The organism is Alteromonas sp. V450 (genome assembly GCF_001885075.1).
Taxonomy (GTDB): domain Bacteria; phylum Pseudomonadota; class Gammaproteobacteria; order Enterobacterales; family Alteromonadaceae; genus Alteromonas.
Window position 1 is genome coordinate 4,210,015 of record NZ_MODU01000004.1, and the last position, 57,671, is coordinate 4,267,685.

General features: G+C 44.2%; 47 protein-coding genes and 1 tRNA gene (2 of these 48 only partly in view). 32 read left to right on the plus strand and 16 right to left on the minus strand.

The features are described 5' to 3' along the window. On the plus strand, window positions 1-371 hold the 3' end of the coding sequence (gene sbcD / locus BK026_RS18600; protein ID WP_071817272.1) for an exonuclease subunit SbcD. Its footprint begins 1,096 nt before the window's first position; the window shows 371 of its 1,467 coding nt (coding positions 1,097-1,467); its start codon lies beyond the left edge, outside the window; the stop codon is at window positions 369-371. A gap of 4 nt (window positions 372-375) precedes the next feature. Beyond that, on the plus strand, window positions 376-4,116 hold the full coding sequence (locus BK026_RS18605; RefSeq protein WP_071817273.1) for an AAA family ATPase: 3,741 nt from the start codon (window positions 376-378) through the stop codon (window positions 4,114-4,116). A gap of 230 nt (window positions 4,117-4,346) precedes the next feature. On the opposite strand, the gene BK026_RS18610 is transcribed toward BK026_RS18605, so the two are convergent. Continuing rightward, window positions 4,347-5,921 carry a P-loop ATPase, Sll1717 family gene (locus BK026_RS18610; RefSeq protein WP_143142146.1) on the minus strand — a complete coding sequence of 525 codons (1,575 nt, stop codon included), beginning with the start codon at window positions 5,919-5,921 and terminating at the stop codon, window positions 4,347-4,349. Window positions 5,922-6,558: 637 nt separating this feature from the next. Between BK026_RS18610 and BK026_RS18615 the strand changes: the two genes are divergently transcribed. The 3 genes from BK026_RS18615 (at window position 6,559) to sstT (ending at window position 10,390) form a co-directional block, all read left to right on the plus strand. After that, window positions 6,559-7,503 carry a class I SAM-dependent methyltransferase gene (locus tag BK026_RS18615; RefSeq protein ID WP_071817275.1) on the plus strand — a complete coding sequence of 315 codons (945 nt, stop codon included), beginning with the start codon at window positions 6,559-6,561 and terminating at the stop codon, window positions 7,501-7,503. A gap of 137 nt (window positions 7,504-7,640) precedes the next feature. Next, window positions 7,641-9,062 carry a S41 family peptidase gene (locus BK026_RS18620; RefSeq protein WP_071817276.1) on the plus strand — a complete coding sequence of 474 codons (1,422 nt, stop codon included), beginning with the start codon at window positions 7,641-7,643 and terminating at the stop codon, window positions 9,060-9,062. A 107-nt stretch (window positions 9,063-9,169) separates the two neighbouring features. After that, window positions 9,170-10,390, plus strand: a complete 1,221-nt coding sequence (gene sstT / locus BK026_RS18625) for a serine/threonine transporter SstT (RefSeq protein WP_071817776.1) — start codon at window positions 9,170-9,172, stop codon at window positions 10,388-10,390. Window positions 10,391-10,425: 35 nt separating this feature from the next. On the opposite strand, the gene hutG is transcribed toward sstT, so the two are convergent. Next, entirely contained in the window at window positions 10,426-11,394 is a 969-nt protein-coding gene (gene hutG, locus BK026_RS18630) for a formimidoylglutamase (protein ID WP_071817277.1), read from the minus strand. Window positions 11,395-11,396: 2 nt separating this feature from the next. Beyond that, window positions 11,397-12,665 (minus strand): imidazolonepropionase, encoded by a 1,269-nt coding sequence (gene hutI, locus BK026_RS18635; RefSeq protein WP_071817278.1) that lies wholly within the window; start codon window positions 12,663-12,665, stop codon window positions 11,397-11,399. A gap of 167 nt (window positions 12,666-12,832) precedes the next feature. On the opposite strand from hutI, the gene hutC reads away from it, so the two are divergent. The 4 genes from hutC (at window position 12,833) to BK026_RS18655 (ending at window position 17,565) form a co-directional block, all read left to right on the plus strand. Then, on the plus strand, window positions 12,833-13,555 hold the full coding sequence (hutC, locus tag BK026_RS18640) for a histidine utilization repressor (RefSeq protein ID WP_071817777.1): 723 nt from the start codon (window positions 12,833-12,835) through the stop codon (window positions 13,553-13,555). A 103-nt stretch (window positions 13,556-13,658) separates the two neighbouring features. Beyond that, window positions 13,659-15,398: a urocanate hydratase gene (hutU, locus tag BK026_RS18645; protein ID WP_071817778.1), complete on the plus strand. Its 1,740-nt coding sequence runs from the start codon at window positions 13,659-13,661 to the stop codon at window positions 15,396-15,398. Between the two features lie 2 nt (window positions 15,399-15,400). Next, on the plus strand, window positions 15,401-16,984 hold the full coding sequence (gene hutH, locus BK026_RS18650) for a histidine ammonia-lyase (protein WP_071817279.1): 1,584 nt from the start codon (window positions 15,401-15,403) through the stop codon (window positions 16,982-16,984). An 89-nt stretch (window positions 16,985-17,073) separates the two neighbouring features. Then, window positions 17,074-17,565 carry a CreA family protein gene (locus BK026_RS18655; RefSeq protein WP_177247929.1) on the plus strand — a complete coding sequence of 164 codons (492 nt, stop codon included), beginning with the start codon at window positions 17,074-17,076 and terminating at the stop codon, window positions 17,563-17,565. Window positions 17,566-17,690: 125 nt separating this feature from the next. Here BK026_RS18655 and BK026_RS18660 read toward each other — a convergent pair whose 3' ends face one another. Together BK026_RS18660 and BK026_RS18665 are read right to left on the minus strand one after the other, a co-directional pair. Further along, entirely contained in the window at window positions 17,691-18,458 is a 768-nt protein-coding gene (locus tag BK026_RS18660) for a MipA/OmpV family protein (RefSeq protein WP_071817779.1), read from the minus strand. 113 nt (window positions 18,459-18,571) lie between these two features. Further along, window positions 18,572-19,270 (minus strand): sulfotransferase family 2 domain-containing protein, encoded by a 699-nt coding sequence (locus BK026_RS18665; RefSeq protein ID WP_256253909.1) that lies wholly within the window; start codon window positions 19,268-19,270, stop codon window positions 18,572-18,574. A 209-nt stretch (window positions 19,271-19,479) separates the two neighbouring features. On the opposite strand from BK026_RS18665, the gene BK026_RS18670 reads away from it, so the two are divergent. Together BK026_RS18670 and nagA are read left to right on the plus strand one after the other, a co-directional pair. After that, on the plus strand, window positions 19,480-20,355 hold the full coding sequence (locus tag BK026_RS18670; RefSeq protein WP_071817781.1) for a BadF/BadG/BcrA/BcrD ATPase family protein: 876 nt from the start codon (window positions 19,480-19,482) through the stop codon (window positions 20,353-20,355). Beyond that, window positions 20,355-21,503, plus strand: coding sequence for an N-acetylglucosamine-6-phosphate deacetylase (nagA, locus tag BK026_RS18675; RefSeq protein ID WP_083575128.1), 1,149 nt, complete (start codon window positions 20,355-20,357; stop codon window positions 21,501-21,503). The genes BK026_RS18670 and nagA overlap by 1 nt, the downstream gene beginning before the upstream one ends. Before the next feature lie 59 nt (window positions 21,504-21,562). On the opposite strand, the gene BK026_RS18680 is transcribed toward nagA, so the two are convergent. After that, a complete protein-coding gene (locus BK026_RS18680; protein WP_071817281.1) occupies window positions 21,563-23,155 on the minus strand; it encodes an ABC-F family ATPase in 1,593 nt (530 codons plus the stop codon). Between the two features lie 99 nt (window positions 23,156-23,254). Continuing rightward, on the minus strand, window positions 23,255-24,856 hold the full coding sequence (locus BK026_RS18685; RefSeq protein ID WP_256253910.1) for a triacylglycerol lipase: 1,602 nt from the start codon (window positions 24,854-24,856) through the stop codon (window positions 23,255-23,257). Window positions 24,857-25,447: 591 nt separating this feature from the next. Between BK026_RS18685 and BK026_RS18690 the strand changes: the two genes are divergently transcribed. The 14 genes from BK026_RS18690 to BK026_RS18755 all read left to right on the plus strand — a co-directional run bounded on the left by BK026_RS18690 (window position 25,448) and on the right by BK026_RS18755 (window position 42,478). Further along, complete coding sequence (locus BK026_RS18690) at window positions 25,448-25,828, plus strand: PA2779 family protein (RefSeq protein ID WP_071817283.1); 381 nt, start codon at window positions 25,448-25,450, stop codon at window positions 25,826-25,828. Between the two features lie 4 nt (window positions 25,829-25,832). Beyond that, window positions 25,833-26,771, plus strand: a complete 939-nt coding sequence (locus tag BK026_RS18695; RefSeq protein ID WP_071817284.1) for a PA2778 family cysteine peptidase — start codon at window positions 25,833-25,835, stop codon at window positions 26,769-26,771. Between the two features lie 100 nt (window positions 26,772-26,871). Next, window positions 26,872-27,270 (plus strand): hypothetical protein, encoded by a 399-nt coding sequence (locus tag BK026_RS18700; protein WP_071817285.1) that lies wholly within the window; start codon window positions 26,872-26,874, stop codon window positions 27,268-27,270. 206 nt (window positions 27,271-27,476) lie between these two features. After that, a complete protein-coding gene (locus BK026_RS18705) occupies window positions 27,477-29,357 on the plus strand; it encodes a sigma 54-interacting transcriptional regulator (protein WP_071817286.1) in 1,881 nt (626 codons plus the stop codon). A 14-nt stretch (window positions 29,358-29,371) separates the two neighbouring features. Then, window positions 29,372-31,948: a TonB-dependent receptor gene (locus BK026_RS18710; protein WP_071817783.1), complete on the plus strand. Its 2,577-nt coding sequence runs from the start codon at window positions 29,372-29,374 to the stop codon at window positions 31,946-31,948. Between the two features lie 39 nt (window positions 31,949-31,987). Continuing rightward, on the plus strand, window positions 31,988-33,187 hold the full coding sequence (locus BK026_RS18715) for a CaiB/BaiF CoA-transferase family protein (RefSeq protein WP_071817287.1): 1,200 nt from the start codon (window positions 31,988-31,990) through the stop codon (window positions 33,185-33,187). Continuing rightward, window positions 33,187-34,101: a hydroxymethylglutaryl-CoA lyase gene (locus tag BK026_RS18720; RefSeq protein WP_071817288.1), complete on the plus strand. Its 915-nt coding sequence runs from the start codon at window positions 33,187-33,189 to the stop codon at window positions 34,099-34,101. Before BK026_RS18715 ends, BK026_RS18720 begins: the two co-directional genes overlap by 1 nt. A 2-nt stretch (window positions 34,102-34,103) precedes the next feature. Further along, entirely contained in the window at window positions 34,104-36,173 is a 2,070-nt protein-coding gene (locus BK026_RS18725) for a hydantoinase/oxoprolinase family protein (protein WP_071817289.1), read from the plus strand. An 8-nt stretch (window positions 36,174-36,181) separates the two neighbouring features. Continuing rightward, complete coding sequence (locus BK026_RS18730; protein ID WP_071817290.1) at window positions 36,182-38,047, plus strand: hydantoinase B/oxoprolinase family protein; 1,866 nt, start codon at window positions 36,182-36,184, stop codon at window positions 38,045-38,047. Between the two features lies 1 nt (window position 38,048). Then, complete coding sequence (locus BK026_RS18735; RefSeq protein WP_071817291.1) at window positions 38,049-38,690, plus strand: isochorismatase family protein; 642 nt, start codon at window positions 38,049-38,051, stop codon at window positions 38,688-38,690. Between the two features lies 1 nt (window position 38,691). Next, window positions 38,692-40,101, plus strand: a complete 1,410-nt coding sequence (gene leuC / locus BK026_RS18740) for a 3-isopropylmalate dehydratase large subunit (protein ID WP_071817292.1) — start codon at window positions 38,692-38,694, stop codon at window positions 40,099-40,101. Beyond that, on the plus strand, window positions 40,098-40,697 hold the full coding sequence (gene leuD / locus BK026_RS18745; RefSeq protein ID WP_071817293.1) for a 3-isopropylmalate dehydratase small subunit: 600 nt from the start codon (window positions 40,098-40,100) through the stop codon (window positions 40,695-40,697). The genes leuC and leuD overlap by 4 nt, the downstream gene beginning before the upstream one ends. Window positions 40,698-40,809: 112 nt before the next feature. Then, on the plus strand, window positions 40,810-41,196 hold the full coding sequence (locus BK026_RS18750) for a hypothetical protein (RefSeq protein WP_071817294.1): 387 nt from the start codon (window positions 40,810-40,812) through the stop codon (window positions 41,194-41,196). Window positions 41,197-41,371: 175 nt separating this feature from the next. Then, window positions 41,372-42,478: a mechanosensitive ion channel family protein gene (locus BK026_RS18755; RefSeq protein ID WP_071817295.1), complete on the plus strand. Its 1,107-nt coding sequence runs from the start codon at window positions 41,372-41,374 to the stop codon at window positions 42,476-42,478. Between the two features lie 42 nt (window positions 42,479-42,520). Here the strand turns inward: BK026_RS18755 and BK026_RS18760 are convergent, their stop codons facing one another. Further along, the gene (locus BK026_RS18760; protein WP_071817296.1) at window positions 42,521-42,700 is read right to left on the minus strand and encodes a hypothetical protein; all 180 of its coding nucleotides are present in this window, start codon (window positions 42,698-42,700) and stop codon (window positions 42,521-42,523) included. Window positions 42,701-42,975: 275 nt separating this feature from the next. Between BK026_RS18760 and BK026_RS18765 the strand changes: the two genes are divergently transcribed. Further along, the gene (locus BK026_RS18765) at window positions 42,976-43,512 is read left to right on the plus strand and encodes a DUF3592 domain-containing protein (RefSeq protein WP_071817297.1); all 537 of its coding nucleotides are present in this window, start codon (window positions 42,976-42,978) and stop codon (window positions 43,510-43,512) included. A 32-nt stretch (window positions 43,513-43,544) separates the two neighbouring features. Here the strand turns inward: BK026_RS18765 and BK026_RS18770 are convergent, their stop codons facing one another. Beyond that, entirely contained in the window at window positions 43,545-44,564 is a 1,020-nt protein-coding gene (locus tag BK026_RS18770; RefSeq protein ID WP_083575130.1) for a serine hydrolase, read from the minus strand. Window positions 44,565-44,691: 127 nt separating this feature from the next. Continuing rightward, complete coding sequence (locus tag BK026_RS18775; RefSeq protein ID WP_071817299.1) at window positions 44,692-45,663, minus strand: GlxA family transcriptional regulator; 972 nt, start codon at window positions 45,661-45,663, stop codon at window positions 44,692-44,694. 133 nt (window positions 45,664-45,796) lie between these two features. On the opposite strand from BK026_RS18775, the gene BK026_RS18780 reads away from it, so the two are divergent. Continuing rightward, a complete protein-coding gene (locus tag BK026_RS18780) occupies window positions 45,797-46,357 on the plus strand; it encodes a phosphohydrolase (protein WP_071817300.1) in 561 nt (186 codons plus the stop codon). A 355-nt stretch (window positions 46,358-46,712) separates the two neighbouring features. Here BK026_RS18780 and BK026_RS18785 read toward each other — a convergent pair whose 3' ends face one another. Then, window positions 46,713-47,099 carry a hypothetical protein gene (locus BK026_RS18785; protein ID WP_071817301.1) on the minus strand — a complete coding sequence of 129 codons (387 nt, stop codon included), beginning with the start codon at window positions 47,097-47,099 and terminating at the stop codon, window positions 46,713-46,715. A gap of 560 nt (window positions 47,100-47,659) precedes the next feature. Here BK026_RS18785 and BK026_RS18790 point away from each other — a divergent pair. Next, a complete protein-coding gene (locus BK026_RS18790) occupies window positions 47,660-48,286 on the plus strand; it encodes a tyrosine-type recombinase/integrase (protein WP_071817302.1) in 627 nt (208 codons plus the stop codon). Between the two features lie 2 nt (window positions 48,287-48,288). Here the strand turns inward: BK026_RS18790 and BK026_RS18795 are convergent, their stop codons facing one another. The 5 genes from BK026_RS18795 to BK026_RS18815 form a co-directional block, all read right to left on the minus strand. Then, window positions 48,289-49,863: a non-canonical purine NTP pyrophosphatase gene (locus BK026_RS18795; RefSeq protein WP_071817303.1), complete on the minus strand. Its 1,575-nt coding sequence runs from the start codon at window positions 49,861-49,863 to the stop codon at window positions 48,289-48,291. Then, the gene (locus tag BK026_RS18800; protein ID WP_177247930.1) at window positions 49,856-50,821 is read right to left on the minus strand and encodes a beta-ribofuranosylaminobenzene 5'-phosphate synthase family protein; all 966 of its coding nucleotides are present in this window, start codon (window positions 50,819-50,821) and stop codon (window positions 49,856-49,858) included. The genes BK026_RS18795 and BK026_RS18800 overlap by 8 nt, the downstream gene beginning before the upstream one ends. After that, the gene (locus tag BK026_RS18805) at window positions 50,808-51,512 is read right to left on the minus strand and encodes a hypothetical protein (RefSeq protein ID WP_071817305.1); all 705 of its coding nucleotides are present in this window, start codon (window positions 51,510-51,512) and stop codon (window positions 50,808-50,810) included. The genes BK026_RS18800 and BK026_RS18805 overlap by 14 nt, the downstream gene beginning before the upstream one ends. Before the next feature lie 153 nt (window positions 51,513-51,665). Beyond that, window positions 51,666-51,742, minus strand: a tRNA-Ile gene (locus BK026_RS18810). A gap of 142 nt (window positions 51,743-51,884) precedes the next feature. Next, the gene (locus BK026_RS18815; RefSeq protein WP_071817306.1) at window positions 51,885-54,626 is read right to left on the minus strand and encodes a choice-of-anchor B family protein; all 2,742 of its coding nucleotides are present in this window, start codon (window positions 54,624-54,626) and stop codon (window positions 51,885-51,887) included. A gap of 80 nt (window positions 54,627-54,706) precedes the next feature. Between BK026_RS18815 and BK026_RS18820 the strand changes: the two genes are divergently transcribed. From BK026_RS18820 to BK026_RS18835, 4 genes are all read left to right on the plus strand, one after another. Continuing rightward, window positions 54,707-55,516 carry an MbnP family copper-binding protein gene (locus tag BK026_RS18820; RefSeq protein ID WP_071817307.1) on the plus strand — a complete coding sequence of 270 codons (810 nt, stop codon included), beginning with the start codon at window positions 54,707-54,709 and terminating at the stop codon, window positions 55,514-55,516. 2 nt (window positions 55,517-55,518) lie between these two features. Further along, the gene (locus BK026_RS18825) at window positions 55,519-56,610 is read left to right on the plus strand and encodes an MbnH family di-heme enzyme (RefSeq protein WP_256253912.1); all 1,092 of its coding nucleotides are present in this window, start codon (window positions 55,519-55,521) and stop codon (window positions 56,608-56,610) included. 151 nt (window positions 56,611-56,761) lie between these two features. Beyond that, window positions 56,762-57,091: a hypothetical protein gene (locus BK026_RS18830; RefSeq protein WP_071817308.1), complete on the plus strand. Its 330-nt coding sequence runs from the start codon at window positions 56,762-56,764 to the stop codon at window positions 57,089-57,091. Between the two features lie 448 nt (window positions 57,092-57,539). Continuing rightward, a protein-coding gene (locus BK026_RS18835; RefSeq protein WP_071817309.1) for a DUF3718 domain-containing protein crosses the window boundary here: on the plus strand, window positions 57,540-57,671 show its 5' end (the start). 195 nt of this gene lie beyond the right edge of the window; the window shows 132 of its 327 coding nt (coding positions 1-132); its start codon is at window positions 57,540-57,542; its stop codon lies beyond the right edge, outside the window.

Genomic DNA, 57,671 nt, shown 5'->3' on the forward strand with positions numbered 1-57,671 from the left:
AAAATGCTGAAATCTTGCAGTTGAAACGCAAGCGTAAGCGCACGGTAAATAGCCTAACAGAAAAGCAAAACGTCCAGCTTAGCGAACTATCGGTAAACGATGTATTTGAAGCACGTTTGGCACTGGAGAGTATAGAAGATAGTTCAACAAGTGAGTCGGCACCAACTGAGTCGGCACAAGCAACCCTGCTAGATGACGACCAAAGCGCCGGAGGAACGGAAGAAGCAGGGTCAGAGAAAAGCGCTTTACGCATAAACCGGATAAGGCAGCTATTCAATGAAGCAGTAGAGCAAGTGCATACCAACGATGAAGATGCTGAAGTACCAGTAGAGACATCATTGGCAAACACAACAGAAAATAAAGGCGAGTAACACAATGAGAATATTGACCTTACGCCTTAAAAACCTAAACGCCTTAAAAGGGGAGTGGAAGATAGATTTCACCCAGTCGCCGTTTATTGACAATGGGCTGTTTGCTATAACAGGCCCAACCGGGGCGGGTAAAACCACGCTGCTTGATGCCATTTGTTTAGCGCTTTATCACCAAACCCCTCGCTTGGGGCCAATTTCAACGTCGAACAACGATATCATGACTCGCGGCACGGCGGAGTGTTTGGCGGAGGTTGAGTTTGATATTAAGGGTAAAGCATACCGTGCGTTTTGGAGTATGCGTCGGGCCAGAGGGAAAGTTGACGGTAACCTGCAAAGTGCTGATGTTGAGCTGGCCGAAGTTGAAAGCGGTAAGGTATTGGCTACCCAAGTGCGGCCAAAAAGTGAAGAGATTGAAAAGCTAACTGGCCTTAATTTTGCCCGCTTCACCAAGTCGATGATGTTGTCGCAAGGCGATTTTGCAGCATTTTTGAATGCTAACGAGGCCGACCGAGCCGAGCTGCTTGAAGAGTTAACTGGCACCGAAATTTACGGGCAGATATCACGGGCGGTACATCAGCAATTTAGTGACGCTAAACAAAAGAAAAAAGAGTTTGCGATAAAGCTAGAAGGCGTAACCTTGCTTAGCGACGAGCAAATTACCCAGCTTGAAGATGAGCAAGCACAAACCAAGAGCCAAGTGTCAGCGTTTAACCAAACACTTACTGAACTGCAAAAGCAACAGCAGTGGCAACAAGCGTTTAACGCTAACAAGCTTGTCATTAAAGAAGCCAGTGAAGCGCAGCAGGCCGCGAATAACGCCATCAATGAGGCGAAACAAGAACTTGATCTTCTCACCCAAAGCGAGCCGGCTGAAAAGCTTCGCCTGCCATTCTTGCAAAGAAACGCCCTTCAGCAAGACGTAACCCGTTATAAAGAAAGGCTTGACGAGAAGGCGGCTCAGCTTCCCGATTTAAAAACGCAAAAGGCACAACGTAGTTCAGAAGTAACTCATGCCGAGAAAGCGTTAGCGCAGACAAAGCAACAAGCCAGTGAGCTTGAAAAGCGTATAAACGAGCAGGTGGTGCCGCTAGATAACCAAATAGCGCAGCTTACTAGTGAACAGCAAAAAGCAAACGAAAACGCGGCACGTTTAAGGCAGTCAATAAACGCGTTAACGCTAAAGCGCAAAGAAATCGAAAACGCTTCGGCAGATAACAAGACCAAGCTTGGTGAACTGGAAGCTTACTTGAGAGAACACCACTCACTTAGCGGTGTGGCCGAGTTTATCAGTGGCTGGAGTGAAACGGCGCGCCATATTGAACATGATCAGAGGCAGTTAGAAACACTGACACAAAGCGTAAAGAATGATCGTCAGGCGCTTTCATCCCTAGATGACGCTATCGCAAAAACAAACGAGTCGTTGAGCGCGTTAGCGCAGACCTTCGATGACAAAAACGCGCAAGTAGCCACGTGCGAGAAGGCACTTCAGGCCGCGCTATCTGACAAACCAACTGATACTAATAGTGCTAATGCAACCAGCAAAGCAAGCCTTCAGCAAGAGCGCGATACCAAGCTCCATCATTGGGATAGTGTGCTACAGATAGGGCATATCCAACAGCAATATTTGGCACTAGAGCAAGACAAAGTATCGCTGAGTGCGCAGAGGGAAGACTTAGCGAAGAAACTAGGTCAGCAGCAATCTGACCGTCAAGCCTTGGTTGATGCTTACAAGCAAACTCGCAGTAATTTAAAAGACATAGAGGCGCTTATCGCCCTGGATGCTGAAGTGGCGCACCTTCGCGCACAGTTAAAAACTGGCGAGCCATGCCCTGTCTGTGGGGCTAACGAACACACCACGTCTAGCGTGGCGATTGATGTACCTGAAACTATCCAAAAGCGAGATAGCTTAAAGCAGCAGTTAGATGATATTGAGCAGCAAGGGGCGAGGGCAAAAGAAAGCGTTACACACACTGAATTCACTCTTGCTCAGGTTAATAAGCAGCTAGAACAGGCAAGCGGGCAACGAGATACGCTGCTAGAAAAATGGCAACAGATTTCAAGCGTACTTAGCGCTGATATACCGAGCTTTGAAAAGGTCGACATTAATACATCGCAAAGCGTCGCTCAATTTACGGAGCAGTTTAAAACCCGCCTTGATGATATTAGTGCCCAATTAACCCGTTTAGATGAGTGCGAGCAAGCTCTAAATGCTGCACAGCAGGCTAAAAATGAAGCGCAGCAGTTGCTACAAGCCAAGCAGTCAGAACTTGCAGTTTCTCTGCAGCAGCGCGAAACCTTGGAAAAGCAATTTACCGAACGTAATGCAGAGTTAGAGAGCAAAACACAAGGGATTAATAATAATATTTTAGCGCTCAGCGAGACTATGACGGCGCACGGTGCTGACATTCACAACCTGACCTTTGATGGAATTACCACGTGGTTAAATGAAAAAGCCGAAGCGCTTAAAACCTACAAACACAATCATCAGCTACACGCTAAACTTAAAGATGAGTTGCAAGAGGTAAACAGCACCTTGCTTGTGATCAGTCGGGATATTGAAAGTGCCGAGAACCAGCTTAAGGGCGTATGCGAAGAGCTTGTGCAGCTAGATAAAAGCCTAGAGGCGCTGCGAGACTCGCGCACAACCGTATTCCCTGAAGGCAATATTGCTGAAACAAGGAATAAGGCAAACGCCGCCCAAGAAAAGGCTGAGCGAAATGTAAATGAATGCAAATCTCGCCTGCAACAAACAGACACTATATTGTCTCGTTTAGAAGCCGAAATTGCCCAGCTTAATGAGCAAATGCGCGAAAAAGAGCAAGCACTTACAGAGGCAACAGAGCACTTTAACCGTCAGTTGGCGAGCAGCCCCTTTGCCGATGAACAAGCGTTTAGCAATGCCCTTTTAGACGAAGATACCCGCAACACCTTACTTGAACTACAAAAGCGACTAACGCAGCAAAAACAACAGGCAGACTTAAAGCTGGAAAATGCGCTAGCAACCCAACAATCGCTAAAAGCCCATGCTGATGCAGCGCAGTGGCAGCGCGAGTTAGAAGAGCACGGTGCACAGTGGCTCGATACGAAGATTACCCAGCAAGCTCAGCAGCGTGACACGCTGTTATCGTCTTTAGGGCAAATTGAACAGCAGCTAAGCGCTAACAATCAAGCCCGCGAAAGACAGCAGCAGCTTGTGGATGAGATGGCAGCGTTTGAGGCGTATTATGATGATATTACTTACCTGCACTCATTAATTGGTTCGGCCAGCGGCGACAAATTCAGACGCTTTGCGCAAGGGCTTACTTTAGATAACCTAGTGCAGCTTGCAAATCAGCAGCTTGATAAATTACACGGTCGCTATCAGCTAATGCGAAAAGAAAACGAAGGGTTGGGTTTAAGTGTATTAGACACCTGGCAAGGTGACGTGGTAAGAGACACCAAAACTCTGTCTGGTGGAGAAAGCTTTTTGGTGAGCCTTGCACTGGCATTAGCTTTATCTGACTTGGTCAGTCACAAGACCAGTATCGATTCGCTATTTTTAGATGAAGGCTTTGGCACTCTAGACGCGGAGACTTTGGATGTGGCCCTTGATGCGCTAGACAACTTAAATGCCAGCGGAAAAATGATTGGTGTGATAAGCCATATTGAAGCGATGAAAGAGCGTATTCCCACTCAGTTAAAAGTAATTAAACGCAACGGTGTGGGGTTAAGTGCACTAGAAAAACCTTATGCGGTTTCAAGTTAAATGGAGAAGTATTGGGACGTGAGTATGTTTAGTGCTCACTTTACCTGATACTTTTAGCGATGAAGTTAAACCAAATCTGATAGTTTCCTGTTAGCGTAAAGCGACATAGTATAGCACCTTTGCGCTTGTCCGCTCCAGACAGACACCTGATATTTAGGGGCTAGGCATCAAACTTCCGAGTTGTGCCAAAAGCGGTCGTTTTGAACGCCTCTGACCTTTCTCCGCGAAATTTACCCCACAATAGCCGTTGAGTGGTGGTCTTGTTCGCAATAGTCAAAGAACATAGGGTGAATAACAATAACATCTTCTCCCTGCAAGGCTCCTGAAATGCTTTCATCGGGATGATGATAGTAGAATTTACACAAGTACCTTTGCCCTCTATATCTCGTTGGAGGAAGGTACGCAGTTGCCGCAGTATCTTTAATATCGTGCCCCTTCAACTCTTTTAAAACCCCAAAAAATCCCATATTGTATAGTTGATCTATTTTGTCATCTAAAGAAACATAAGAACCTAAGTCAGAAATAATTTTCTCTACTTTCTGTCTAAACGACGTGTATTCACAAACATTAGAAAAGTTCTTAAATCTGTGAAAAAATCTTTTCAAATTGGGGTGGTCAATTGAATACTCTTTGATAAAGGCATCTACATTTTTCTTTGCTAAGCGATGAATAACCTGTCTAAATTTATTTGCATCGAAGTCATTTTTTCTAGCTTCCGTTTCTAGTGCTTCCAGAGTTCTTAATATTTGCCTTGGCCTATATTGTGTGTGGCGCAATAAGTATTCGAAAGAGCTTTCCTGAATGTTGTAGCAATCATTTGGAATCACCGCAGGAAATAGAGATTGCCAAACTTCATCAAATTTCTTTCCGCCAGTAGAAAAAGCTATTCTTTTACCAAGCAACTTCTTAATTCCTGCATAATCCCAAATTATTGCTTCGTGCTTATATTCGATTTTATCATAATCTCTTAAGTCGGCTTCAATTAACCGATCATGTGGGATAAAGCAGTAGACTCTAAACGCGTCTCTAAGCTCATGTGTCAAACTAATTACATATATAGCACTAATTAGCGAATCAAATATTGATTGAATACTTAAGCGGTCATCAGTAGATTTTGCCTTTATTTCATCGAAATCATCGATAGTGATAATAACCTTTCGGCCTCCATCATTTAGATACCTAAAAAAAGCATTTTTGGCTTGTACAAACTTAGGATCAAATAAAGGATAACTTTTCAAGCTGTCGTGAACCTGCGCGCTTAAAGCAGTTGGAAGACCAAGTCTTTCTAAATCCCTCTTGTCAGCCGGGTTGGTAACCTGTTCAATTTTCTTTATTGCATTGAAAGTTAATAAAGACATGATTGATACTATTCCCATCTCAGCGAACCCTGAATCAGTTAAATACTCTTGAATAAGGTTTTTTTCTTTAGTGAGGTGGGTTTTCTCTACGCTCATTGCTGTTTTCATTGCATATATAAATATTACAAATTGCCAGTAATGAGAAAGAACAGACAACGATTTTGCTTGAGTATATTCAATTAGATAGTTTAAGTTTTCTATAACTGATACGTATTCGATGTCATCGAAGCTTATTTCAGTCACAACATCATTATTTTTTTTATGCGTAGCAACCAAGTGGCGCTTAAAAGCGGATTTACCAGATCCTTTTTCACCACTTATAAGAGGTTTATAAGAATCAATTATTTCTTTGTACGACGAACACTGAACAAACTTTTCGAGAAATGGGCCATCGCTTTCATCTTTGGCATCAATTGGCCCCCAATAAATATTCGGTCTATTCTTCATTTTTCTCATCCATGATAATTACTCTTATTAGCGGCTCTTAAACCTGACTATAAGCTAAAATATCAACTCCCATTTTTTAGGTCACTTCTAAATTAGAATTTTTTAACTTTGTATGACTAAAACAAAGGCTGCATAACCACTATAAGTGATAGTATTAGAAATTGTAAGTGTCATCTATGGCAATGAAAGAACGAACTACTGACTTCCGCTTTTCGCTCATAGGTGACATTAAATTCTGAATGGACCAACTTCCGCTTTACGTACAAATGTGCCGTTTTGATACCTGCTCATCAACGACAGCTTCTGGTACAACTCAGAAATCTCGCATAGTGGAAGTGAGTATCGAACTCTCAGCACACAAAATATTAAGCCGCAAGTTTTCTTGTATATCGTCGCTCTCTTCAGCTAATGCTGTATCGGGCTGTATGTACAGCCTTTCTTGGTTTATGTCTGCCTGCAAGGATAGGTTTTAACTTATAGTTGAAACTGTATAGCTAAGTTCAACGCGCCTCAACTGAGGCGAGTTTCGAACTTTTCGACTACCAAAAAGATGAAAGTCATACTTCGATAATGAAGTCGTGTAATATGCTATTTTTAGAAAATTCTCAGAATTAACATTAAGAAAGCAAGGAAGGATATGTTTTATCTTTTTCCGTTTGGAAAGGTTCCAAAAAGCGAGCGCGTTATAATTTACGGTTTGGGCGAGGTAGGCCAATCATTTCTGCGGCAACTCAACGTTGTAGGGCTGTACGAATGCATTTACGTATCAGACAAGAAAATAGCGTCTACCGATGAACAAGGTAGTACCGTGTTTTTACCTGAAAAGGCTCTTTTTCTATTACCAAACTATCCCATCGTCATAGCGTCACTCAAATTTGGAAACGAGATTAAAGCTAGATTGATTTCTCAAGGGATCAGTGCAGAAAGACTAACTACAATAGACAGCAGTTATGTAATGCAAGATAGCCAGTTAGCGCCTCATTCTTACGATTGGAATCAATATTATAATAACGCTGAAGGGCATAACGAAGCGCATTTTAACTCGTATCTGAAGCCTTTGATTGATAAATATCAATTTGATTTTTCGAAGGTTGTGGACTTCGCCTGCGGCAAGGGGAGAATTGCTGAAATTCTTAAAGGGTTGTGTGAACAATTGATATGTGTAGATACTAACCCTGAAGCCATAGCCCACTGTACTGAAAGATTTTCAGACAGTAAAAATGTGATTTGCAAGGTAAGCCAGCCACAGTCAATCCCTGTTGAGAGTACCAGTGGTACTTTTATATGCAGCTGGGACGCAATGGTGCACTTTGATTACAGAACTATAGACTACTTAATGACAGAATTTAGCCGAATCTTGAGAAAGGGAGGGCAGGCTGTTCTTCATCACTCGAACGCGAGGGAGCACAGCAACTTCGAAGCAGACACAAACTGGCGTAAGAACCCTCATTGGCGAAGTGAGTTTAATGCCAAAGACATGGCTCATATCGCTCACAAAAGTGGTTTTGTGGTGGAAGAGCAGATATTCGTTGATTGGGAAATTGAGGCACTGGACTGTATTACTGTGTTAAAAAAATGCTAGAAAACGTGCCTACGTCGCAAGGTGCTATTGAAAAACTGAACATATCTGCTTACAAGTAATTGCACGGTAGATGCACGCAAGATTATGGTTTTATGATACTTTATCTTTATCAAAAATAGATATGGACATCATATAAAGTGAAGCGATTCGCCATCCTCCCTCTTCTTGCCTCTTTCAGTACTTTCAGTAGCACCTTTCAGTGTGAAAGTGAGTTTGAATGGCTAAAAAGTACGTTTGAAAACAACGATGCTGGTTTTCAATATAGCGTTGAGAAAAAAGGGCTCGACCTTTATTCGGCTCACAATAATGACACTCTAACTCGAATACACAGTGCGAAAAGCGAAGCGCTGTGTCACACGGTGCTTCGCGACTGGCTTGCGTTTTTTCGCAAGGGTCATGTTGGTCTTGCGCTAAATACGAATGGTTCAGTGGAAGCGGTACGCGGATCGGTAGTGCATGATTTCGACTTGTCGGCATTCAAACAGTATTTGAAAAGCCAAGGTGACGAGACACTGGAAGGGATTTGGCAATTCTCAAGCTACAGGGTTGCGTTAAAACAAGAAGGTAATGTTCATAAGGCTTATATCGTTGAAAGTACCAACCCTTCATGGAAGGCGGGGCAAGTAAAGTTCATCGTTAACGACCCTGCTGACAACAATACTGCAAGAGTGACATTTTTTATGGGCGATCACTCCGCCCGACAAATCGATACCATGACACTGTTGGGTAACAATGAAGTGGTGTTGGGCAATAGCTTTATCGTTATGTCGCGAGAGGAACCGCGACAAGAATCATCGCCTGAAATAAAACGCTATGTGCGCCTACTTAGCACAAAAGCTCCGCTATTCGAAAAAATTTCAGAGAACACAGTATTAGTTCGCATACCGGCTTTCGATCATGCCTTCAAAAAAGACATCGAGGCGGTTATCGCTAAAAACCTAGACACGATTTTAAACACTGAAAACCTCATTATCGACATCCGAGGAAACGGTGGTGGTAGTGACGTAAGCTATGCGTCTTTACTCCCTATTTTATACACCAACCCTATTCGCACTGTAGGTATGGAATACTTATCGACCGAGCTTAACAACGCTAGAATGCTTGGCTTTTTGCAAAACCCGCATTTTAGTGAAGAAGAAAAGCAGTGGGCCAAAGACGGGTACGACATTCTTCAGCAACACATCGGCAGCTACATCAACATTGATGACGATATAACGGTGGAGACATTCAATAAAATTGAACCTCTGCCCAAAAGTATTGGCGTACTCGTTGATTCAAGCAATGGCAGCACCGCTGAGCAGTTCTTGCTAGCGGCTAAACAAAGCAAAAAAGTAAAGTTGTTTGGGCAAACCACCGCAGGTGTACTTGATATTTCTAACATGTATCAAACTGATTCGCCAAGCGGTACTTTTACTTTGTATTACAGCCTGACTAAAAGCTTACGCATTCCGCATATGGCCATTGATGGGGTAGGTATTCAGCCAGACTATTATATCGATGAAGAACTTCCCCTTTATCAGTGGACGTCTTATACGAAAAAGATACTTGAGGGCATGTAAACCCCTATAAACGGCAAGCATACGGTGATTTGCGAGTAACTAAGACCAAACAGGTTCATTGAACTGGTATCATGGTGCGTCGTCAAAATAATAATGGACCAACATTTATGGATTCAACGTCACGCCCCAGCCTGTTTCAGCGTTACATGAATGGCAGTTTGGTACTGCAAATTATCATCGGTATTGTATGTGGTATTGCGATAGCGAGTTTTTCATCTTCAGCTGCTCAATCAGCAGGGCTATTGGGTAACTTATTTGTAAAAGCCCTAAAAGCAATTGCTCCTTTATTGGTTTTTGTTTTGGTCATGGCATCCATTGCCAACCATAAGCAAAACGAGCAAACCTTCATCAAACCCGTGCTTGTGCTTTATTTGTTGGGCACACTTCTCGCTGCGCTCACCGCCGTGTTGGCAAGCTTTGCTTTTCCTACAAGCTTAAGCTTAGTGACATCAGAAGTTAGCCAAGCTGCGCCGAAAGGTGTATCGGAAGTCCTTACTACTTTGCTTTATAACATGGTAGATAATCCCGTAAATGCATTAGTAAACGGAAATTACATTGGTATTCTCACGTGGGCTGTAGGTCTAGGTTTAGGACTCCGCCATGCTAGCGAGGCTACAAAAGCGCTACTTCAAAATATGGCAGATAGCGTAACAACCGTGGTGGGTTTTGTTATTAAACTCGCGCCATTCGGTATTTTCGGCTTGGTAGCCAATACCATTGCCACAACGGGCTTTGAAGCATTGCTTGGCTATTCCCATTTATTAACGGTACTCATTGGCGCAATGCTATTTATCGCACTTGTGACCAACCCTTTATTAGTATTTTTGGCAACCAAAAAGAACCCCTATCCTTTGGTGTTCAAGTGCCTGAAAGAAAGCGGTATTACGGCATTTTTTACCCGAAGTTCGGCAGCGAATATTCCGGTAAACATGGCGCTGTGTAAACGCTTAAAGCTTGATGAAGACACCTATTCGGTATCTATTCCGTTAGGCGCCACCATTAATATGGCTGGGGCTGCGATCACAATTACCGTGTTGACGCTAGCTGCGGTTAATACCTTGGGAATTTCTGTAGATTTCCCTACTGCTGTATTGTTAAGCGTTATCGCTGCGGTTTCAGCATGTGGAAGTTCAGGTGTTGCAGGCGGTTCGTTATTGCTTATTCCGCTTGCCTGTAGCCTGTTCAATATACCCAATGAAGTGGCTATGCAGGTGGTTGCGGTGGGCTTTATTGTTGGCGTACTGCAAGACTCTGCCGAAACAGCATTAAATAGCTCCACTGATGTCTTGTTTACCGCCGCTGCGTGTGAAAGGGCAGGCGGCCAGTAAACATAAAAGCGTCAAACGTTAAAGCGTTAAACAGTTTAAGTGTGCGAGCTTACTGCATCTACCGCTTCAAAAATTAGCCGTGCAGCCAGCTTTGCTGTGCGGCTATCAATATCATAATTGGGGTTCATTTCAGCAACGTCACACAGTCTCCATTGGTACCCATAAGTGCTTTGGTGCTGTGCTAAAAAGTGCAGCGTGTTGATAACAAGTGTGGGGGAAATTCCCAATGTACTGGGCGCGCTAACGCCAGGTGCTTGTGCTGCTGGAAATGCATCTAAACATACAGTGACGTAAAGCTCATCGATATCTTTTAGCATCGGAGATAGCAGCTCATCTATTCGCTGCATACACAGTGAGTCATCATTTAACGCCACATCGGTTAAATAGCGCGTGTTGGACGTATTGGCAAAGGTAAACAGCGCTGGTGTATTGGCTGCTTTCGATACGCCCAAACAAGCGTAGTGAAACGGTGTATCGTGTAACTGGCAGTGATCATACACTTGCCTGAACGGCGTACCTGAACTGGTGTTTGGTGAAGGCTTTCTTAAATCAAAATGGGCGTCGAAATTAATGATACCAACGCGGGACGTTTTCGACTTAGCACTGAAAACGCCTTGATAGCTACCCCATGCAATTTCATGTCCCCCTCCGAGCCCAATGACCAATCCATCATTCTGTTTGAGCGCATAAGTGATGGCATCGGCATATTGGGTTTGTGCTTGGGCTAAGTTCTCTTTAGCGGTAACATTCCCTAAATCAACTAATGCTGCGCTTGGCCAGTGCCAAGGCAAGTTTGCAAGCGCCTGGCGAATAGCGTTGGGGCCAGCAGCTGCACCTACGCGGCCTTTGTTTATTGCCACACCCAAGTCACACTCAAAACCAACAAGGGTAACGGCGTTGGCTAATGGACTATTTTTGCCACCCTCGGTTTCGCTGACTTTTTGATGCCAACGCAGGCCCTCAATGCCGTCTTCACTGTCTATTCTGCCTTGCCACTTAAACATGTTTACCTTCCTTGAACCTGTTTGCCTTCCTTAAACACCGCTGCGGGACGGTGTCCATTAATACAATAGGCGAGCTCTGCCGGCGTTTCGATATCCCACAGCGTTAAATCAGCAAGCTTGCCTGCTTCAATAACACCTCGGTCGTGCAGCCCGAGTGCGCTCGCCGCGTGTGCAGTAGCGCCGCGTAGTGCTTCTTCTGGGGTTAGCTGAAACAACACACAGCCCATGTTCATCGCGGTAAGGATTGAGGCTAACGGCGAACTACCTGGATTAAAGTCAGTGGCTAAGGCCATGGGCACATTGTGCGCCCTTAGCGCGTCTATCGGCGGCTTTTGTACTTCGCTTAGGTAATAAAATGCGCCTGGTAAAAGCACGGCAACGGTGCCACTTTGGGCAAGGTGGGGAATATCGCTGTCGGCTAGGTATTCGATATGATCAACCGATAGGGCGCCGTATTTAGCTGCTAAAACCGCACCTTTGCTGTCGCTAAGCTGCTCTACATGCGCTTTAAGTGGTAAACCGTGTTCTTGTGCGCAGCTAAAAACCCGCTCTGTTTGTGAGGTTGAAAAACCAATCGTTTCACAAAATACATCAACCGCGTCAGCCAAGTTTTGCGACGCTATATAAGGAAGTGCCTTCTCACAAACAAAGTCGATATACCCGTCTGCGTCCTCAGCAAATTCATTAGGAAGCGCATGAGCGCCTAAATAAGTAGTTTTAATACTCACAGGAAGATGCTGCTCAAGGGATTTAGCAACACGTAACATGCGCACTTCAGTGTCTAAATCCAGCCCATACCCTGATTTCACCTCGATGGTAGTTACGCCTTCCTCACACAGTCGTTTTGCGCGTTTTATCGCCGTGTTAAGGAGGGTGCGTTCGTCAGCACATCGTGTTTTTTCAACCGTCCCTTTAATGCCACCACCGCGCTGCGCAATGTCTACATAACTTGCGCCTTGTAATCGCATTTCAAATTCTTCGGCGCGATTACCGCCATACACTAGATGCGTGTGACAATCGATGAAGCCAGGCAATAGCCATGGGTGTTTGAGCGTCCCACCTTCGTTTTGCGGAATTAGGGTAGTGGCATCTATTACGCTTTTGGCTTGTTTAACTATTTCGCCTAGCGAGTCATCGGAAGGTATTAATGCAGCAATTTTTCCGTCTTTTAGGGCAATAGCATGTGATAGTAACTCGCCGTAAGGCACTTCACTATCTTGCATAGACGCAATGCGAACGTTGTAAATAACCGTGTCGTACTGATAACTCATAACGTGCTCCACTCTACGCCATCATTTATCTAATTTTTTGTCTAGTTGTGCCTAGGCCTTTACTGAGACCTTGCGCAATATTTTAAAAATAGTGTACTTGTGCATACTTGTATATACAAGTATGCTGTTAGCATATTATTAACAATTTAGTTGTGGATAGCCACGATATGCAACCTCGTTATAGGGTAATTAAAACAGCAATTTTGGACGCCATTGAGACCGGTGCAATGAAGCCCGGCAGTCAAGTGCCTTCGGAAAACCAACTAGCACAACAGCACGGTGTAAGCCGGATGACTGCGCGAAGAGCACTAAGCGAAATGGTGGACGAAGGTATTTTAATGCGTAGTCAGGGCATAGGCACGTTTGTGTCTGATAGTCGCCCAATGAGTTCAATGCTAGAGATTAAAAGTATTCGCGATGAAATTGAGTTGCGGGGGCATAGATACACCAACGAAATATTGGTGTTGGAAACGTCGCCAGCCAGTGATGCTATTTCTCAGCGATTAGCTGTTGATGCAGGAGAGCCTGTTTTTCACAGCATTATTGTGCATTGCGAAAACAACTTGCCTGTTCAATATGAAGACCGATGGGTTAACCCTGCGTGGATTGATGACTACTTAGATAAAGACTTTAAAGCACAAACTGCAAATTTTTATCTGAACCAAGTTGCGCCGCTTTCCCAAGCGGATCACAGCGTAGAAGCAGTCATTGCCGAAAAAGATATTGCCCAGGCGTTACTAATAAAGCCTAAAGAGCCTTGCCTAAAAGTTACTCGACGAACGTTTTCGCGTGGGCAGGGGGTTGCTACCGGCGCAGGCGCTGTAGTGAGTTACGCAGTGCTTTATCACCCAGGTAGCCGTTACCGCTTAGGTGGGCATTTAGAGTTTTAAGGTTATGCGTGCCCCAGGCAAAAACCTTAAAGGTACAGCAATTAACAACGTGGCTTTCTATAAAAAATATATGTTGGCGAAACAAAATGCCCAGGAGAAGTTTATGAAACGCCTCGACCCTACAAGAGAAATTCGTGCCCCAAGAGGCAAAACGCTAAATGCAAAGAGCTGGCAAACGGAAGCGCCGCTTCGCATGTTAATGAATAACCTAGATCCAGAGGTTGCTGAGCATCCGCAAAATTTGGTGGTGTACGGCGGAATAGGGCGCGCGGCGCGCGACTGGGCGTCGTACGACAAAATTGTAGAAGTGCTCAAGCGCTTAAATACCGACGAAACTTTGCTTATACAGTCTGGCAAACCAGTCGGCGTATTTCCCACCCACGAAAACGCACCTCGTGTGTTAATTGCCAACTCTAACCTTGTGCCGCATTGGGCAAACTGGGAGCACTTCAACGCGCTGGATAAAGAAGGTTTGATGATGTACGGGCAGATGACGGCTGGGTCGTGGATATACATAGGCTCACAAGGTATTGTTCAGGGCACCTATGAAACCTTTGTTAGCGTGGCTAAAGCTCACTTTGACGGCAGCGCTGAAGGGCGCTGGATTTTAACCGGCGGATTAGGCGGTATGGGCGGCGCACAGCCTCTTGCTGCAACCATGGCAGGTTTTTCAATGGTGGCCGTAGAGGTGGACGAGAGTCGTATAGATTTCAGAATTCGCACGGGCTATCTAGACAGAAAAGCGCATTCGTTAGAAGAAGCTATGCGGCTGTTAGAGCAAGCCAAACAAAGCAATAACCCCGTATCTATTGGTTTGCTCGGCAACGCTGCTGAGGTATTTCCCGATATGCTAGAAAAAGGGATAACCCCCGATGTAGTGACCGATCAAACCAGCGCACACGATCCTCTGAATGGCTATCTGCCGGTGGGTTGGACGCTAGATCAAGCCGAGGCGCAGCGTCAAAAAGATGAGGCGGGTGTTGTTAAAAAAGCAAAACAGTCGATGGCACTTCAGGTAAAAGCCATGTTGGGTTTTCAGCAAGCCGGTGCTGCAACACTTGATTATGGTAATAACATCAGACAAATGGCGTTAGAAGAAGGCATTGAGCATGCCTTTGATTTTCCGGGGTTTGTACCCGCTTATATTCGACCGCTTTTCTGTCAGGGTATTGGCCCCTTTAGATGGGCGGCTTTATCGGGTGATCCAGAAGATATCTACAAAACTGACGCAAAGGTTAAAGAACTCATTCCCGACAACCCACATCTGCATAACTGGCTAGATATGGCCAAAGAACGCATTCAATTCCAAGGCTTGCCCGCGCGTATTTGCTGGGTGGGGCTGGGTGAAAGACAAAAGTTGGGGTTGGCCTTTAATGAAATGGTGCGCAGTGGCGAGCTAAGTGCACCGGTGGTAATTGGCCGGGATCATCTCGATTCTGGCTCGGTAGCGTCACCCAATAGAGAAACCGAGGCCATGCTTGACGGCTCAGATGCTGTATCAGATTGGCCGTTACTAAACGCCCTATTAAACACAGCGGGTGGCGCTACCTGGGTAAGCCTTCATCATGGTGGCGGTGTAGGAATGGGGTTTAGTCAACACTCGGGCGTGGTGATTGTTTGTGACGGTACGGACGAAGCGGCTGAGCGTATTGCCAGGGTGCTTCATAACGATCCTGCCACAGGTGTAATGCGTCATGCCGATGCGGGATACGACATTGCAAAAGACTGTGCTGCCAAGCACAATTTGGATCTTCCGATGGTTAAGAGCGCGGCTAATAACCAAATCCCCGATGGAACAGGCACTCATTCAAGCTCGAACAAAAGCTCTGGCGGGGAGAATTAGTCATGTCGCATTCGTCTTTTTTTACTGAAATCGATGGTGTTAAGCAGCTAAATCTTGTGCCAGGCACATTGACGTTAGATCAGTTGCGCGAAGTGCATCGACGCCACGTTCATTTATCGTTAGATGAAAGTGCAGTACCCGCTATAAACGCCGCCGAGCAAGTAGTACTGAACGTCATAAAAGAAAACCGTACTGTCTATGGCATTAATACCGGCTTTGGTTTGTTGGCAAACACCCGTATTAATGTTGATGAGTTAGAGTTATTACAGCGCAGCATTGTGCTCTCTCACGCAGCCGGCACGGGCGATTTTATGCAAGAAGATACCGTGCGCTTGCTTATGTTGTTAAAAATTAATTCGTTGGCACGCGGCTATTCTGGTATTCGTCTAAGCGTAATAGAGGCGCTCATTACCTTGTTTAATGCTCAGGTGTACCCCGCCATTCCTGAAAAAGGTTCGGTAGGTGCTAGCGGAGACCTAGCGCCTTTAGCCCACATGAGTGTTGTGCTGTTAGGAGAAGGTGAAGCGTTTTATAAGGGAGAGAGAATTAGTGCGACCAAAGCCCTTGAAATAGCGGGTATGCAGCCTATTGCGCTGGCACCTAAAGAAGGTTTGGCGCTGTTAAACGGTACACAAGCATCTACAGCTTTTGCACTACAGGGGCTGTTTTATACGGAAAATGCACTGCATAGTGCTATTGGTATTGGTGCGCTAACGGTTGAAGCCGCGTTAGGTTCTCGCGTGCCGTTCGATGCGCGCATTCATGAAGCGCGCGGACACAAAAGTCAGTGCGATGTAGCGGCTGCGTTTAGAACATTGCTTGACACATCAGAGATTGGTCAATCACATCAACGGTGTGAAAAAGTACAAGATCCATATTCTCTGCGTTGCCAGCCACAGGTGATGGGAGCGTGTTTACAGCAAATGCGCTATGCCCAAGAGATTTTGGTGGTTGAAGCTAATGGGGTAAGCGACAACCCGTTGGTTTTTGTTGAAAATAATGATGACGCTGATACACCAACTGGCGATATTCTATCTGGCGGAAACTTTCATGCAGAAACGGTAGCGATGGCGTCAGATATGCTGGCTATCGCGCTATCTGAAATAGGCGCGCTGTCGGAACGCAGAATGTCGCTAATGATCGATACGCACCTAAGTGGGCTACCGCCATTTCTGGTGGAAAATGGTGGGGTAAACTCGGGCTTCATGATCGCGCAAGTGACCTGTGCGGCGCTTGCTAGTGAAAATAAAACCCTAGCTCACCCCGCATCAATCGATTCCCTTCCTACGTCGGCGAATCAAGAAGACCATGTATCTATGGCCACCTTCGCTGCAAGACGCTTGAGAGACATTTTCGATAATGTAGCGGGTATTTTGGCCATAGAGTGGTTGGCAGCCTGCCAAGGACTAGATTTTAGACGGCCCCTTATTACTAGCGAAAAATTGCAGACGCTTATGCAGCTTTTAAGAGAGCAGGTACCTTTTTACGATAAAGATCGCTACTTTGCACCAGACATCGAAAAAGCAAAGCAACTTATTAAGCAGTATGCGCTTATGGATAAAACACAGCTAAACCTGTTAGGCTAAAATGATCATAGGCTTTGTGTTTTGAGTAAATACAAAGCACATCATAAATAACATAGGGCGTTAACGGTATGAAAGGAAATGGATGTTGGATGAAGTCGCAAAGAGCTCGAATTTCTGTAAAACGTGCTGTATTGGGTTTACTCAGCGCTTCAATTTTTACTATAGCTGGGTGCAGTGACAGTGAGGTAGGCGATGTGTCGCTTGGGCTGTTTACCACGAAAGATATTAAAATAGATGCGCTTCAAGACCCAGTTGTGACAGGCGTGACTTGTCATATTTCAAGTATCGAAGCGAACCTAGATTTGTCTGATCCATCTGACAGTTCTATTGCATGCAGGCAAACCGGCCCCATCACTGCCGAGATGCTAGACGCTATCGATAAGTCAGATTCGGGTGAGGTGATCTTCAAAAAATCAAAAAGTGTATTTTTCAAAAACATGAAGCTTCGACGCATTTATGATGCTGATTCGAAAACGTTGATTTACCTGTCTTATAGTACGAAAGAAACATCTGGTAGCTACAAGCATAGTTTATCTACTGTGCCACTGTGGCAAACGCTCGCGTTTAAGAAGCCCGCATAGACACTAATACAATAGAAAATAAAAATGCCCTCGAGTATAAGGGCATTTTTACCGTGTTAAATAGCTATGCTGTTCACGCCTTCCAAGTGGGAAGTTATCTGTGCGGACAGCTATCAATTAAATAGTTAGAAAAAGCGCGTGTAAACCAGCATAGCACTTAGCGCGGTGTCTTCGTCTGTCAGCGGGCTATCGCTTATACTATCGTCAAAAAATGTGGCGCCAACCTCCAAGCGTGTCATACCGCCGAGAAACTGGCGAGTAGAAACAGCAACGCGAACTTCTGTATTCAGCGCACTATCGCCGTTATAGGCGTTTCGAAATGCGGTGGCTTCTTCTGGGCGAACACCGTAGTAATAATCAACATAGTTGCTGTCTTGGTAATTTACACCTACAGACGGCTCAATCATAAAGTTATCTATTCTAAACCTTTTACCAATGCTGGCTGACGCTTGATAACCGTCGAATTTACCAAGAATATCGGCATTAGTAGACAACGAGTAAACCCAGCTACCCGTGTTATAGTTAAAACCGAATCCAGCCGCGTAGCTGAAATCTCTGTCTTCCATCCCAGTGAATACAGTACTGTCATCTTCTTCATAACCCGCAAATACTGGTACAAGCTGCGCGTTAAGGGTAAAGCCACTGTCGCGATAAAGTTCATAGCTTACGAATGGCCCGTATACCCGCAGTTTTTCACCGGTGTAGCCGATAATTGGAATAGGCACTATACGGTTATCAAAGTCGGTGTACACATCTTGAGATGCGGCTATGCCGAACCCCCACATCCATCCTTGTGGCTGCTGATTTTGGGGAGGTTGTTGAGCCGAAACAAAGGTTGGAAAGAGCAGCGATGCGCTTAAGCTTAATGTTACTAACGAACGTTTCATGATCATAAAAACTATTCCTTTTTTAACCAATACCATACGGGCTCTGTGTTCGATCAATTTTTCTCTTTTTTATTGTGTGTTGTTAAAGAGTTACGCGTGTCTTCCGTTAGCTGGTGGTGCTATTCAAATTGATACTTTAAAAGCGCAATATCTTTAGCAAAATGACGAGATACAAGGTCGATGAGTTCACTGGTGTAGTAACTGCGATAGTTTTCCCTGTCTTTTGCTACGCGTTTGTGGGGGAGATCGATTGAAGGTATCTGTAACCGATGACATATTTTTTTGAAGTCGCGGTCTAAGTGTTCATAGCGGCCAACATAGTCTGTCAACAGGCGCCCGTTTAAATCAATCAGATAGTCAGACTGCAGCTGAAGCGAAGTGTCTATGTGGTATTGATAGTTACGGTTTTGATCAAATTTCCACTTCATAAAGCTTTCAAAATCGTCATAGCCCTGCATTATGTGAGGCCGTTCGCGTTTTATGTGGTGGTATGAGCTTACCTGCAGATCCCATGGATTACGGACAATTGCAAACTTGTAAAGGTTTTCGAAATAGTCTGCTGGCAACATTTCTTTTGCCGCAATTATCCTTGCATGTCGGGGAAAGCGACTGCCAAGTTTATGCGATGTTATTTGGCTAAGCTTATTGCAAATAAACTGAGGTAGCGCGTAACGGTGGCCCCAACGATATTTGGACAGTGCCGTTCTAACACTCGTTCCGCCCGTTTTTGCAATGTGAACAAATAAAAACTGCTTGCTGTGAGATAAGAGCACGGCTATTAAACGTCCTGTAAGTCCTGCGCATTCAACGCGATTCATGTTTTAGTATGAATGCTGTTTGTTACAGATAAATTTATGCAAAAAAAGGTACAGGCGGTATAGCGAAAGTCGGGTTACTGTAGTGTTGAAAAAAGGATACCCCACATGTGTCAAAACATAGTATTTAACTGCCTTTAGTCGCAAGTAATTCAAAGCATGTGGTAATGTATATCACGAAGAATAAAGACGCACAGAGAAGACGAAAGCTTGTGACAGAAAAATATATTGTGGGGATCGATGGCGGCGGCACGCGATGTCGGGCTGCGTTATACAGCGCCGACGGCCAATGTCTGGGAAGAGGGAGCGGTGGGCCAGCAAATATTATGAGTGATGCCAAACAAGCTCTTGATTCTGCTGTAGAAGCAACGCAACATGCTATCTCAAGTTCAAACCTGTCACTTTCCCTACGCGAGATAAGTATGGCCGCAGGCTTTGCTGGAGCAAATATACCGCACGCTAAACAAGCTTTTCTCGCAATGCCTACACCATTCAAAAAAACGACGGTGATAAGCGATCTTCATGCGGCATGTGTTGGCGCTCACAATGGTAAATCTGGTGCACTCATCATTTGCGGAACAGGCTCATCAGCTACAACGTTTTTTCAGGGAAAGTTTACAGACAAAGGTGGATATGGCGCCATGTTAGGTGATAACGCAAGTGGTGCATGGCTTGGGCTAGCGGCTGTTCGACACGCGCTTCTTGCGCTTGATGATATTACCCCTTCAAGTGACTTGAGTCAGCGAGTTTGTGCCTACTTTAACGTGTCTTCAGGGGCTCAGCTAATTGCTATAGCGGTTGATAAAACCCCGTCTTTTTTTGGACAGCTAGCGCCGACTGTCGCGTTGGCATATCAAGATGGGTGCGAGTTCGCTACCGAGTTGGTGCAACAAGGTGCCGATTACCTCTCTAGGCTGGCGCATACCTTATTGGAGAACGAACCTTCAATGAAATGGAGTCTAGTTGGTGGGCTTGCTGAACTTTATCAACCTTTAATGGCATCATCTTTGTCATCTCAACGGGTGTGCCCGCAGTATGAAGCAGAGTATGGTGCTGTTCTTTACGCCAAAAATAAAGGTGAAGCGTAATGGATATGGTCATTACTGTAGAGAAAGTGCTGCTGGCAAACGGTTGGTCATTTGATCAAACCTTGACGATAGAAAAAGGCCGAATTGTCCGTATTGAGAACGCCACCGATGCGGCGCTAGCTAACAGACTTAACGGAACACTTTTACCGGGCTATTTTGATACGCAGGTCAACGGTGGTGGAGGCGTGCTGTTTAACCATCAGCCTTCGGTAGCCAATATAGAGAAAATAGCGCTGGCACATCTGCAATATGGTACTACCTCGCTGTTACCTACCATTATTACAGACAATGCTAGCGTTATGTCACAAGCGGCAGATGCAATTGCAGAGGCGCTGAGTTCAGGCTCAAGGCATGTTAAAGCCCTAGTCAAAGGGGTACATTTTGAGGGGCCTTTCCTAAGTGTGAAAAAAAAGGGCGTGCACGACGCAAGCTTTATAAGAACACCTAGCGACGAAGAGCTAGCGACGTTATGTAGACAAGATATTGGTAAGGTTTTGTTAACAATAGCACCAGAAACGGTGAGTACTGGTTTTATTCGTGAGATGGTTTCTGAGGGAGTGACCGTAGCTATTGGCCATACTAATGCTAGTTACGAAACCATTCAACAAGCCATTGATGCTGGCGCTACCGGGTTCACCCATTTATATAATGCCATGTCTGCGCTTACGTCACGCGAGCCCGGTGCCGTTGGCGCGGCGTTGTTACATCGCGATAGTTATTGTGGCCTTATTATAGATCATCAACACCTACATCCTAGAAGCGCTGAGCTAGCACTTAAAATAAAAGGTGATGAGCGTGCAATGCTAGTTACCGACGCCATGGCGCATGTAGGAAGTAATATTCAACGACTTTCTTTTTTTGATACTGAAATTATTAGACATGGCGATAAGCTTACCACTGCCGACGGAAAGACGTTGGCGGGGTCTTGTCTTGACATGCATAGTGCGTTACTTAATGCTTATCGAGACTGCAACATTACCCTTGCCAGTGCAAGCAAAATGGCAAGTATCACGCCGGCACGTTTCATGGCATTGTCCGATGATTTTGGGAGTATCGAAGAGGGCAAGTACGCTAATTTTGTGTTGCTCGACGGGCGTGATAACCTCAAAACCGTGTGGTTAGAAGGTGTTGCGACGGTTCACAAATGACATACATAACAGACGATGACAAAGGCGCGCGATGCCTTGGTCATCGTCTAAACGCCTGTTTACGCACTGCCCTTATGTGCCAAAAACTCTTCGTAGTTTCCGTCAAAGTGGTTTAGCTTTTTATCTTTTATTTCGATAATTTGCGTAGCCAGTGACGAAACAAACTCACGATCATGACTAACGAAAATAACCGTGCCGTCAAACTTGTACAGTGCATTGTTCAAGGCTTCAATCGACTCCATGTCCATGTGGTTAGTGGGCTCATCCATTACCAATACGTTGATGTCTTGAAGCATTAGCTTTCCGAACAACAAACGGTTTTTCTCACCCCCTGAGCATACCTGCACGCGCTTGTTGAAGTCGTCAGACGTAAACAGTAAACGTCCCAGCATACCTTTAATTTGTAAGTCGTCGTGTTTAGGGCTGCGCCACTGGCTCATCCATTCAAATATGGTGATATCTTCGGCAAAGTATTTTGCGTTATCCTGTGGAATGTAGCCAATCGCAGCATTTTCAGCCCACTTATAGCTACCTGCGGTGGGTTCAATGTCATTCACCAAACACTTCAAAAGCGTGGTTTTACCGGCACCATTTTCACCAATGATCGCTAAGCGTTGACCTGCCTCTAAAAGTAAATTCGCGTTGTCGAATAACGGAAGATCTGGGTAGCTATGACCTAAATCTTCTAGCGTGATGGCAAGGCGGTGAAGTTTCTTATGCTGCTTAAACACAATATAAGGTTTACGACGGCTAGAGGCTTTTACTTCAGCCAATTCAATTTTCTCTAGTCGGCGTGCGCGCGAAGTGGCTTGTTTCGCTTTCGAGGCGTTAGCAGAGAATCGCGCTACGAAGTTTTGTAGCTCTTCAATTTCTGCTGACTTCTTAGCATTTTCTGCATGAAGCTGCTCTTGCACGAGCATGGCGGCTTGAATGTAATCGTCATAGTTACCTGGATAAACGCGCAGTTCCCCATAGTCGATATCAGCCATGTGGGTACACACGGAGTTAAGGAAGTGTCTGTCGTGCGAAATAATCAGCATGGTCGACTTACGCTTGTTAAGCTCTTCAGCAAGCCAGCTGATGGTGTAGATATCCAAGTTGTTAGTTGGTTCGTCTAAAAGCAGAATGTCGGGCTCGGCAAATAAGGCTTGTGCTAAAAGCACACGCACTTTTTTACCTGGTGCAACTTCTTTCATAAGACCAAAGTGATAGTCTTCTTCAATGCCGGCAGACGTTAGAATTTCACCAGCGCGCGCTTCTGCTGTGTAACCATCCATTTCGGCGAATTGGGTTTCCAAGTCTGCCACGCGCATGCCATCTTCTTCGCTCATTTCAGCCTTGCTGTAAATGGCGTCGCGCTCTTTTTTAACTTCCCATAGTTCACGGTCACCCATGATAACGGTATCGACTACGCTAAACTCTTCAAACGCAAACTGATCCTGACTCAAGATACCTAGCTTTGTGCCTGGCGCCATAGAAACGTTGCCGGACGACGGGGTGAGTTTGCCGCTAAGAATTTTCATAAAGGTAGACTTGCCGCAGCCGTTTGCGCCAATCAGGCCGTATCGGTTGCCGTTGCCGAACTTGGCAGAAATATTTTCAAATAATGGCTTAGAGCCAAACTGCATTGTGATGTTTGCGGTGGTAATCAAAACAGGTATCCAGGGGTAAAACAATAAGAAGAGATAGTAGTGAAAGCAGTTGTCACTTCACTAATATATAAAAGCGCGCGCACTATAAGGAATTGAGGGCTACATGTCGAGGGAATTTTGAACAGTATTCGCGCTGATGTGCTTTTGGCTAAGTTTATCAAGTATAAACTCGATTGCCTGAGGGCTTTTGAATGAGTTATGCGACGAGTTAACAATTGTTGTGTCTTTTGCGTCAGGTAAATATGCGCTGTTATAGCTGACGACAGAGTCAGAAATAGCTGCGCATTCTGTTTCTGAGTGGCAATACAAGGTACTGGTAGAGCCAATAATAGAATAGCTCTCGCCTTCTACAGGAATGTCGGCTAACGCTGTCATCAGCGGGTGATTAGGGCGTAACACTTGGACGCTATCAGGCCCGTAGTTTTGTAAGAAAGGAAGCATAGCCGCGGTTAATCTGCTCACGCCTACTTTGTCGATAAAGTTTTTAAATAGCGCTTTAAAACTAAAAGGGAGTGTGATGAGTGAAGAGCCTAACGATCCTATAAGGCTATTGGCTATTTCTGAGCCTCGATGCGGAGTGTCGAGAAAAAACACCGTATTCTCTTTGTACACGGGATTAAATATAAATATATCTCGCAACATTTCGTCACCTTCAGCGATTAGCGCTTTTGGTGGCTCTGTGAAAGTAGTATCCCACAACGTATTATTTGAATGCGTTGAAATCAGCTTTGCGATTACGCCGCCCATACTATGCCCTATCAATACCGCAGATGAAGAAGCACCTTTCGGTGACGCTATCCGCTGGTTTAGCTTGTTCAGTAATTTGCGAACTCGCATGGCGTTATAGAAAGGGGGAGGGCCTGACGGGTAGTACACGTGCAATATCTGATAATGTTGGGATAATTCTTCGTCATTGAAAATAGCCATTGTGAGATAGCGCCAAATTAACGGGTCTGAATTGAGGCCATGAATCATAATAAGCGGGGTTTTGGCTGAAGAAAGCTCTCCAATACTAAAGACTCCCATTCTCTTTTCAGCGTCTTGTGCATTAGTAAATCCCAGCCAGCTGAAATTATGGATGTCGGCATTTTGTAAAAGGGAAAGGTAAGCGGCAGCAGGGGAGTACCTTTGCATGTATGTGTTGTTTCCAACCAGTATTTCGGTGGGCACATCGACGTGTCGGGCTTGTAAGGATATGTGAATTCTAAGCCCTTTCAATGCAACCGACTCAACTTGAAGGGAGTAAGGCGAGTAAATACCTTCTAGTGGATAGTTGAGGTCAAGGCTACGGCCATTCTGTGCTTGGTTGCTAATTCGAGCCACTGCAGCACCGCCAAGTTCACCAAATACCTTAGGAGAGAGGCGAGCGTCTAAGGCTTCTATTTCTGAAACTAAATCGAGCTCGCTTGGGCCCGAGTAGTTAACCTTAATTAAATTGTCCGTTGTGTGTCTTAGGCGGAATAGCTTGTTTACTGCCAGGTTGTACCCGTCGATCCCTGCGGCACGATGCGCTTCAGAAAGACTGTCTCTTTCTAACAAGGTGATGTAGCAATCGAGCGCAAGTGCGATATCTAGCGTAGTGCTCTGCTCGTACGATGTGCACCGAGCAACCAGTTGTATGTTGTCGAAGTGGCTTAAGTCGGGCAAATAGCCATAGCCATAAGCACTGGCCAAAGACAAAGGGGATACTTTTTTACGCATAAACTTATCTGAACTGCATCCGCTAATACAGCAGATAGTCGCTACCAATACCCAATATATGAAACTCTGCTTGATGCGCATTTCACCCAAACGCTAAAGAAAGTAATAACCTTGATAATGTATTTTATAGCGTGTTTTTATTAGAAATTGCACCTGAAACTTAACGCCGTATGGTATGAGGCGTGAAATAGGCGTTTCGAATCAACTGCTCATTCCACAGAGTGCCCCTTACTGTTTGTTGCTCTTTTTACATTAGCGGCAAGCAAATAATTCCAGCATAAAGAAAATATTACATAACAGTCAGCGCGCGGTGACGCATCAATGCAGTATTAACGACTAAAGCTTTATTCATCACTTTGCGCATAAAGGTTATTTAAATCATTACGTTAAATAGAAAAAATGAAATCTTGTCTATTATAAATAAGGCCATTTTAGTTGGTCTTATTCTTGCTGAATCTATCTACTGAAAATAACCCGCAGCTCGCAAATGCGTCTGCTAAATCAGTGCGAAGTTTTATTTTATTCGTGTTTTGCGTGAGTTAGATAACGTAGACGAGCAATAAAACTGGACATTTTAAAGAGGGAAACATCATGAAATTTTTGAAAAAAATGGCGATTGGTTGCTTTTCGGCAACGGTTTTAATGTCTGGCAGCGTGCATGCAGAAGCTATTAGCTCAGATTCCGTAATGCAAACGCAAGCGGCTCACTACAACAAGCAGCAGTTAATTGACATGGTTAACCGTGCCGACGTGCAGAGTAAGCTGGTAAGCTTAGGTGTAGATAGCAACCAAGCTATTGCCAGAATTAACGGCATGACCGACAGCGAAATTGCGCAATTAAATGATGAAATTAATCAAGCGCCAGCGGGTGGGGTTGTAGGCGCAGTGCTTACCGTACTGGCTATTATCGCAATTTTGGACCTAATTGGTGTAACTGACGTTTACCCATTTATTCGTCCAGTAAACAGCTAACAACATGCTCACAACAGTTAAAAAGGTCTGTGCATTAGCAGGCCTTTCGCTTTTATTTTTGCTTTCTGGCTGTCAGTCAACACCACAAGCGGACAAGCTGAGGCAAGAGGGACTCGCCTCTTTGCCTGAATCTCACACTATTCAATCTGTGCCGTTTATTCCGCAAGAGCAGTATTATTGCGGACCAACCACATTATCTGAGGTGTTTGGATATTACGGTAGAACCACCTCGCCAAACGATATTGCGCCAAAGTTATTCATTCCTAACAAAGAAGGCAGTCTTCAGTTGGAGATGATCACGGCTACTCGCCAGTTTGGCTTTTTGCCCTATAACGAACGAGGAACACTGTCTTCGTTGATGTCTCTGGTTAAAGACGATATTCCAGTTATCGTATTTCAAAACCTCTCCATTCAACTTTTACCGCAATGGCATTATGCCGTTGTCATTGGATTTGATAGCGATAAGGGTACAGTAAAATTACATACTGGTTTAACGGCAAACCATGAAATGTCGCTCGAGTTGTTTGAGCGTACTTGGGCACGCGCAAATTATTGGTATATGGCGCCAGTGCCACCAGGGAAAGCCTCGTCGCATATGAAGCCGTATGGCTATGTCAGCGCTGCATACGACATTCTAAAAGTTAACGATGAAAAGACTGCTTTGGCTTTTTTAGAAACAGCTACGCATCAGTGGCCAGATTACTGGTTGAGCTACTTTTTGTTGGCGAATTACTACATGGAGCAAAACCGTGACGTTGCTATCCAGTGGTTCGAAAAAGGGTTTCATGTTGGAAGTGTTCAGCAAGCATTTGTTCATAATTACGCACTGGCATTAAGTCAAAATGGCGAGCGAGCAAAAGCGCGGTCAATTTTGCAAAGTGGGCTTAAACAATACCCTGATGATAAATTACTCAATGCGCTGAACGACAAACTTAAACAGTAAGTTTTCAAAGCTAACCGCTAGCCACGGCTAATATTGAGCCAAAATGCCCGAATATTGCATGGTTTATTTTTCGTTCAATATATAAGAGGCTTGGCGCTTTATGCCATCGCACATCCACCATATAAATTTTCTCGTACGCGATCTCGACAGAGCAACAAAAGCACTGCGCACTATCTTTTCTTCTTCTCCAATATTCGAGCCTTTGCCTCTTCGCGGCGCGAATACGGCGCGATTTGAACTTGGCGATACTTGGTTTGTATTGGTAAGTCCAACCCATGAAGAAGGGGCTATAGGTCAACTGCTTCAGCAGCAAGGTGAGGGAGTATTCCTTATATCCTTAGGCACAAATAGTATTCAAAGCTCGCTGTTGACTTACCCTCAGCTTGAAGAGACTGGCGAGCCCAGAAATGGACTTGCGAATTGGCGTGTCCAAGATGTCAATGTGGGTTACCCATTCAATGTAATTTTTCAACTCTGCGAGGAAAAAGATATTTCATAATGAAATTCAAGCGTTTCATTGTGAAATAAAAATAGCTGGTTATTTTTAACTCAGTATGGCTACTATGGGTGTTTGAATATTGTACAGTCCCCGTAAAGTCTAGCATTCATTAAATGCGTTATTAAGTTGGCACAACCGGTGCAATGTCGGAGACACCAACAATAATACGTTGCATTTCTTTGCGAGGGATACCTTGGAGAAATGCGATGAAAAACAATGACGTGAATACTGTGAAGCTAGAACAACCTCAACTGCGAATTTTGATCGTTGGCTACAATGAGTTCAGCCAGCTGGTCGCGAGTATTTTGCCAGAGTACTTTGCACAAGCGCAGTTCAAAATCGTTGACTCTATTGTTGGAAATACTCAAGAAATACAGCAGCACATCAGCGAATTTTCACCTGATGTCGTTGTAAGTGCAGGCTCAAATGCGCGGTACTTACAATCGGCATTGTCTATTCCTGTTGTTGCAATGCGTACAACAGAGTGGGATATCTTCGCCGCTTTAGAGAAAGCATCAAGGGTCTCCAGGCATATTCATCTTATTTCATTTGCCTCAGCGTCGTGTGCCGCTGCGTTCGCAGGCGCTCACCTTGGTGTAAGCGTGACCGAACATATCTATCTTACGCCAGACCAAGCCAGAGAGCAGTTCCACATTGCCAGTCAATCTGCAGATGTGGCGGTGGTAGGCGCCAGCCTCGCGTGTGGCCTTGCAAATAGCAAAGGGCTTCCTTCTTTTCTTATTTATTCGGAAAGGTCATGTCGAGCAACTATCAAAGAGGCGATATACCAAGCCCAGCAGGTGCGGTTAAGAGCAAAAGAAAGTGCGTTGGTTTCATGGCTACGTACTAAGTCTCAAACGCCAATTATCATGGTTGATGAAAGTGATGATGCATTAACACTTAATAATGCGGCTAAAGAACATTTGAACTTAAGTGCACAAGCAGAAGTTGATTTAGATGCGCTTATTCATCCAAGCGGCGGTAAGCGCGAAAGTGACGGTGAGTGCGAAATTAACGGCGAAGAGTGGTGGTATCACCTTGATACGTTAACCGACGATAATGCGAGTAAATTTGTTTATCAGCTTTATCGAAAAAAATTACGTAAAAGTACTTCTGCCCCCACCGTGTCACCGCGTCATAAACTGGTATTTAAATCTAAAGAAATCGATGCAGTACTTCAGCAAGTAACGGCCTTCTCTGCTTCACCAAGTAATGTTTTGCTCTTTGGAGAATCTGGCACAGGTAAAGAGCTGGTGGCACGACAAATATATCAAAGAGGACCTTATGCCAAAGGTAAATTTGTCGCGCTAAACTGCAGTGCAATCCCTTCAGAACTCTTTGAAGGCGAGCTATTTGGTCACCAAGATGGTGCGTATACAGGTTCAAAGCGTGGCGGGCGTAAAGGACTCATTGAAGAGGCTGAAAACGGAGCACTATTTCTAGACGAGATTAGTGAACTTGCCCTTGATCAGCAGGCCAAATTACTTCGGTTTTTACAAGAGAGAAGTTATCGCCCTTTAGGCGGTAATCAAGAAAAAAACGTTGATTTAAAACTTATAGCAGCCTCTAACAGATCGCTTTCAGATATGGTGATTAGTGGTGAATTCAGAGAAGACCTTTATTACCGTTTGAACGTTTTTAATATTGCGATCCCCCCGTTACGTGCTCGCCCCGATGACATTTTACACATTGCTAAATATAAACTTACCGAATTGGTATCTCGCTATCAGCTGAACATACCTTGTGAGGCCATTCTGCCTCGTCTAGAACACGCGTTTTTAGCACACGAGTGGCCCGGAAATATTCGTGAACTTGAAAACGTACTTGAGCGCGTTGTTGCTTATCTTCATACCGTCAGTGATATCGAACGCCTAACGCCAGCCTTGCCGCAAATTGCCCCTGAACTCTGTGGCTATAAACATGCTGCGCCGGCACATAAAGGAATAATAAAAACAAAAGAAGAAGAGCTCATCTTAGCAGCGTTAGCTCGCTGGCAAGGTGATAAACGTAAAGCAGCTCAGGACTTAGGAATTAGCCCAACCACATTATGGCGAAGGCTAAAAACGATGAATCACAACAATAATTAGTGTTCGGAGGCAACATGCACACCACGAAAAACAGTTACGTGGCACTACAGGTATCGCTGGCTTTAGCAACAGGAGGCGTATCAGCGACGGCGTTTGGTCAACAAGAGGCGCAAGCTGATACAGAGATGGTGGAAATCATCAGTATTTCTAGGAAACGACCCGAAAGTATCCAAGAAGTGCCTATTGCCGTTACCGCGCTATCGGCGCGAGAGTTGGAAGCCGCTGGTGTAGAGCGTTCGGCTGACTTCGTTAGCTTGATACCGAACGTGAGTATTGTAGATTCTGCTAATGTGGGCGATACACAGGTCAATATTCGCGGCATTATTTCTACTCGCGATGCTGAATCTACTTTTGCGTATGTGGTGGATGGTGTTCTTCAAACTAACCCTAATAGTTTTAACGAAAGCTTAACTGATATAGCCCAAATTGAGGTTCTCAAAGGTCCGCAAGGGGCTTTATACGGCCGTAATGCAGTAGCAGGTGCCATATTAGTAACAACTGAAAAGCCTTCCGACATTGTTGAGGCAAGAATAGAAGGTGGTATTGGTAATAACAATACGCAGCGTTACTCGGGTATGCTTACAGGCCCATTGGCTGACAATGTATTTGGGCGGGTAGTGGTCTCTCACTCTACTACCGATGGATTTTACGAAAATGTTTTTTTGAACCGAGATGACGTCGTAGATTTCCTTGAAGATACGTCGGTCAAAACCCGCCTTATTTGGGAAGCAACCGATGATATCACTTACGATTTTCGTGGCTCATATAGTGAAGTGAGTGGCGGCGCAATAAACTTTAACGCAGTGTTCGCTTTACCCAGTTTTGTAGAAGATTTTGGTCAACAGGCATTTTTTGCTGATGTAAATGATCATGATTTCATATTTGCATTCAATGTTCCGGGTGAAAACGAACAAGAAACTACCGAGCTGTCACTGAAAGTGGACTGGAAAGGCGACGCTTTCGATGTCACCGGTGTTGTTGCTTACAATAATCTAGAAGAGTATTTACTTTCAGATGGCACAAGCGCGTCGTTTTACGGTTACGAGGTTACCGCGCAGTGTCAAGCTGATAGAGCAACCCTTAACAACTTACCTACCGATTTTGGTGGTGCAGGTCGAAGTGACTTATTCGGTGACTTCTTGTCACCATTCGTTGTACTTCCCCCAGGACAGGACTTTCAGGGCGTTTACGGCCCGTATACCGCTACCTCTTGTGATGGTTATCAATTTCAAGAGCGCAGTCAAAGAGACTACAGCGGCGAACTGAGGTTTACATCAAACGATACTGATGCTCCGCTGCAGTGGATTGCAGGTGTTTACATCGCGGATATCGAACGCGATGTGGTTGTTGCGTACGGGGCTGACCTAGGCCAAGGGTTCTTGCGTCAAGCATATGTGCCCGCCGATGGGCCAAACCCTACCGATTTGTTGTTTAACGACACGTTTTCGACCACGGTTTTATCTGGTTTTGGGCAGCTAGAGTATGACATTACACCTGATTGGGAAATTTCCTTTGCACTTAGATACGATAATGAAGCTCGTGAAGTATCTAATAACGTGCCCAATGTTTCAGCGTCTGGTTTCAACGTAAATACCATCGTTAACGGCGTAGTTGGGCCAATCAATCCAGCCTTTAACGCAAACCCTAACGGGGTTCCAGACAGAGAGCAAAGCTTCAGTCAATGGCAGCCGAAACTTACGTTAAGCTATGAAGCTTCAGAGGCAGTGAACCTTTATGCCAGCTATGGTGTAGGTTTTCGAAGCGGTGGGTTTAACTCTATCGGAACCGAAGCAACCTTGGACTTCTGGTTCAATGCAAGCGGTGCAGGTACGCCCGGCGATGCCGTTAACGCAGAGCTTTTAGTGCCTGACAACTATGACAAAGAAGTGACCACAAGCCTAGAGTTTGGAAGTAAAGGCGTCTTCTTGGACAACCGTTTAAAACTCAATGCAGCTGTTTTTCACACCAAAGTTGAAGATAACCAGTTTTTTGAATTTTTTGCTGGTCCGTTCGGTTTACTTCGTGCAGTAACAACCATTGATGAACTAGAAATATCTGGCGTTGAATTGGACGTTGACTATCGTGTAACGGACAGCCTTCGCTTATTTGGTGGCGCAGGGTTTATCGATAGTGAGATTGTAGAGAATAAGCATCGCCCATTATCTGAGGGCAATGAAGCACCACAAACGCCAGACGTATCGTATACGTTGGGCGTATCTTACGACACAGAAGTAACCAATACGCTAATGCTTTCGACTCGCATTGATTATCAGTATGTTGGTGAAACGCATTTCCATACTTTACAGGGTGAACAGACCCCCACTATTTGGGATTTCTTTGGCACCTTGGGTGGCGGTGTTCCTCCTGGCCCTCATTCGCAAGATTTCAGTAACGCCAAACGTGACGCTTACAGCACGGTCAATGCACGAATTACCTTAGCTGCAGAGATGTGGAGTGTAGCGCTGTGGGGCAAAAACTTAACTGACGAGCAGTATCTTCAAGAAGTTATTCCAGCCCCTGAATTTGGTGGCTCGTTTATACACCCGTCTGCGCTACGTGCTTACGGTATTGATTTCACGTTGAACTTTTAAGTTGCTGAATTAATTGTACTTTGCATTTAGGAAGTTTGTATGAATAAACCATTATCAGGTATCACAGTGATTGACCTTACCCATATGCTGTCTGGTCCATACTGTGGAATGATCTTAGCCGATTTAGGCGCTGAGACAATTAAAGTGGAGCCGCTGCAAGGCGAGGGGACCAGAAAGTTGCTAGCCACCGACCCAGACAATTCTTTGGACGGTATGGGTGCCTATTTCATTACCCTGAATCGCAACAAAAAAAGTGTGTGCATTGACCTTAAATCCGATGAAGGGTTACAGGTTTTTTATGAACTCGTTGAAAAGGCTGATGTAGTTGTAAACAACTTTGGCGCCGGCGTACCGTCGCGTTTAAAAATTGATTACGCGCATTTAAGTAAGGTGAACCCCAAAATTATCACCTGCTCAATAACCGGGTTTGGCAGTAATGGCCCCAACTTCAAACGCCCAGCGTTTGATCAAGTAGCCCAAGCCACTGGTGGAGGCATGTCAATTACTGGAACTGATCCTGAACATCCGGTGCGAGCCGGAATACCAATCGGCGACCTCGGAGGCGGCATGTTTGCTGTCATGGGGATTCAAGCCGCCATTATTGAACGTCAGAAAAGTGGGATGGGGCAAGATGTGGATATATCGATGCTTGATTGCCAAATTTCGTTACTTAACTATATGGCAACGATGTACTTTTTATCAAATAAGGATCCGTTTCCCATTGGTAATTCACATTTTGTGCACGTGCCCTACAACACTTACAAAACCGCTGACGGATTTATTGTCATTGCGGTAATCACTGACAATTTTTGGCAAAACTTAAAAACCGTTGTAAACATTGAAGCGTTTGACGTACCCGAGTTTGATACCCAGCCCGGACGATGGGCCAAAAAAGACATGATTGACGAGACGTTAAATACCGCGCTTCAAGCACAAACCTCGGAATATTGGTTAACGCGATTAGAAGCGGCGCGCATTCCTTGTGCACCAGTTAATACGTTCTCTCAAGCGTTAAGTGATGAACAAGTGAAGCACCGAAATATGGTGGTTGAACTGACGTCTGGTGAAGGCAATAAAACGAAAGGGCCTGGCAATCCTATTAAGTTTTCTCGCACAACAGCAGAAGCGTTTACTCCTGCACCTAATATTGGTGAACATACCCAAGACGTATTAACAAATTTAGTGGGCTTGTCGCCGGATACACTGCAACGCCTCTATGATTTGAAGGTGGTGCGCTAATGTCGACGAAAGACAAAATCATTATTAATGACGTGGGGCCAAGAGATGGTTTGCAAAACCAGAAAAAACACCTCTCTGTTGAAGAGCGGTTATCACTCATAAATGCGCTTGTTAACGCGGGGCTTCCCGCTATTGAAGTTGGGGCATTTGTATCACCTAAAGCGGTTCCCGCAATGGCTGGTACCGACGAGATAATGCGTCGCTTATCTCGCAACGACAGCGTGGCTTATTCGGTACTTATCCCGAATGAGCGAGGCTTTCAAATGGGTGTAGAGCTAGATGTTCCTTTAATGTCTTTAGTTGTTGCAGCAAGCTCAACCATGAACGAAAAGAACATTCGAATGAACACAGCGCAAGCACTGTCAATGTCATCTGACGTTCTGACGTCTGCGGTGCAATTTCAGCGAAACGTACAGGCATATGTTGCAACGGCATGGGAGTGCCCGTTTGAAGGGCCAGTAAATAGTGACAGTGTACTTAAGGTAAGTGAAGCGCTGCTTAACGCTGGTGCATCGCACATTGTGATTGCCGATACTATTGGTGCCGCATCTCCTGATGCAGTATTTACCTTGATGCAAACATTAGTCAGTGAGTTTGGCGCCAATAAGCTTTCTTGCCATTTTCACGACACTCGCGCAATGGGCGTAGCCAATGTTTATGCCGCGATAGAAGCCGGTATTCGCCAATTTGACGCATCGATAGCAGGGCTAGGAGGATGCCCTTTTGCACCTGGCGCAACCGGCAATGTTGCCACTGAAGACGTTGTGCTTATGGTTGAGCAAATGGGGTTTGATACTGGAATAACAATGGGCGCTTTACTAGAGGCGGCCAATCTGGCGATAGCATTAACAGGTACAGCACGAGGTGGTCACGCTAAAACCTGGTTAGAACAACAAGAACAGAAAAGGGGATAGAAATGAGTTATCGATTAGGCGTGGACGTGGGGGGAACCTTCACTGACCTGTTATTGATTAACGAGGCATCTGGGGAGACATTTACTGCCAAGGTGCCATCGACACCGCACGACTCATCTGTTGGCGTACTTAATGGCATCGCCAGAATTTGTGAAGAATCGGGCGTTGATGTGACCAATATTGCGCGCGTTATGCACGGGACGACAGTGGCAACAAATGCAGTACTAACCGGTAAAGGTGCAAAAGTTGCGTTAGTCACGACCAAAGGCTACAAACAAGTACTACAAGTTGCCCGCTCATTTTGCCCCGGTGGATTGGGTGGTTGGGTGAGCTATGTGAAAAAGCCCTTGCTTGCGCCCCTTGAGCTTACAGTAGAAGCGAGCGAGCGGATGGGGGCTGATGGTGAAGTTGTGCAGCCACTTGACACTCAGCAGCTTAAAGAGCAGTTACTTGCACTTAAAGCGAAAGGAGGCTTCACTGCGCTAACGATTTCGTTTATCAACGCTTACGTTAATGGCGAAAATGAGCGTGCAGCAAGAACGCTTGCGCAAGATATCTTTCCCGATATGCCTATTTCAATTTCTTCTGATGTTGTGCCTGAGCTACAAGAGTATGAAAGAACAGAAACAACAGTGGTGAACAGCTATGTTCGCCCCGAAGTTGCGAAGTATGTTGATAATCTTTACGCCGCACTTACCGAGAGAATGGGGGAAGATACTCACTTGTCTATTCTGCGATCTGACGGTGGACTCGCATCAGCGCGTTCGGCGGCAGAAAGCCCGGTTAATTTGTTGATGTCAGGACCTGCTGGCGGCGTGGCAGGCGCAATTCACTTCTGTAAGCAGGGCGGTTACCACAATATTCTAACTTTTGATATGGGCGGCACTTCAACCGACGTTGCGCTTATCCAAAACTCCACGGCAAGAGTGCGCAGGGAAACCCGAGTAGGCGACGTGACGGTACGTGCACCTTCTGTAGATGTTCGCACTGTTGGCGCAGGAGGTGGTTCGATTGCCTTTGTACCTGAGTTGACCAAAGCATTGCGTGTGGGGCCCGAATCTGCTGGAGCGAAGCCTGGCCCCGCTGCTTATATGAAAGGGGGAGAGGAGCCAACAGTATGTGACGCCAATGTCGTGCTAGGTTACTTACCTTCCGACGTTCAGCTTGGCGGCAAAATGGCTATTAATAAAGATGCAGCGGTTGCCGCGGTTAAAAAAGTGGCAGATGCAATGGAAATATCGGTAGAAGAAGCCGCTGAAGGAATTATAAAAATCGCCAATGAAGCGATGTTTGGGGCACTGCGCTTAGTGTCGGTGGAGCAGGGGTTTGACCCAAGAGACTTTGCGCTAGTTGGGTTTGGCGGTGCGGGACCTTTGCATGCTAATGCACTGGGTATTTTAACCCAAGCGTGGCCAGCTATTATTCCACCAGGGCCCGGAGTGCTGTGCGCCTATGGCGATGCAACGACGCAGGTAAGAGACGAAGCGTCTCAAACCTTGGTGTCGCTAATTGATAATTTAACCGAAGATAATTTCAAAGACGTTTTAGCTAGCTTAGCGGAAAAAGCGTCTTCAACACTCATGGCAGACGGCATTGCTAAAGAGGATCAGCACATTACGTTTGAAGCGGATGTGCGTTACACCGGTCAAGCTTTCCAGCTTTGTGTTCCCTTTAGTCAGGATGACCTGCACAACCAAGGGCTTGAATTACTTAAACAGCATTTCGATGCCGAGCATACGCAGTTGTTTACTTTCGCGCTTGATGACGGACATGAAATCGTTATGGTACGCGCAATTGCAACCGCTAAAAGTACAGCGTTACCTTCACCTCCGCCAGTAGACAGCCGGTATACACTGGAAGACAGTAAAATAGCAGATAGCGAGATTTACTACGAAGGTGAGTATCACAAAGCTGCTATATACGAGCGCAGTAAGCTTCATGCACAACTTGCCGTTTCAGGCCCTGCCATAATCAGTGAAATGGATTCTACCACCGTCATTTTGCCCGGCTATATCGCCAGCATTGATGATATCGGTAATTTGCTTATCAACCCACAAAGCACGGGTAACTAGGAGGATTTATGAATAATAAAATAAAACAATCGAACACAGCTCCTCTTGCCCGAGTAGAGGTGGATACGGTAACGGTTGACATCATTGAAAATGCGCTGCGTAACGCGCGTGAAGAAATGGACGCCGTATTATTTAGAACGGCAATGAGCCCAGGTATCCGCGAGCAAGGCGACTGTTTTCCCATGATTGCCAACAAAGACGGCAAAATGGTTGTTGGTCAGTTTGGCTCGTTTATTCATGGCTTTTTAAGTGCCTTCGATGGTGAGTTAGAGGAAGGTGACATCATACTCACTAACGATCCATATATGACAAACGCGGCGGTGTCTCACTTACCAGACTGGATAGTATTAGTGCCTATTTTCAAAGACGGAAGACACATTGCGTGGTCAGCCATGTTTGGACATATGTCAGATAATGGCGGCATGGTGCCTGGTTCCATTCCCATTAAAGCGGAAACTATTTTCCAAGAAGGGATACGTATACCGCCAACTAAGTTATACAAAAAAGGCGTACTGCAGGAGGATATACTCGAACTAATCTTACACAATGTACGCACACCTCAATGGAATCGCTTCGATTTAAATGCCTTGGTTGCAGCGTGTAAAACTGCCGCTAAACGGTGTCAGGAAATTGCAGAGCGATTTGGCGACGACACATTCTATTCCACCATGGAAATTATGCTAGAGCGCAACCATACGGCAATGCAGGCCATCATCAATATGATAGTGCCAGAAGAGCCACGGGTGTTTGAAGATTACCTGTGTGATGATGGCGTAGGAATGGGGCCTTACAAAATTCGCTGTAAAATGTGGCGTGAAAACGGAAAAGCTATCTTCGATTTCGATGGCACCGATCCGCAGGCAAAAAGTTCAATTAACTTCTACCTCAATGAAGACATGTTCAAAATGTTTTTTGGCTCTTTCACGATCAACTTGGTAGATCCGCAAATTCTCTTCAATGACGGTTTTTACGATTTAGTAGACGTTAGAATTCCTCAAGGAAGCCTATTAAAACCGAATTATCCTGCTGCGTTGTCGGGAAGAACGCATGCGCTAGGACGTATTTTCGACGTAATGGGCGGGTTACTTGGACAAGGTGCACCAGAAGCAATGAATGCTGCAGGGTTCTCAGACTCTCCACACTTATTCTATTCAGGGTATGACGCCAACGGAGAGTGGTTCCAGCTGTTTCAAATTGGTTTTGGTGGGATCCCTGGAAGACCCGTTGGAGATGGACCTGATGGGCATTCGCTTTGGCCCGGTTTTACCAATGTGCCAAACGAATTTATTGAGGCCTACTTCCCGCTGCGCGTAGAGACATACGAAACCATTCCTGATTCTGGCGGTGCAGGTTTGCACAGGGGCGGGAACGGTTTGTCAGTAGGTTATCGATTCTTGTGTGATGGTGCTATTGCTATACACGATGACAGGTGGCTTACCTATCCGTGGGGCGTAAACGGTGGCTTGCCCGGTAAACGTTCAACAAAGCGTTTGGTGCGCGCCGATGGCAGCGTTGAAATACTGCCTGCTAAATGTGAAGGCATTACCGTTAAGGCCGGTGATTTACTGTATTTCGACACCTGGGGCGGTGGCGGCTGGGGGGACCCATTAGAACGAGACCCGAGTGCGGTAGCCGAGGATGTCGAAAAAGGGCTTGTCACTGAAAGTGGGGCTCGCCGCTACGGCGTGGTTATCCAAAATGGTTTGGTTGATGAGTCTGCCACAGCAGCACTTCGTTCAGAGCTAAGAGAAAGCCGTGGTGAATTACCATTATTTGACAGAGGTGGTTCAATTGAGGAGATAAAGGCGCGGGCGCTTGAAGAAACAGGGTTACCTGCACCTGTGTCTCCATCTTTTCATCCTGTGAGGCAGTAACATGCAGTTAACCACGAGTGATTTGCATACCCAGGGCGTTGAGTTCGGTCAACGTCCAGCGCTTATAGTGGTTGATATGAGCGTGGGTTTTGTGTCTCCTGAAAGCCCCTTAGGGGGCCACTTTAGTTCACAAATACATGCTGCTGCGAAATTAATAGACCATTTCTACGCCAAAGACCTTCCCGTCTTTTTTTCTACCGTAGTATATGACTCGCCTCAGCAGCAGTCGGTGTTTAGAACGCACTTACCTTCACTGGATGTTTTGCAGCGCGGTAGTGAGTGGGTGTCGATAGATCCGCGCTTAACCGTAAGCAGTAAGGCCACGATAATAGAAAAAACAGCACCGAGTGCATTTTTCAACACCGCACTGCAAGAGCAACTTCTTAAGCAACGCATAGACAGCTTGATGGTGTGCGGCCTTACAACCAGCGGATGTGTTAGGGCCACTGTTGTAGATGGACTGTCTTACAACTACCCGGTGTGGGTAGTCGAGCAAGCATGCGGTGATAGAAATGCTGATGCACACGCCGCAAACCTTCACGATATGCACGCCAAATACGCAAAAGTAGTGAGCTTTCACCACGTAGCAGACTACTTCAAAGCACATTCTGTTGCTAAACCACAAAAAGCAGGAGCTGAGTAAAATGGCGAAAACCCTTTACGATAAGCTGTGGGAAAAACACTACGTTACCTCGGTAGATGGTGACGCATTACTTTACATCGACCGACATCTAATTCATGAAGTTACGTCTCCTCAAGCTTTTGACGGCTTAGCTCAAAAAGGCAGAAAGGTAAGACGCCCAGAGTTAACAATTGCCACCATGGATCACAGTATATCTACCCGTTCTGAGCGCTTAGATGCGTGCGGTCCTAAGAATGCCCTTCAACTGCAAACGCTTATTCAAAACTGCAGAAAGAACGATATTGTGTTGTATCCCGTTGGTGACAGCAATCAAGGGATTGTGCATGTGATGGGACCTGAGATGGGCCTGATCCTTCCGGGAATGACCGTAGTGTGTGGCGACTCCCATACGGCCACCCATGGCGCACTTGGAACACTTGCCTTCGGTATAGGTACTTCCGATGTGGAACACGTGCTTGCAACGCAAACAATACGTCAATCGAAAGCAAAAAATATGCGTGTTGAGTTTACAGGAACGTTGCCTGAGGGGGTGTTTGCGAAGGACATGGTGCTAGCCCTTATTCGTAAAATTGGTCACGACGGCGCAACGGGACACGTTATTGAATATTGTGGAGAAGCTATTCGTTCACTGTCTATGGAAGGACGTATGACAATATGCAATATGAGCATAGAAGCCGGCGCTAAGGCTGGAATGGTGGCACCTGATGAAGTTACATTTGCCTACCTAAAAGACAAGCCTTTTTCACCAAGTGGTAAGCAATTTGAAGATGCTAAAGCACAATGGCAACAACTGTTTTCGGATTGTGACGCGACTTTTGATGCAACAGTTTCTATAGATGTTTCATCACTCTCTCCTCACGTTACGTGGGGCACAAATCCTGGTCAAGTTGTTGGCATTGATGAACCTATTCCACTCACACCTGACGAAGGTAATGATAACACTAAACAAATAGCGAAAAAGGCGCTTGATTACATGCGGCTACAGGCGGGTGATACTTTACAAGGTGTAGCTGTCAGCCATGTATTTATTGGGTCTTGCACTAACAGCCGAATTGAAGATCTGAGAGAAGCGGCGAAAATAGCTGAAAAAGGCCGTGTAGTTGAGGGCGTCAAAGCGATTGTTGTACCGGGCTCTGTGCGCGTTAAACAAATTGCTGAAGCAGAAGGGCTCGACAAAATATTCATAAAAGCCGGCTTCGAATGGCGATTGCCGGGGTGTTCAATGTGTTTGGGTATGAATGACGACGTACTACAGGAAGGTGATAGATGCGCTTCTACCAGCAATCGTAATTTTGAGGGGCGACAAGGGCGAGGGGCACTGACTCATCTTGTAAGTCCGGCAATGGCCGCAGGCGCTGCTCTCACCGGCAGCATTACTGACATTAGAAACTTAAAAGAAGCACTACTATGACGCCAATTAACACAGTTAGCTCTATCGCTATTCCCTTTAATCACGACAATGTCGATACAGATCAACTACTGCCTAAACAGTTTTTAACAGAGATATCGCGAAAAGGGTTTGGTAAGCACCTATTGCACGATATACGTTACTTAGATCAGTACGAACAGGTTCCTAATCCAGACTGCGTGCTGAATAAAACTGAATATTCAGGGGCGGAGATTTTTATCGCGGGAGATAATTTTGGATGTGGTTCAAGTCGAGAGCATGCCCCATGGGCACTCGCAGATTTTGGCATTAAAGTGATCATTGCAAAAAGCTTTGCCGACATTTTTTATACTAATTGCTTGAATAACCAAATTCTGCCTGTGGCGTTAGTAGGTCACGCCGTTGATACGCTAGCAAGTGTATGTCAGAGCTTGCCCAGCCAGACTATTACCGTAAATTTACCCAAACAATTAGTAACTTGTGCAAACAATGAGTACCGCTTTAACCTTGCAGCACATCACAAACAGAACCTTATGCTGGGTATCGATAAAATAGGACGAACGTTAATGGAAGAAGGGGCGATTAAAACCTATGAACGTACTTCTGTTGGCAGTATGTAACGAAGTATAAGTGTGACGAAAGGTATACTTTTGGCTAATTAAAACGCTGTGAGTTAACGCTGCCTTATATTTAGACTACTATAAGCAAGACATTAATAGTAGCGGTCAAAAGATGGGTAGACAGAAGTACAGCACCGAACTTAGTTATTCAAATGGTATTTTAACGGCAAGATTATCCGGTATTTTTAACGAGATTAGTGCAGAGCGTTATCGGAAAGATTTGTTTAGTGCGGTAGAGGAACTTGAAGGTGCGCCTTTTGCCTTGTTAGCCGATATAAGTGGTGTTGAAGGCGCAACGCCTGAAGCATTTGACATGGTGAAGTATATCGTGAATCAGCTACCCTCTATGGGCCTGAGTCACAAGGCTTACGTATATAAAGGCGCCGTTATAAAAGGGATAATGTTTCAACGGATCCCCGAGTTGAAAGAATTGGAATATCTGTTTTTCGAAAATTTTGAAGAGGCTTACGCTTTTCTGTTATCGAAAACGTCATCATGACCCATCGCTTTACGATTAATCTTGGTGTAGCGCTTGCCCTGTTGGTGCGACTCTTGCGTAGGTGAAACTCTTATATATACAAAAAGATATTGACCATATTCGGCATTACTAAACGCGTAATCAACGTGGTCTGTTGGCAAAGTTCGAGATTGCCCACTATTACTAAAGGTTTTTTATGGAAGGAGAAAGCTTGGTAGATACACAAAAAATCTATGCAATAGTCGGTCTTCTAGTGGTCGTCGCCGTCCTGTTTTTAGTGAAACGCCTTATTTTGGTGCGTTTTAAAGCCAAAGCACGTTCAGAAACGAGCAGTATGTCCGATATTTATCGGGTTTTAGTGCTGTCTTTCAATGCACCATTTAACTTATTAATATTCATCGTTTTTTTGGTGTTGGTTAAACGCATTATTGTGCTGTTCAGTGCCGATGAAAAGATGGCTGCCGATGTACTTGCCGTGTTTATTGAAGCGGGCCTCATCATTACGGTATTTCTTTTTTTCGAAAGGTTTGTTACCTACACGCTAAAACGTTATCGAGACCAATCAAGTATTGTTAAAAATACCAGCGCCATAGCGGGAGGGGCGGTACGCGCGGTGTTCGCTGTGGTAGCAATATTGATAATATTAAATTCCATGGGGATTTCTGTAACGCCTGTTGTAGCGTCGTTGGGAATAACTTCATTGGCGGTAGCGCTTGCACTTCAACCTACACTGGAAAACTTCTTTTCGGGTATTCAGCTGGTAATGGATAAACCCATTAGAATAGGCGACTTTATTGAGCTGGATTCAGGTGAGCAAGGCTTTGTTGAAAAAATTGGTTGGCGGTCAACGTGGGTAAGAATGTTGCCAAATAACATCGTGATAATGCCTAACAGCAAGTTATCAAACTCAAAGCTGATAAACTATTACTATCCCGAGAGGGAGCTTTCGGTACCGGTAGAAGTGGGAGTACACTACAGTTCAGACCTAGAACATGTTGAGAAAGTGTGTTTAGAGGTGGCGAATGTGGTGTTAAAAGAGCACGAATATGGTGTAGAGTCGTACAAGCCGTTTGTGCTATTTCATACCTTCGACAATTCGAGTATTAATTTAACGGTGATGCTGCGAACACGCGAATATTTCAACCGCTTTTTTATAAAAAGCGCGTTTATAAAACAGTTAAAAAAGCGGTTCGATGAAGAAGGCATCGTTATCCCATTCCCTATTACTGCGGTAAATATGACACAAGAGAGTGCAGAAGAACTTACCAACGCTGGTACAGGTTCAACAACAGTTAAGCGATAATATGTGTTGTCTCAACTGATTGTTTTGCAAACGTTAGTCATGCTATTTGAAACGACTGATTAACTTGCGCCACCACGATATAGGTGAGGCCTCGCGACGTGCTTCGCATTTTGTTTTTTTAGGGCGGCGTGATGCCACCACAGTAACCCCCTTGTGAGTGGCTATTGATTTTCCATCTGTCGTCATTATGCACATGAAATCATCGGGCTTTTCATTATCCATTGTTTATCCGTAGTTGAGTTTCACGTAAAGATTGATAAAAATACCGGTTAGCATAAATAAGAGCAAGCATTGCAAATCTAAGTAGGAGTCATTTATTTGTGAGGTATTTGGCTTAAGGCTTCTCTAAACTTAGTGGGGTTCTCCTGTAGGTAGACAAAAGCAAGCTTATCACTGCTGTTATGTATGCCTTGCCGCATTGACGTTTCATATAGCCAAAACGCAAACACGCATTCTTCTACAAGAATACTTTAAAAAATGGACTGCACGGGGGGGATATGACGACGGAAGTCAGCCGCGAACAACTGAGAAAAGCAAAATTGGGCGTCTGCTTTGTCGCTTTGATTGCCTTAATATTTGTCATCGTATTCTCAATAAATGTATATAAAGGGCTATCTGGCCCAATTACTTCCATAAATTGGATACCCCACCAAGCAACGCTAATAAGTGTCGCTATTGACGAAACGGTTACAAAATCTACTAGCGAAAATCGAAGTCAATATACATTGTACGCGCCCCGGATAATGTATAAATATACCACTGATGGTAACGAGCATATCGGAAGAAAAGTTACCTGGAATGAAATATATGATGACGGTTTTATGCTTCGACTGGCACATGAATTAAAGAGAAAGTTAGCCGCCGCCGAACCAATTGTCGTTTACGTAAACCCACATAACGGGGCAGAATCCATTCTGATTAAAAATGTTATTTGGGAACATATGTCGATGTTGCTCGTTGGTTTTGGTATTTCGTGGGCAGCTTTGCTTTGGTTTGTGTATATCCTCGCTTTTAAATTGAAATACCAGAAATAGTTAGCTTGGATCCAATCGGATACTTCTAAGCTTTACCTTTTTCGAATGATATCGAGAATTCGATAGTGAATGATTTGAGAGAGAAGCAAGGTGTCATCTCCGGTGGTATTAACAAACTGAACAACAACGGTGTCGATATCGGCATAATAACGGGCACGACTCCAGTAACCCAATACCCAGCCATCGTGCTGGTACTTGTAAAGGCCTCGATAAATCTCGGCTTCTTCGTCGGTAAATAAGGAGCCATCATTGAGTGCCCTAACAAATTTTCCTACCGCTTCTGCTGTTGAGATCATTCCTTGGTCAAGATATTTAAAATCATCAGGATATCCAATGTAATAACCACTCATAACCCTATCTTGGTTAACCTCATTGACCGACATATACGTGTCCTCAATACCCAAGGGGAGTAACATTTCTTGTTTAATAAATCTCCCGTAATCGTAACCGAGTACTTTTGTCATGATCCTGTGCAGCAACAGGTAATTGGTATTTGAGTAGTTATAATCTGTGTCTGGCTCAAAATCAGCGGGCTTATCAAGAATCAACGCTAAACCATCGATATTCGATTTGCTCCAGTCAAATTCTTCAACATCAGTAAAATTTGGAATGCCACTTCGGTGTTGGATCATCATGCGAAGCGTAATTTTGTCGGCGTATTGAATACTCTCACTTAATTCCGGCATATACTCAGCGAGTGTTTTGTCCAATGACAGTGTTTTTTTAGCGACAAGTTTTACAACGGCAGACGCATCATAAAGCTTTCCAATACTTGCTATTTTAAACAGTGCACGGGGATCAGCAGGTGTTTTAGTTTTGCGATTGTGAAAACCCTCGGCATAAAACTCAGGCGGCTCGCCGTTCCTATCAACGTATACGATAATTCCATCTAATCGTTCGTCTACGGCATTCGCTAGCTCTTGTTCTATCGTATCTGGCGTAGGTTTTAGGTAATAGAGCCCGAACTCCCACGGCGCGAACACATAAATGCTAGTTGTGGTTAAAACGGCGGCAGTGATAATACGTATAGCCGCTAGTTTAAATTTTTTCACCTTACAGCTCCTAAGCTCTGTCGCGTTGTAAGCGATATTACTTAACGTTTATTTGTAGCAGCAACGCATTTTTTACCTGGTGAATAAATTAAATATCAATTCTGGAACGATTGTATAACTGTATAAACTAGTTAAGTTGAAACGTTTTGCGCCATTCACTCGGGGAAACACCAAACTTTTGTTTGAAATGATGGCGAAGGCTTACCACAGATTGAAACCCTGAAAGCTGAGAAACTTGCTCTATGTTATGGGTTGTTTGCTCTAACAAGCTCTGGCAAAGACGAAGGCGTTGTACCAATATCCACTGCCCCACACTCTGTCCGGTTAGTGCACGGAAATGTCTTGTGAATGTTCTGCGGCTCATTCCTAAACGGCTAGCTAACACATTAATGGTATAGGGTGCGGTAACATCTGACAGTATTTCGTCCATGAGTTCGGCCAATTTTAAGTCAGTCACTTTGCCTGGAACGGGTAGTTCAATAAACTGTGATTGATTCCCCGTACGTTGTGGTGCTGTCACCATTAATCTTGCAATACGATTTGAAGCCTCTGATCCTGAATATTGCCTCACTAACTGTAAACAGCAATCAATAGCTGCGGCTGTTCCTGCTGAAGTGACGACGTTATCTTGCTGATGATAAAGGCTGTCTGACTTTACATGTAGACGAGGATAACGTTGCTGTAAATCTTCTGCATACGCCCAGTGAGTAGTGACAATCATATTATCCAACACACCTGCGGCAGCCAAAACGTAGGCGCCTAAGCAGAGACCTACCAACAATGCACCTTGTTGCCTAGCATGCTGGATTGCCGATATTAACTTTTGAGATGGTTTTACATCGGGACTAGGCCAACTTGGAATAATTACAATGTCAGAATTGGCTAGTGTTGCTAAGTTGTATTGAGGCACTAGTTGAAAGCCAGTGCTGCTGGTTACTGCTAATGCTTCTTCACTGCAAACTTTCAGTTCGAAATCTAGTAACCCAATCATTTTGGGCGCGTCACAGAACGCTATGCAAGGTACTGAGAGGTGAAAGGGGCTTATGTGCTCAAAAGCTAATACTGCAACCTGCTTGGGTTTTTTCTCGCTGTTAACCATCGTTTAGATCACATATTTGTATTATGGCCCAATCTTATCGAAATGTGGCACGCAGGTCACTGTTGGAATGTGACAAAAGTTTAGACAATTTCAAATGAAGTATTTTGACGAATTATCGATTTGGAGTGTTTAGATGTCGGAACTCATAATTAAAGTTGAACGCCCTCGAGTTGAGGCGCTATTGCAACCTTACAAAGACTCAATAGGAGATGATTATCTTGGCTATCGCAATCATGTTTACCGCACGATTACTTATGCGATGCACTTTCTAAACAACGACCAACAGTTCGAACAATTGGTTGAAACAGCCTTTGTTTACCACGACATAGGTCTTTGGACTGACCATGAGTTGGCTTATCTAGAGCCATCTGAGGCAGTTGCCTTACGCGATAACGAGAAGTACGGCTGGGGTTTAGACCCCGAGTTACTGCAAGGCGCTATTCACTGGCATCATAAGATCTTTGCGTATAAAGGCCCTCACCAAAAAGTTATAGAAGCCTGCAGAAAAGCTGATTGGATTGATGCTTCGAAAGGTATGCTTCGAAAAGGTATGGCAAAAAGCATCATCAAAAAAGTTGAAGGCACTTTCCCAAATCACGGTTTTCACGACACCCTGTTACGTCTTGCAAAAGAATATGGGGGGTCTACGCTGGTTGGAGGGATAAAAGTAACCCGCGGTATAGTTAAGTGGTAGTTATCCAACGTTGGCTTTATCTGGGGGCTCTTTAAACTGCGACATGGCAGAGTGTTCACTAATTTGTGCTTTTTGAGGGCAATATAGCGGGAAAATACGATGTTATTTGCACACGCAGCAGCTTTAAAGATTATACCGATGACTACGCATTGTAAAAATAATCGAGGGGTGGCGTTCCTGCTAGATGTCTTCTTGCAGCCAGCAGGATTAAGAGACCTTTACCGACGAGAGTTTTAAACCAGGCCTTAGCTATACAACGAACTGCCTGAGTGCCAATGTATACTTCTACTGAATTATTTTTAAACAGACTTTACCGCTAAGTGGGTCAAAATTAGACTATTGTTGACACGTTTCATTAATTGACGTCTACACACTCAACCATTTCTTTGAATGTTGCATGCCCATGCCGTTCGCCTTTGAAATACTTGTAGCTATAATAGAGTTGATTACCTCCTTTAAGCTCTAACTTGTGGCAATACATAGCTATAAAAAGCGGCTCATGACCACATCGAAGTACATATGGGTATTTTTTATCGTATGGTGCTGATGGGTATGGCCATCTTCGAGGTTGTTTTTTATATAAAAATTTTTCTTCGATTGAAGCGTAAGAGTCTATATATTTTTGCTCCATGTATTGTTTAACGTAATCTGGCGATCTGCGTGAACTTAAAATCGAAAGGAACCTATTTTCACCTGTGTTAAAAAAAGCTTCTATTAGTACCCATCCTTTTCCCTGATTCATTGATTTCCCAATTTATATACATTGACCTGAATAATAATACAAAAGCTGTATCATTATAGTTAAATAACCAATAATTACGGTTTGTGTGACCATCTTTTAATTGATGGAATACTCCCTTTTTGGAAAAGTTCTGAACCGCTGAGATAACCTGCTAGTTGTAGATATACGAAAAGAAACGGGATCTTTCTGAGTGGTCAATCGGCGAGAACTTTTACTGAATTTATACTTCAATGTAAAAGGGGCGTAATGTACAAGATAGATATAGAGCAACAAATTTGCAAAAAGCCAACAATATAAGAAAAATAAGCGTAACTACTTAGTTGAAGAATAATAAACATTGAGTTTACACCTCGACTTGATAAGTGAAGATGCCTAGAAAACTGGGGCTTACCAGCCCTTAATTACGAGCAAGCTCTTAAACTGTAGCCAAAAGGACAAAGGAAAACAAACTAAACGGGCTTCAGTCGCTTACACCAGACGTTGTCAGGCATTATCTTGAATATCGTGCGGAAGCTGTAGGGCAGAAAGCTCTTGATATTGAGCGCCAGGCCATTCAGGCAATGATGCAACTGAATGGCAGACTTCCCCCTAAAACAACCTTATATCGTGTAAAGTCAGAGCTGGACGAAATTAAAAGGTTCAGAGCCTACACATCGGCACGGGCTCAAGCAGTATCCGAACATCAAAGTGAAACGCATCAACTTTCAACCCAAATTGCGTATGCTGCCGGATTAAGAGCACATGAGCTCCTAACGCTTGCCAGAGCAGAAGAGCGAAATCCTGACAAACGTCCCGCGTTACACTCAAAATGGGCTGGGCGGGAAGGTCAACTGTACACGGTTCAAGGGAAAGGCGGGTTGGTACGCCACGTACTAATTCCTAACGACCTGGTCGAGCAGCTCGAAAAGCTGAGATTGGATAATCCAGTTACGGTTACACACCGAAAAATTAACTACCTTCAGCGTTATGATATTGGAGCAGGGAAGCGATGGTCAGATTCTTTCAGTAAAGCATCAAAACTTGCTCTCTTCTTTTCAACTGGAGCACATGGGTTGCGACATAGCTATGCGCAAGAACGGATGCGTGAATTAATAGAAATCGGTTTTAATGGTCTGTTTGCGTTAAAAACTGTATCGCAAGAAATGGGCCATTTTAGACCCGAAATTACAGAGGTTTACCTTCAATAGTTTTAGTTGATAAACTCGAACTTCCTTAGAATGAGCTTCGCAAAACCCACACCTGTATTCGAAAGACGGTACCTACGAGTTTTTTTTCTAAACTCTATCTCGAAAAGTTCGTTTGAGTGCATCTTGAAAAATCGTCCTACGTTAGTGACAAACTTCGGCTTTTTTAGTTTGTTATTATTAATTAAACTTGTAATTTCTGTTGTACTGAGAAATTCTGATTTTTCGGCGTCCCCTCTCGCCACATAAAGTGCCATTATAATTAGCTCTTTCAACGTTAAAACGTTGAAATCAGAGTTTTTCTTTCGAACTTGTTTTGGGGAATTTTTCAAGTTCAATCTATTAACATAGTCATCGTAAAACTGGTAGAGCGTACCTTCGTTGGCCAGTCTTAGCTTTGTTGTTTGTTTCTGAGCCAACTGGGATATACCCATTTCAAGTTCTCTTTCGTCCCTGTCTTGCAAGTTTTCATCACTTATAGATTCATTTGACCTTTTTCTAAGGTTTTTTCTATCTAATCTAATAGTTCTATTTGCTGTTAGTAGAACTCTCTTAACCTCATACACTGAAGGGAGGCTTCGTTCTATATATTCAACCTCTTCTAATAATCTAAAGCCTGTAATCACTACATTCTCTAATCCATTTTTTTCAATGTATTTAAGCACGCGCTCTGCGACCATATGAGGATTTGATTTGAGAATTTCTTTTGCAAATTTTCCAATCGGAATCTGACTTTCAATGCCATGATGCTCACGGTAAATAACGTGCATAAAGTCAGAGGCTTCTACATGAACAAAGTCAAACTCATTTATCAGATAAGTGGCTATCGTTGTTTTTCCAGCACAACTGAGTCCATAAACAATGTGGCAATTAATTTTATCCAGCCATGTTTCTGAGGATTTAATTGCTGAGAAATCATATTGTTTTGGTTTCAGAAGGTTGTAATGTTCCAGTACTTTGAACATTTCCGAGAAAGCTTTTTTTCTGAAGTCATGTACGTCAGCTTTTTCAATTGGCAGCATCCCTAGAGCGGATTTCTCGCCTTGTGGCTGGAACCATTTGTTGAACGTTTTGTTATCTAACCAAGGGTAAACAATGTTTGTTTCGAATTCACTCGGGCTATCAACAACTTTCCCATCTGTTTTTCCAACAAAATGTAGTGGAGATTCGCTGACTTCTGGCAAGTACAGCAGTAAATCAGATCGAACCGTCGCAGAACGGTCATTTCCCATCATCATTAGTTCTAGATCAAGATCTTCAAATCTAGCTTCTTTCATCCAGTACTTTACATCAACTCCAGGAAACTCTCTTTCCTCTTTTCTACTAAGGGAATGGATGTTTACTGAAGTATCTTCTAGTATGAAAGGTCGTTTTTGTAAACCTGCTCTTTTAAGTTGATTCAGAGCGTTTTTGAAACTGGTTTCAAGAATTTCTTCTCTGTTTAATATCCTAGGTTCTTCATAATTTGCAAAGCTTGTAACTTCGTTGAAGTTCTTGATATTAATGTCTAGGCTTCTGCAGATATGCCTCGCATTTTGCATCTTAATTCTACTTGAAGTGAAGAAGAGGAGATCAAGCATAATTAATGGTTCGTCCCCTATTATTTGGTATTAACGTAGTCATAGTTAAGTTGAATTTTTTGATGATCTTGCCAAGTGTCTGCTGATCTGGCTCTGATAGTATGAAAATTCCAGGACCCATGCTACTCATCCCAAACCCTGCGATATTTAGATGTTCCAATTCAGAGAGAATTCTTAAAGATATTGTTCCACTATGCTCAACTTCTAATGTTTTCCACTTGGTTTCTTTAATTTTTTCTATCGCTCTGAAGAATGATTGTTGATCGCCGTCCACTAATGATGCGGTAACTTCAAAAATTGAACTATAGCAAGCTTTGTAAGCTTCAATATCCGTAATCGGGGTGGAATCTAGAAAAAAATTATATTCTTCTACTCCGTGATTTTTGTGTTCATGTTTCGGATATAGGTAAATAATGTTTCCGAAAGGATAATCGTTCCTGAATAGAAGGGAAGGTATCTCATTTGGGACGGTATGACTTGATGGAAGATGTGCTTCTGAATTAGCCTTCACACCTAAATCATAAACAAAACCGCCACAAAAGTAGCTATGGATGCCTACACCAGAAGTACCCCCTCTTCCTGAAAGTTTTTGTAACTCACGCACTGAATAGTCGTATTCATTGATTAATAACAAAGCTTCGATTGCAGCAAGTGTTATCGAAGTACCGCTACCTAGACCAATATGCGGCGGTAGCTCGTTCGCTAATGTAATGTGAATTCCTAAATTTAGTTTCAGCTCATTTTTAATATTCAAGAGCTGCTTTTCAAGCCTCATTGCTAACGGCTTTAACTCTGGTAACGTTGAATCTATTTTTATTCTTTCAATTTTTTCGGCGTACAATACCAACCCTGTATCAACAGAAAAACCTAGCCCGCCATTTCTCCTAAAGTCACATTCGTGCATAGCAATAAGATTCAAGTGTACCCTTGATGGGATATTAATCTTAAGATTTTGCATTCTTCCATTCATTTTCAAAGTACGTGATGTAGGGAGCAACGAAGTTCGCGTTAGAATTAAAATGAATTGAAGGAAGATACTTGCCTTTTCGCTGTTCGAAGTATGGACCAATTACAGCATCAGAATCAGTCAAAAAAATGTTGTGGTTTGGAGCATGTCTATAGAATCTTACTTGAAATCTCTCTTGATATTTTTCTGTGAGTCTCGCAATCTCATTTTGACTGATATCGAAAGATGTTTTGTCGTCATCAGACAAATAATCAATATCAGTTAATAACATTTTGACAGACATGTCCGGGTTGCTATCTAGCTTAGTTGTTAAAAGGTTATCCCCATCTTCTTCTTGACAGAAGTCTTCGAAAAACCTCTTAGATGTATTGAAAATAAGACGAAGGTCTTTATTTGAGTTTCTTATAAGTTTGGAATAATAGTCCTTGTCTCCGCGTGTATTAAGAAATTCTTTAACGCCGCAATCTTGGAGCTTTTCACTATTTCTATAGTTCTTATAATTTATCCCAAATTGAATTAAAGAGACTAAGGAGGATACAGCCATTCCACCAATAATAGGCGCCCACTTCTCTGACATTTTTCCATTTGTATAAAAGTAAATAAGAAATGCTGTAGTTATTATGAGCAAGCCTAATATCAACTGTGCTAAAGAGATTTTTATTTTAGTGCGATAGATATTCATATTCCCTTACTATTTGCATTGACTACTATACACTTATGAACATATTCATAAGACTATAAATCATTACGTTTTTAATGTTAACTTAATAAGTAGCACAGAGGTAGAACCAACCAGAACAGGTTAGTAGTAACTATCATCGAAGAATAGGAAAAATGGTGGCCCCACCCTGACTTGAACAGGGGACCTGCCGATTATGAGTCGGATGCTCTAACCAACTGAGCTATGGGGCCTTTGAAGAGATTTTCGTGTGAATTGTTAAGCATAACAACCACAAGCGAGCGCAAGTATAAGCAGTTTTAGCTGCCTTGTCACGCCCCTCTAAAGCCTTTGTGAATTGTTTGCTTTATTTTTGTTCAGTGTTGCGGCGTTTCGTTATCTTTTTGTCAGAAAACGCGAGCGCGCCGCAGCAATGATTGTTAGCAAAATAAGCGTTTGAAGCGGCACGCTACCGCCACCACTATTTCTTTCAATAGGTGCCGGTGGGCCTGTCACAACGTTGGCGTCATCTTGCGACGTAACTTCTACGGTTACAGAGTCGGTTGCGCTTACCCCAAATTCATCCGTGGCAGTAAGCGTAAACTCAAGCTCATTTTGGCCTTCAGGAGCAGTGAAGCTCATTGTTAGGGTTTCGGCATTACTGATTTCTACTTCAACTCCCGCACTTTGCGCCCACTTAACGCTCGTAAGCGCGCCTTCAGGGTCTTGCGCACTTCCCGTTATTTCAAGTGTTGCACGCTCTTCAATTGTCCAGTCTTCACCTGCGTTAACCACCGGCGCTTGGTTGCTTTCGTCATCTTTTATTGTAATTACTGTTTCGGTAACACTGCCTAATAACTCAGCGGTTTCGGCGCTGAGTACAACGCTAAACTGTTCTTCGGTTTCAGCGATATCATCATTGATGATGCTGATTTCAATTGTTTTAGTTGCTGACTCGCCGTCTGCCCATTCAATGCTGCCTGCTTGCATTTGGAAGTCGTCATTTTCTGTTGCAGTGTCGCTTACCAACGCATAGTCAACATTTAGGTTTCCTTGAACACCGCCGCTGCGATTTACATTAATCGTAAGGGAATTTTCAATTTCAAGGGTTTGTATCGCCTCTACACTGAACTCGGCTTTACCGCGCAGAGTTTGCCCGTTAACTTCCACGGCTGTGTAGCCTTTGCCGGGCAAAATCCCTCCACCTTGAGGGTTGAACAAACGAACATAAAACGTTTCATTGCCTTCATCGTCTTGATTAGGCATAACGTCTATAGAAATGGTCTTCGCATTAATATCGCCTTCGGACCAAGTTAATTCCCCCGTGCTGGGTACTATGTCATCGGTATCAGTTGAGCCATGAATAATTTGATAATTCACGGTTAATGGCCCATTACCTTTTTTGTTAACCGGTATCGACAACGTTGTATTTGCGTCTGTCGTTAAAATTGACTCAGCAAAAGCGACGGTGGCAGACGCCTGCTCAAGTGTATTGTCTTTAAGAACGAACAGCCCTCCTTGAATATCACTTACTAAAATATTGCCACTAGGCAAGAAAGGATACACCCCCCACGCTCCGTTAAAGCTACTTGAGTCCGCGGCCGGGTAAGTATCGAAAAACCCTATTTCGGTTGGTGTCGTGGGGTTAGTGATATCAAGAACGGTTAAGCCACGTTCGTAGTTCGACATGTAATAGCGGTTACCTCTTACATACCCATTATGGTCAATTGTCTGATTGTCGCTGGTCCATACACCCGCAAGCACTGGCGCGGTTAGTGAAGAAATATCAAAAACCATCACCCGTGTATTGCGATTGAAATTTCGCTCGTCTAGTTCGTCGTGAACAAAGGCATAACGCTTGTCTTCACTAAACCATCCGCTGTGTGTGTAGGCAACGTCGTTGTACGTTACGCTGCCTAGTTCTTCCACCGTATTTGTGTCTGTGTGGTCCCATAACCGTAACTCGCTTTCGTTAAAATCAAGCATAACGGTGCATCCGGAAGGGGTGCCATTAACACATTCGCTTTGGGCCCTTGGATCGGTAATACGCATAGATGATGCATCGTGAGCGTAGTCTGAGCGCGTTAACGAACTCGGAATATAAGCGGCGGTTGGCGTTTGTGGTTCAATAAGAGAATACGAGCGAAATGCTCCGCCGTTACTGTCTTGCCCGGTTAGGTGAAGAAGTGGCGTTGCGCTGTTTATGGCGATATTTAACGTATAGTCAACGTTAGAGATGTATATATTGTGCGCGCGATTGTCGTCATTGTTGCGTTTCAATAAAGAAACGCTATTTGGTAAGTTATTTAAATCTATTATCGTGAAGCCTTCGGTTACACTGTCTGCACTCGCGTAAGCATAAGCTTTAAAACGCTTTGCGGTGGCGTCGTAGAATTGAAAAACTTTAATATCGCGCCACGTTGTACTTTGCCCACGAACTTCACCTATTACTTCTGGGGCATCGGGAGAGGTAACGTCAACCACAACAATACTCGCTCGCATACCCACAAGGGCATATTCTCTGCGCGTATTTAAATCCACATGTCCCCAAATATCGTTCGCCGCTGTTGAAACCTCTGAAAGTTGGTTTATGGGCACGTGGGAAAGCAGCGCTACGTTATTGCAGGCATACTGACCTGCCATGCCGTTGCTACAGGTCATTTGCGACTGTATTTGTGTGTTTGCAACGCTCCCTTGTTGATAAAATGCAACTTGCTGCTGCGTGGCATTACTTTTTCCATCAACAATACTATCGAACCCTTTACGGTAAAGCGTTTCAGACAAATAGGGTGGTACGTTTACCAGCGTGGTTTTGTTGAGGTTAGGTTTTTGGGTTTGAAAATGGTCAGTTCGAGAGAAGCCTCCCAATACAGGTACTAAGCTGTCATTAAGTAACTGGCTTTCTTGGTGGTTGGTAAACGCATATTCTCCCTCTGCAACCAGGAGTTTGTCTCCCTTGTTAGCTTGCCGGGCCGCATATGCGAGTGTTTTACACGGCCTGAAGCGATTATCACACTTGCCAGTATCTTGTCCGTCAGCGGCTACAAAGCGCGCTTTATCATGATCAGTGTGAGCTACACTGCCTTGACTCATCAAGGTTAAAAGCAGCACTATTGCAAGCGGGGTCTGAACTCTCATTTTAACGATCCAATAAACGTGTAAACCAACATAATATAAATTTAAAAATTACCAGATATTTAGAGGATGTACATATTCAAATGAAAATGCCTTTTCGTACAGGTGTCATGTCGGCGCTGCTTTTTTCTTTGCTGGTTTTAGTAACAGGGTGTGACTACGTCAATTTAAAAGGACGCGAAGCCGGTGAAATACCGTTTAAATTGGTTGGCGTTGATTCAGGCGCTTGCCCCATGATAATGGGTATTGGACAGTCGCGGTGGAATATTGACTTTTTTGGTTTTTATTTAAGTAATCCAGAAGTCAGAATTGATGGAAAATGGCAGCGCGTAAAGTTCAAACAAACCGAATGGCAGACACCCACCACTGCACTGTTAAAGTTCCACTCTAAGTGTAGCGCGCCAGAAAACGCGAACGATAAAATAGTGTTGGATGTGTCAGAAGCGCTTATGAAACTGGCAACCAATTTACGCTTCACTATGGGGGTTCCATTTAAAGAAAACCATGCTAATCCTTTAAGTCAGCCGTCGCCGCTTAACGACAGTTCAATGTTTTGGAGCTGGCAGAATGGTCATAAATTTTTGCGCCTAGATGTGTCGAAAACAGGGCAAGAGGAAAAGAAATGGTCGTACCATTTAGGCAGCGTTGGGTGTGACGCTGAATCTGCGGTTAGGCCTCCTGAAAAGTCATGTGCATTCACAAATCGAGTAGAATTCATTTTACCTATGACACAGCTAGACACCGATTTAGACTTAGAAGTATATGTATCAAATATATTCGCGCAGGTAGATATTAACGAAGCACCTAGCTGTATGTTTGATTCACCGGAAGAATTTCCGTGTGAGCAGTTGATTAAGAATCTTGTTAACCGCCCTTGGATAACGTGGCAATAGTTATGAAGAGTAAGATCAGCAATAGGTGGCAGGCGTTGGCGGTAAGCTCGATATTGCTGATAACCGCTTGTAACAAAGCACCTACCCCTTATGTTTGGTCTTTACCCTATAATATTCCACCGCCAATAGAGCAACCTGACAACCCTATGACCAACGAAAGCGTTGCGTTGGGCAAAGCGCTTTTTTTTGATACCGCATTAAGTGCTGACAACAGTATGTCCTGTAGCAGTTGCCATATTCCTGAATTTGCATTTTCAGAGCCCCAAAAGGTATCTGTTGGGGTCAGCGGTGAGCCGTTGTCGCGCAATGCCCTTGCACTTGTGAACGTGGCTTACAATGCTTCATTTACATGGGCTCACAACAATTTGGAAAGCATTGAAAAGCAAATTCTTATTCCTCTTTTTAATGAACACCCTATAGAAATGGGCGTCACTGGAAATGAAGAAACAATATTGGCAAGACTGAATACAACGTACTATCGACAGAGCGTTAAAGCGGCCTATGGTGATGACGCAATCACAATGGATAGAGTTGTAAAGTCTTTGGCCAACTATGTTAGAAGCTTGGTGTCGTTTCAAAGCCCGTTCGACAAGTATGCTTACGAGGGAGACGACAACGCACTCTCGGCCCAGCAAATACAAGGTTTGAATCTGTTTTTTTCTGAGCGAACCGAGTGTTTTCACTGTCATGGAGGAATAAACTTTACGCAGTCGTCCATGCACAGTGCAAATGGCTTTGTCGCACAGCCTTTCCATAATACTGGCCTGTACAATGTTGACGGTAAAGGCAGTTATCCAGACTCTGATATGGGGCTTTATAGCGTTACGTTTGATGTAAAAGATATGGGTAAATTCAGGGCACCTACATTGCGAAATATCGCCCTTACTGCCCCCTATATGCATGACGGAAGTATCAATACGCTTCATGAAGTAATCGATTTTTACGCCCGTGGAGGAAACCATGCTAACGTGGCTAACCCTTATCGAAGTCCGTTTATTAAACGTTTTGTTTTGTCAGATGAAGAAAAAAAGGCGCTGGTGGCGTTTTTAGAATCCCTCACCGACCCATCTTTTATCGACAAACACAAAAATTGAGCTTTAATTAAGCATTTAAGCGCAAATGCGTTTACACTTTGAACGCTTGTATCAACAAATTGCTTATGTGCTGTTTATTAACACCATGGTAAACTCTTACCTAAATCTTTAGTTTATAATTTACAGCAGGTGAGTGTTCGCGGAGATGATGATGTCAGATAAAGCCTTTATAACGAGTGGTCGAAATACCATTATTCACAAAATCAGAAAGCTTGATCTATTGGTAATTAATGGTGATGAACACCCACCAATTATTGTGACCTATAAAGGCATAAAGCAATACGAAGGAAAAGTGCCGGAAAATAAGCGAGACGCCAAGATGATGGATATGGAGCTGGTCGATGTGACCACCAGTGACGTATTTGGCGACGAGAAAACGTTGCTCTTCGTGCAAACGCTAAACGGTAAAGAATACAAAATTGACTATTCGAAGATTGGAACAAGCATGTTCATCAAGATACATCAGGACAGTATCTTTTAATCGAGTCTGTTGTGTTTCACATAGAGGGGGCTAGTAAAACTAGCGCCCTTGATAACCAAATTCGCCGCTATCAACCAATGATGATTAGCGTTCTCTGAACTAAACCCCTCTACCTTTTTTATCCTATTCTTTATTGATAATAAATTTCCTTCGCCCCCACTATGAATAGTTCAAAAAAAACGCGTGGTGTACGGTGTTTCCCTTTTTTACCTATGTTCTTTCGCATTGTCTCTTCGCACGCCGCTGTTTCAAAGTATGTGTTAAGTACGACTAATAACAGTATTCACCGATGATTTAACAGCCACTTTTGTTCGTTTATCGCAACACCGCATATAGTGGTGCTTTACCGATTTTATGGCGTGTTAACACAAAGATTTCACTAGTTTAATGCTGCGGAAGGGCGAAATTTATCGCCACCGTTTAGCCCATAAATTCAGAGGAAATTGTTATGTCAATATTCACTTATAAAAGCAAAAGTATCTTGGCTGCGTTAGTAATGGCGCTCAGTGCTGGTTCTGCCATGGCCCAAGGTTATCCGCTAGAGATGGAAAATGATCTTATCGCCGTATGCGAGGCCATC

Coding starts and splice junctions, on each gene's coding strand:
- hutG (WP_071817277.1), bottom strand. CDS start 11,394: ATGTTTAAGTGGCAAGGCAGAATAGACAGTGAAGACGGCATTGAGGGC.
- BK026_RS18800 (WP_177247930.1), bottom strand. CDS start 50,821: ATGCAAAATCTTAAGATTAATATCCCATCAAGGGTACACTTGAATCTT.
- BK026_RS18695 (WP_071817284.1), top strand. CDS start 25,833: ATGCTCACAACAGTTAAAAAGGTCTGTGCATTAGCAGGCCTTTCGCTT.
- BK026_RS18780 (WP_071817300.1), top strand. CDS start 45,797: ATGTCGGAACTCATAATTAAAGTTGAACGCCCTCGAGTTGAGGCGCTA.
- BK026_RS18830 (WP_071817308.1), top strand. CDS start 56,762: ATGTCAGATAAAGCCTTTATAACGAGTGGTCGAAATACCATTATTCAC.
- BK026_RS18665 (WP_256253909.1), bottom strand. CDS start 19,270: ATGAATCGCGTTGAATGCGCAGGACTTACAGGACGTTTAATAGCCGTG.
- BK026_RS18605 (WP_071817273.1), top strand. CDS start 376: ATGAGAATATTGACCTTACGCCTTAAAAACCTAAACGCCTTAAAAGGG.
- hutH (WP_071817279.1), top strand. CDS start 15,401: ATGTCGCATTCGTCTTTTTTTACTGAAATCGATGGTGTTAAGCAGCTA.
- BK026_RS18710 (WP_071817783.1), top strand. CDS start 29,372: ATGCACACCACGAAAAACAGTTACGTGGCACTACAGGTATCGCTGGCT.
- BK026_RS18610 (WP_143142146.1), bottom strand. CDS start 5,921: ATGAAGAATAGACCGAATATTTATTGGGGGCCAATTGATGCCAAAGAT.
- BK026_RS18820 (WP_071817307.1), top strand. CDS start 54,707: ATGAAAATGCCTTTTCGTACAGGTGTCATGTCGGCGCTGCTTTTTTCT.
- BK026_RS18815 (WP_071817306.1), bottom strand. CDS start 54,626: ATGAGAGTTCAGACCCCGCTTGCAATAGTGCTGCTTTTAACCTTGATG.
- hutC (WP_071817777.1), top strand. CDS start 12,833: ATGCAACCTCGTTATAGGGTAATTAAAACAGCAATTTTGGACGCCATT.
- BK026_RS18615 (WP_071817275.1), top strand. CDS start 6,559: ATGTTTTATCTTTTTCCGTTTGGAAAGGTTCCAAAAAGCGAGCGCGTT.
- BK026_RS18655 (WP_177247929.1), top strand. CDS start 17,074: ATGAAGTCGCAAAGAGCTCGAATTTCTGTAAAACGTGCTGTATTGGGT.
- hutU (WP_071817778.1), top strand. CDS start 13,659: ATGAAACGCCTCGACCCTACAAGAGAAATTCGTGCCCCAAGAGGCAAA.
- BK026_RS18805 (WP_071817305.1), bottom strand. CDS start 51,512: ATGAATATCTATCGCACTAAAATAAAAATCTCTTTAGCACAGTTGATA.
- nagA (WP_083575128.1), top strand. CDS start 20,355: ATGGATATGGTCATTACTGTAGAGAAAGTGCTGCTGGCAAACGGTTGG.
- BK026_RS18755 (WP_071817295.1), top strand. CDS start 41,372: ATGGAAGGAGAAAGCTTGGTAGATACACAAAAAATCTATGCAATAGTC.
- BK026_RS18660 (WP_071817779.1), bottom strand. CDS start 18,458: ATGATCATGAAACGTTCGTTAGTAACATTAAGCTTAAGCGCATCGCTG.
- BK026_RS18715 (WP_071817287.1), top strand. CDS start 31,988: ATGAATAAACCATTATCAGGTATCACAGTGATTGACCTTACCCATATG.
- BK026_RS18785 (WP_071817301.1), bottom strand. CDS start 47,099: ATGAATCAGGGAAAAGGATGGGTACTAATAGAAGCTTTTTTTAACACA.
- leuD (WP_071817293.1), top strand. CDS start 40,098: ATGACGCCAATTAACACAGTTAGCTCTATCGCTATTCCCTTTAATCAC.
- BK026_RS18735 (WP_071817291.1), top strand. CDS start 38,049: ATGCAGTTAACCACGAGTGATTTGCATACCCAGGGCGTTGAGTTCGGT.
- BK026_RS18700 (WP_071817285.1), top strand. CDS start 26,872: ATGCCATCGCACATCCACCATATAAATTTTCTCGTACGCGATCTCGAC.
- BK026_RS18685 (WP_256253910.1), bottom strand. CDS start 24,856: ATGCGTAAAAAAGTATCCCCTTTGTCTTTGGCCAGTGCTTATGGCTAT.
- BK026_RS18775 (WP_071817299.1), bottom strand. CDS start 45,663: ATGGTTAACAGCGAGAAAAAACCCAAGCAGGTTGCAGTATTAGCTTTT.
- BK026_RS18825 (WP_256253912.1), top strand. CDS start 55,519: ATGAAGAGTAAGATCAGCAATAGGTGGCAGGCGTTGGCGGTAAGCTCG.
- BK026_RS18705 (WP_071817286.1), top strand. CDS start 27,477: ATGAAAAACAATGACGTGAATACTGTGAAGCTAGAACAACCTCAACTG.
- BK026_RS18795 (WP_071817303.1), bottom strand. CDS start 49,863: ATGCTTGATCTCCTCTTCTTCACTTCAAGTAGAATTAAGATGCAAAAT.
- BK026_RS18690 (WP_071817283.1), top strand. CDS start 25,448: ATGAAATTTTTGAAAAAAATGGCGATTGGTTGCTTTTCGGCAACGGTT.
- BK026_RS18790 (WP_071817302.1), top strand. CDS start 47,660: ATGATGCAACTGAATGGCAGACTTCCCCCTAAAACAACCTTATATCGT.
- sstT (WP_071817776.1), top strand. CDS start 9,170: ATGGATTCAACGTCACGCCCCAGCCTGTTTCAGCGTTACATGAATGGC.
- BK026_RS18760 (WP_071817296.1), bottom strand. CDS start 42,700: ATGGATAATGAAAAGCCCGATGATTTCATGTGCATAATGACGACAGAT.
- BK026_RS18720 (WP_071817288.1), top strand. CDS start 33,187: ATGTCGACGAAAGACAAAATCATTATTAATGACGTGGGGCCAAGAGAT.
- BK026_RS18725 (WP_071817289.1), top strand. CDS start 34,104: ATGAGTTATCGATTAGGCGTGGACGTGGGGGGAACCTTCACTGACCTG.
- hutI (WP_071817278.1), bottom strand. CDS start 12,665: ATGAGTTATCAGTACGACACGGTTATTTACAACGTTCGCATTGCGTCT.
- BK026_RS18765 (WP_071817297.1), top strand. CDS start 42,976: ATGACGACGGAAGTCAGCCGCGAACAACTGAGAAAAGCAAAATTGGGC.
- BK026_RS18750 (WP_071817294.1), top strand. CDS start 40,810: ATGGGTAGACAGAAGTACAGCACCGAACTTAGTTATTCAAATGGTATT.
- BK026_RS18730 (WP_071817290.1), top strand. CDS start 36,182: ATGAATAATAAAATAAAACAATCGAACACAGCTCCTCTTGCCCGAGTA.
- leuC (WP_071817292.1), top strand. CDS start 38,692: ATGGCGAAAACCCTTTACGATAAGCTGTGGGAAAAACACTACGTTACC.